Annotated in this window: 55 protein-coding genes and 1 tRNA gene (2 of these 56 cut by a window edge); 22 read left to right on the top strand and 34 right to left on the bottom strand. The window is 73.0% G+C overall.

The annotated features are described in order from the left end of the window. The 3 genes from IF19_RS1000000135420 to IF19_RS0116280 all read right to left on the bottom strand — a co-directional run. Positions 1–326, bottom strand: the 5' end (the start) of a protein-coding gene (locus IF19_RS1000000135420; protein WP_050493810.1) for a peptidoglycan-binding domain-containing protein. Its footprint begins 685 nt before the window's first position; 326 of the gene's 1,011 nt are visible here — the first part of the coding sequence; the start codon lies at positions 324–326; its stop codon lies beyond the left edge, outside the window. Positions 327–508: 182 nt separating this feature from the next. After that, positions 509–1,759, bottom strand: a complete 1,251-nt coding sequence (locus IF19_RS0116275; protein WP_199807290.1) for a choice-of-anchor A family protein — start codon at positions 1,757–1,759, stop codon at positions 509–511. Positions 1,760–2,215: 456 nt separating this feature from the next. After that, complete coding sequence (locus IF19_RS0116280) at positions 2,216–2,815, bottom strand: hypothetical protein (RefSeq protein ID WP_030118955.1); 600 nt, start codon at positions 2,813–2,815, stop codon at positions 2,216–2,218. 90 nt (positions 2,816–2,905) lie between these two features. Here IF19_RS0116280 and IF19_RS0116285 point away from each other — a divergent pair, with 90 nt between their 5' ends. Continuing rightward, positions 2,906–3,622: a response regulator transcription factor gene (locus tag IF19_RS0116285; protein WP_030118956.1), complete on the top strand. Its 717-nt coding sequence runs from the start codon at positions 2,906–2,908 to the stop codon at positions 3,620–3,622. Then, positions 3,619–5,010 carry a HAMP domain-containing sensor histidine kinase gene (locus IF19_RS0116290; RefSeq protein WP_030120672.1) on the top strand — a complete coding sequence of 464 codons (1,392 nt, stop codon included), beginning with the start codon at positions 3,619–3,621 and terminating at the stop codon, positions 5,008–5,010. Before IF19_RS0116285 ends, IF19_RS0116290 begins: the two co-directional genes overlap by 4 nt. Before the next feature lie 302 nt (positions 5,011–5,312). Here the strand turns inward: IF19_RS0116290 and IF19_RS01000000134790 are convergent, their stop codons facing one another. The 5 genes from IF19_RS01000000134790 to IF19_RS0116315 all read right to left on the bottom strand — a co-directional run bounded on the left by IF19_RS01000000134790 (position 5,313) and on the right by IF19_RS0116315 (position 11,525). Beyond that, positions 5,313–7,328, bottom strand: coding sequence for a PAS domain-containing protein (locus tag IF19_RS01000000134790; RefSeq protein WP_050493812.1), 2,016 nt, complete (start codon positions 7,326–7,328; stop codon positions 5,313–5,315). A gap of 431 nt (positions 7,329–7,759) precedes the next feature. Beyond that, on the bottom strand, positions 7,760–8,551 hold the full coding sequence (locus IF19_RS0116300; protein ID WP_030118963.1) for an ABC transporter permease: 792 nt from the start codon (positions 8,549–8,551) through the stop codon (positions 7,760–7,762). Next, positions 8,548–9,549, bottom strand: coding sequence for an ATP-binding cassette domain-containing protein (locus IF19_RS0116305; RefSeq protein ID WP_030118964.1), 1,002 nt, complete (start codon positions 9,547–9,549; stop codon positions 8,548–8,550). Before IF19_RS0116305 ends, IF19_RS0116300 begins: the two co-directional genes overlap by 4 nt. Positions 9,550–9,802: 253 nt before the next feature. After that, the gene (locus IF19_RS0116310) at positions 9,803–10,693 is read right to left on the bottom strand and encodes a DUF4097 family beta strand repeat-containing protein (RefSeq protein ID WP_030118965.1); all 891 of its coding nucleotides are present in this window, start codon (positions 10,691–10,693) and stop codon (positions 9,803–9,805) included. A 313-nt stretch (positions 10,694–11,006) separates the two neighbouring features. Further along, positions 11,007–11,525, bottom strand: a complete 519-nt coding sequence (locus tag IF19_RS0116315) for a hypothetical protein (protein WP_030118966.1) — start codon at positions 11,523–11,525, stop codon at positions 11,007–11,009. 531 nt (positions 11,526–12,056) lie between these two features. Between IF19_RS0116315 and IF19_RS0116320 the strand changes: the two genes are divergently transcribed. Further along, positions 12,057–12,410 carry a hypothetical protein gene (locus tag IF19_RS0116320; RefSeq protein ID WP_030118967.1) on the top strand — a complete coding sequence of 118 codons (354 nt, stop codon included), beginning with the start codon at positions 12,057–12,059 and terminating at the stop codon, positions 12,408–12,410. Positions 12,411–12,537: 127 nt separating this feature from the next. On the opposite strand, the gene IF19_RS1000000137675 is transcribed toward IF19_RS0116320, so the two are convergent. Then, positions 12,538–12,714 (bottom strand): hypothetical protein, encoded by a 177-nt coding sequence (locus IF19_RS1000000137675; RefSeq protein ID WP_156095458.1) that lies wholly within the window; start codon positions 12,712–12,714, stop codon positions 12,538–12,540. Between the two features lie 199 nt (positions 12,715–12,913). Here IF19_RS1000000137675 and IF19_RS0116330 point away from each other — a divergent pair, with 199 nt between their 5' ends. Continuing rightward, a complete protein-coding gene (locus IF19_RS0116330; RefSeq protein WP_030118968.1) occupies positions 12,914–14,089 on the top strand; it encodes a baeRF3 domain-containing protein in 1,176 nt (391 codons plus the stop codon). Between the two features lie 59 nt (positions 14,090–14,148). Here the strand turns inward: IF19_RS0116330 and IF19_RS0116335 are convergent. Next, positions 14,149–14,222, bottom strand: a tRNA-Thr gene (locus IF19_RS0116335). Between the two features lie 152 nt (positions 14,223–14,374). Here IF19_RS0116335 and IF19_RS0116340 point away from each other — a divergent pair. The 4 genes from IF19_RS0116340 to IF19_RS0116355 all read left to right on the top strand — a co-directional run bounded on the left by IF19_RS0116340 (position 14,375) and on the right by IF19_RS0116355 (position 18,740). After that, positions 14,375–15,823: an RNA-guided endonuclease InsQ/TnpB family protein gene (locus IF19_RS0116340; protein WP_050493813.1), complete on the top strand. Its 1,449-nt coding sequence runs from the start codon at positions 14,375–14,377 to the stop codon at positions 15,821–15,823. Between the two features lie 279 nt (positions 15,824–16,102). After that, positions 16,103–17,239, top strand: a complete 1,137-nt coding sequence (locus tag IF19_RS0116345) for an ABC transporter ATP-binding protein (RefSeq protein ID WP_030118970.1) — start codon at positions 16,103–16,105, stop codon at positions 17,237–17,239. A gap of 316 nt (positions 17,240–17,555) precedes the next feature. Continuing rightward, positions 17,556–17,969 (top strand): hypothetical protein, encoded by a 414-nt coding sequence (locus IF19_RS0116350; protein WP_030118971.1) that lies wholly within the window; start codon positions 17,556–17,558, stop codon positions 17,967–17,969. 54 nt (positions 17,970–18,023) lie between these two features. After that, positions 18,024–18,740: a nucleotidyltransferase family protein gene (locus tag IF19_RS0116355; RefSeq protein ID WP_030194268.1), complete on the top strand. Its 717-nt coding sequence runs from the start codon at positions 18,024–18,026 to the stop codon at positions 18,738–18,740. A 276-nt stretch (positions 18,741–19,016) separates the two neighbouring features. Here the strand turns inward: IF19_RS0116355 and IF19_RS0116360 are convergent, their stop codons facing one another. The 11 genes from IF19_RS0116360 to IF19_RS0116410 all read right to left on the bottom strand — a co-directional run bounded on the left by IF19_RS0116360 (position 19,017) and on the right by IF19_RS0116410 (position 32,034). Continuing rightward, positions 19,017–20,657, bottom strand: coding sequence for a DoxX family protein (locus IF19_RS0116360; protein WP_234310558.1), 1,641 nt, complete (start codon positions 20,655–20,657; stop codon positions 19,017–19,019). A gap of 202 nt (positions 20,658–20,859) precedes the next feature. Continuing rightward, positions 20,860–21,816, bottom strand: a complete 957-nt coding sequence (gene rlmB, locus IF19_RS0116365; RefSeq protein ID WP_030118976.1) for a 23S rRNA (guanosine(2251)-2'-O)-methyltransferase RlmB — start codon at positions 21,814–21,816, stop codon at positions 20,860–20,862. 120 nt (positions 21,817–21,936) lie between these two features. Beyond that, on the bottom strand, positions 21,937–23,337 hold the full coding sequence (gene cysS / locus IF19_RS0116370) for a cysteine--tRNA ligase (protein ID WP_030118977.1): 1,401 nt from the start codon (positions 23,335–23,337) through the stop codon (positions 21,937–21,939). 229 nt (positions 23,338–23,566) lie between these two features. Further along, positions 23,567–23,971 carry a PPOX class F420-dependent oxidoreductase gene (locus IF19_RS0116375; RefSeq protein ID WP_030118978.1) on the bottom strand — a complete coding sequence of 135 codons (405 nt, stop codon included), beginning with the start codon at positions 23,969–23,971 and terminating at the stop codon, positions 23,567–23,569. Positions 23,972–24,054: 83 nt separating this feature from the next. Beyond that, positions 24,055–25,557 carry an MDR family MFS transporter gene (locus IF19_RS0116380; RefSeq protein ID WP_234313198.1) on the bottom strand — a complete coding sequence of 501 codons (1,503 nt, stop codon included), beginning with the start codon at positions 25,555–25,557 and terminating at the stop codon, positions 24,055–24,057. Next, complete coding sequence (locus tag IF19_RS0116385; RefSeq protein WP_030118980.1) at positions 25,554–27,284, bottom strand: ABC transporter permease subunit; 1,731 nt, start codon at positions 27,282–27,284, stop codon at positions 25,554–25,556. The genes IF19_RS0116380 and IF19_RS0116385 overlap by 4 nt, the downstream gene beginning before the upstream one ends. A gap of 4 nt (positions 27,285–27,288) precedes the next feature. Then, entirely contained in the window at positions 27,289–28,824 is a 1,536-nt protein-coding gene (locus IF19_RS0116390) for an ABC transporter substrate-binding protein (protein WP_030118981.1), read from the bottom strand. A 31-nt stretch (positions 28,825–28,855) separates the two neighbouring features. Then, positions 28,856–29,398: a GNAT family N-acetyltransferase gene (locus tag IF19_RS0116395; RefSeq protein WP_050493819.1), complete on the bottom strand. Its 543-nt coding sequence runs from the start codon at positions 29,396–29,398 to the stop codon at positions 28,856–28,858. A gap of 279 nt (positions 29,399–29,677) precedes the next feature. After that, on the bottom strand, positions 29,678–30,226 hold the full coding sequence (gene ispF / locus IF19_RS0116400; RefSeq protein ID WP_030120680.1) for a 2-C-methyl-D-erythritol 2,4-cyclodiphosphate synthase: 549 nt from the start codon (positions 30,224–30,226) through the stop codon (positions 29,678–29,680). Then, on the bottom strand, positions 30,216–30,983 hold the full coding sequence (gene ispD, locus IF19_RS0116405; protein WP_030277806.1) for a 2-C-methyl-D-erythritol 4-phosphate cytidylyltransferase: 768 nt from the start codon (positions 30,981–30,983) through the stop codon (positions 30,216–30,218). The genes ispF and ispD overlap by 11 nt, the downstream gene beginning before the upstream one ends. Positions 30,984–31,551: 568 nt before the next feature. Further along, entirely contained in the window at positions 31,552–32,034 is a 483-nt protein-coding gene (locus tag IF19_RS0116410) for a CarD family transcriptional regulator (RefSeq protein ID WP_003953493.1), read from the bottom strand. 972 nt (positions 32,035–33,006) lie between these two features. Between IF19_RS0116410 and IF19_RS0116415 the strand changes: the two genes are divergently transcribed. Further along, complete coding sequence (locus tag IF19_RS0116415; protein ID WP_030118985.1) at positions 33,007–33,693, top strand: hypothetical protein; 687 nt, start codon at positions 33,007–33,009, stop codon at positions 33,691–33,693. 145 nt (positions 33,694–33,838) lie between these two features. On the opposite strand, the gene phoP is transcribed toward IF19_RS0116415, so the two are convergent. Next, the gene (gene phoP / locus IF19_RS0116420; protein ID WP_007446453.1) at positions 33,839–34,510 is read right to left on the bottom strand and encodes a two-component system response regulator PhoP; all 672 of its coding nucleotides are present in this window, start codon (positions 34,508–34,510) and stop codon (positions 33,839–33,841) included. 5 nt (positions 34,511–34,515) lie between these two features. Then, positions 34,516–35,778, bottom strand: a complete 1,263-nt coding sequence (gene phoR, locus IF19_RS0116425; RefSeq protein ID WP_030118986.1) for a two-component system sensor histidine kinase PhoR — start codon at positions 35,776–35,778, stop codon at positions 34,516–34,518. Positions 35,779–35,975: 197 nt separating this feature from the next. Here phoR and phoU point away from each other — a divergent pair, with 197 nt between their 5' ends. After that, a complete protein-coding gene (phoU, locus tag IF19_RS0116430) occupies positions 35,976–36,653 on the top strand; it encodes a phosphate signaling complex protein PhoU (RefSeq protein WP_030118987.1) in 678 nt (225 codons plus the stop codon). A 191-nt stretch (positions 36,654–36,844) separates the two neighbouring features. Further along, entirely contained in the window at positions 36,845–36,994 is a 150-nt protein-coding gene (locus IF19_RS1000000137680) for a hypothetical protein (RefSeq protein WP_167345062.1), read from the top strand. Positions 36,995–37,168: 174 nt separating this feature from the next. Here IF19_RS1000000137680 and IF19_RS0116440 read toward each other — a convergent pair whose 3' ends face one another. Then, complete coding sequence (locus IF19_RS0116440; protein ID WP_030118988.1) at positions 37,169–38,521, bottom strand: MDR family MFS transporter; 1,353 nt, start codon at positions 38,519–38,521, stop codon at positions 37,169–37,171. Between the two features lie 314 nt (positions 38,522–38,835). On the opposite strand from IF19_RS0116440, the gene IF19_RS0116445 reads away from it, so the two are divergent. After that, complete coding sequence (locus IF19_RS0116445) at positions 38,836–39,597, top strand: phosphoglyceromutase (RefSeq protein WP_030120681.1); 762 nt, start codon at positions 38,836–38,838, stop codon at positions 39,595–39,597. 144 nt (positions 39,598–39,741) lie between these two features. Here the strand turns inward: IF19_RS0116445 and IF19_RS0116450 are convergent, their stop codons facing one another. The 4 genes from IF19_RS0116450 to IF19_RS0116465 are packed head-to-tail and all read right to left on the bottom strand — an operon-like array spanning position 39,742 to position 42,173. Next, positions 39,742–40,257, bottom strand: a complete 516-nt coding sequence (locus tag IF19_RS0116450) for a GNAT family N-acetyltransferase (protein ID WP_030118991.1) — start codon at positions 40,255–40,257, stop codon at positions 39,742–39,744. Beyond that, positions 40,254–40,676, bottom strand: a complete 423-nt coding sequence (locus tag IF19_RS0116455) for an arsenate reductase ArsC (protein ID WP_030118992.1) — start codon at positions 40,674–40,676, stop codon at positions 40,254–40,256. The genes IF19_RS0116450 and IF19_RS0116455 overlap by 4 nt, the downstream gene beginning before the upstream one ends. Further along, positions 40,669–41,772, bottom strand: a complete 1,104-nt coding sequence (gene arsB, locus IF19_RS0116460) for an ACR3 family arsenite efflux transporter (protein WP_030277805.1) — start codon at positions 41,770–41,772, stop codon at positions 40,669–40,671. Before arsB ends, IF19_RS0116455 begins: the two co-directional genes overlap by 8 nt. Continuing rightward, positions 41,769–42,173: an ArsR/SmtB family transcription factor gene (locus IF19_RS0116465; protein WP_030277804.1), complete on the bottom strand. Its 405-nt coding sequence runs from the start codon at positions 42,171–42,173 to the stop codon at positions 41,769–41,771. The genes arsB and IF19_RS0116465 overlap by 4 nt, the downstream gene beginning before the upstream one ends. Positions 42,174–42,262: 89 nt before the next feature. Here IF19_RS0116465 and IF19_RS0116470 point away from each other — a divergent pair, with 89 nt between their 5' ends. From IF19_RS0116470 to IF19_RS0116480, 3 genes are all read left to right on the top strand, one after another. After that, complete coding sequence (locus IF19_RS0116470; protein ID WP_030118995.1) at positions 42,263–42,742, top strand: ArsI/CadI family heavy metal resistance metalloenzyme; 480 nt, start codon at positions 42,263–42,265, stop codon at positions 42,740–42,742. A gap of 283 nt (positions 42,743–43,025) precedes the next feature. After that, positions 43,026–43,517, top strand: a complete 492-nt coding sequence (locus IF19_RS0116475) for a hypothetical protein (RefSeq protein ID WP_030118996.1) — start codon at positions 43,026–43,028, stop codon at positions 43,515–43,517. Beyond that, complete coding sequence (locus IF19_RS0116480) at positions 43,514–43,870, top strand: hypothetical protein (protein WP_030118997.1); 357 nt, start codon at positions 43,514–43,516, stop codon at positions 43,868–43,870. The genes IF19_RS0116475 and IF19_RS0116480 overlap by 4 nt, the downstream gene beginning before the upstream one ends. Before the next feature lie 183 nt (positions 43,871–44,053). Here the strand turns inward: IF19_RS0116480 and IF19_RS0116485 are convergent, their stop codons facing one another. Continuing rightward, the gene (locus tag IF19_RS0116485; RefSeq protein WP_030118998.1) at positions 44,054–44,785 is read right to left on the bottom strand and encodes a class I SAM-dependent DNA methyltransferase; all 732 of its coding nucleotides are present in this window, start codon (positions 44,783–44,785) and stop codon (positions 44,054–44,056) included. 173 nt (positions 44,786–44,958) lie between these two features. On the opposite strand from IF19_RS0116485, the gene IF19_RS0116490 reads away from it, so the two are divergent. The 4 genes from IF19_RS0116490 (at position 44,959) to IF19_RS0116505 (ending at position 46,373) form a co-directional block, all read left to right on the top strand. Continuing rightward, positions 44,959–45,240 carry a hypothetical protein gene (locus IF19_RS0116490; RefSeq protein WP_063751588.1) on the top strand — a complete coding sequence of 94 codons (282 nt, stop codon included), beginning with the start codon at positions 44,959–44,961 and terminating at the stop codon, positions 45,238–45,240. 73 nt (positions 45,241–45,313) lie between these two features. Next, entirely contained in the window at positions 45,314–45,715 is a 402-nt protein-coding gene (locus IF19_RS0116495; RefSeq protein ID WP_030119000.1) for a YunG family protein, read from the top strand. 170 nt (positions 45,716–45,885) lie between these two features. After that, positions 45,886–46,134, top strand: coding sequence for a hypothetical protein (locus tag IF19_RS0116500; RefSeq protein WP_030119001.1), 249 nt, complete (start codon positions 45,886–45,888; stop codon positions 46,132–46,134). Further along, entirely contained in the window at positions 46,131–46,373 is a 243-nt protein-coding gene (locus tag IF19_RS0116505) for a hypothetical protein (RefSeq protein WP_030119002.1), read from the top strand. The genes IF19_RS0116500 and IF19_RS0116505 overlap by 4 nt, the downstream gene beginning before the upstream one ends. A gap of 145 nt (positions 46,374–46,518) precedes the next feature. Here IF19_RS0116505 and IF19_RS0116510 read toward each other — a convergent pair whose 3' ends face one another. The 3 genes from IF19_RS0116510 to mshA form a co-directional block, all read right to left on the bottom strand. Then, positions 46,519–47,334 carry a hypothetical protein gene (locus tag IF19_RS0116510; RefSeq protein ID WP_030119003.1) on the bottom strand — a complete coding sequence of 272 codons (816 nt, stop codon included), beginning with the start codon at positions 47,332–47,334 and terminating at the stop codon, positions 46,519–46,521. Positions 47,335–47,656: 322 nt separating this feature from the next. Next, a complete protein-coding gene (locus IF19_RS0116515; RefSeq protein WP_030119004.1) occupies positions 47,657–48,169 on the bottom strand; it encodes a type III secretion system chaperone family protein in 513 nt (170 codons plus the stop codon). Between the two features lie 158 nt (positions 48,170–48,327). Continuing rightward, a complete protein-coding gene (gene mshA, locus IF19_RS0116520) occupies positions 48,328–49,680 on the bottom strand; it encodes a D-inositol-3-phosphate glycosyltransferase (RefSeq protein ID WP_030120684.1) in 1,353 nt (450 codons plus the stop codon). Between the two features lie 356 nt (positions 49,681–50,036). Between mshA and IF19_RS0116525 the strand changes: the two genes are divergently transcribed. From IF19_RS0116525 to IF19_RS0116535, 3 genes are all read left to right on the top strand, one after another. Further along, the gene (locus IF19_RS0116525) at positions 50,037–50,822 is read left to right on the top strand and encodes a class I SAM-dependent methyltransferase (RefSeq protein WP_030119007.1); all 786 of its coding nucleotides are present in this window, start codon (positions 50,037–50,039) and stop codon (positions 50,820–50,822) included. 439 nt (positions 50,823–51,261) lie between these two features. After that, positions 51,262–52,344, top strand: a complete 1,083-nt coding sequence (locus IF19_RS0116530; protein WP_030119008.1) for a C40 family peptidase — start codon at positions 51,262–51,264, stop codon at positions 52,342–52,344. A gap of 658 nt (positions 52,345–53,002) precedes the next feature. Beyond that, positions 53,003–54,421, top strand: a complete 1,419-nt coding sequence (locus IF19_RS0116535) for a PP2C family protein-serine/threonine phosphatase (RefSeq protein WP_030119009.1) — start codon at positions 53,003–53,005, stop codon at positions 54,419–54,421. On the opposite strand, the gene IF19_RS0116540 is transcribed toward IF19_RS0116535, so the two are convergent. Both IF19_RS0116540 and IF19_RS0116545 read right to left on the bottom strand, forming a co-directional pair. Further along, positions 54,403–54,738 carry a DUF2516 family protein gene (locus IF19_RS0116540; RefSeq protein WP_030120685.1) on the bottom strand — a complete coding sequence of 112 codons (336 nt, stop codon included), beginning with the start codon at positions 54,736–54,738 and terminating at the stop codon, positions 54,403–54,405. The two genes, IF19_RS0116535 and IF19_RS0116540, sit on opposite strands and share 19 nt — an antisense overlap. Before the next feature lie 151 nt (positions 54,739–54,889). After that, a protein-coding gene (locus IF19_RS0116545; RefSeq protein ID WP_030119011.1) for a hypothetical protein crosses the window boundary here: on the bottom strand, positions 54,890–55,387 show its 3' portion. 219 nt of this gene lie beyond the right edge of the window; 498 of the gene's 717 nt are visible here — the last part of the coding sequence; its start codon lies off the right edge, out of view; it ends in the stop codon at positions 54,890–54,892.

Consider the following 55,387-nt stretch of genomic DNA (forward strand, 5'->3'; position numbering starts at 1 on the left):
GCGTGCTCGGGCTCGGGTTCGGGCAGGTACGGGTGGGGCGCGGCGGGGCGCTCCGGCGCGGCGAGCCGGGCGGGCCGGGCGGGCCGGGCCGGCGGGGCTGGCCTGGCCGACGGGGCGGGCCTGGCCGACGGGGCGGGCCTGGCCGACGGGGCGGGCCTGGCCGGCGGCTCCTCGAAGAGGCTGAGCACCTCCTGGTCGACGGTGTCCGCGTTGCCGTCCGGCGCGGCGAGGTAGCCGAACACGGGGCTCGCCTCGTAGCAGACGGCGCCCTTCGGCGCGCCCGCCTCCCCTTCCGGGCCGGTCCGCGAGTGCTGCCGGGAAGTCATGGTCCTGTGGCCTCCGTTGTCGTGGTCGTCACGCATCGGGTGCGTCGCGGGGGCGGGGGACGGCACGGACGGAGCGACGGCGCCGCACCCACACGGGCGGGTGCGGCGCCGACGAACCGGACCGGGCGGGGAGGTGTGCCGGCACCTCCCCGCCCGGGCGGCCGTTCACCCGGTCGGGCGCGTTACGCGCTGCGGCGGCGGCGCGCCATGAAGGCGATGGCTCCACCGGCGGCGAGCACCAGGGCGGCGGCGACGCCGATCATCATCGTCGAGCCCGCACCGGTGGTGGCGAGGTCGCCCTCCTTCTTGGGCTCCCCGGGGGTCTGCGACGGCTCGGCGGACGGCTCCGACGGCTCGGCGGACGGGGTCTCCTCGCCGGGCTCGGACGGGGTGCCGGGTTCCTCGGGCGTCCCGGGCGTCTCCGGCTCCTCCGGGGTGCCGGGCTCCTCCGGGGTGCTGGGCGTCGGGGTCGGCGTGGACGGGACCTCCGGCTTCTCCGGCTCGCCCGGCTCACCCGGCTCGCAGGAGAACGGCGGCGTGCCGTTCCAGGGGTAGTTGTGGCTCTCGTTGCCCGAGCCGCGCGTGGTCAGATCCCCACCGACGTACAGGCGGCCATTGGTGCTCGCGGTGATGTCCGCGGAGGCCGCGGGGGCGAGAACGGAGCCCATGAAGTTGCCGCCGCTGCCCAGGGTCAGCGACGCCGAGTCCTCGAAGTTGTAAAGAATTCGTGAAGCAGCTTCACCGAATTTCGACGAACTGTAGACGTCGACCCGGTCGCCGTTGAAGCCGACCGCCATCGGGGAAATCTTGACGCCCTGGGAGCCGGTGACATTGACGACGACGGACGAATCGCCCGGTATGGACTCGAAGGTGAACGTCGAGACGTCGTTGATGTCGGCGGCGGAGATCTCGAAGACCTGGAGCCCGCCCTGGCCGGAGCCCTTGAAGGTGACCGAGCCGCCCTGCTTCTCGGTCTTCCCGGTGGCCTTGAGCGCGCCGAGGCTCGCCGACTCCTTCTTGATGGTGGCGCCGAAGCCGGCGTTCGGCTTCAGGGCGGCCTCCTTGCCGAGCCCGTCGGGGCTCTGGCCGCCGTTCGTCTCCAGCTGGCCCTTCACGTCGAGCTTGCCGCCCACGCGGACCGAACCGCCGTACTTCGGGCCGGAGGTGAGGCCGTGTCCGACATCGAGGGTGACACCCTTGTCGACCGACAGGTCCCCGCCGACGGCGAGCATCACGTCGCCGGACTTGGGGATGATCCCCGATCCCATGCCGACCCGGCCGACGTTGAAGACCCCGCCGCTCTTGGCGAACGTGGCGTTCCCGCCGACCACGAGCAGCCCCTCGGCCTCGGCCGAGCCGCCCTTGGCGGTGTAGTCGCCGCCGGCGAAGAGGGCGATGCCGCTGTCCGTGAACGTCGGATTGTGGCCGAGCACGGGCATTTCCCCGGGGGCGGGGCAGGAATCAGACCTGCCCGATTTCCCGTCGGCGAATGCGGGGCCCGCCGAAACAATGGTTCCGGCACCGATGAGACCGAGCGAAAGAGCCAATGCGGCCGTTATGCCGGTACTTTTGAATGTAAGTTCTCGCTTGCGCACACCGAGGACACTAGCAGCGCAGGACACGCGCACAAAGGCTTCGACAACCCTCCCGGAAGCGCCCATTGCGAGGAATTGCTAACGCTATCTCAGCGCTTGGTTAAGGGAGTTATAAGACGTCAGGGGAAAGCGCCTTCCCCCGTTGACGCGACGGGCATCGGAGCCGGTCCGCACGCCGCCCGCCGCCCGCGCGGACCACCCCCTCGCGCGCCCTCCGGGAGGCGGGTTTAACACGGTCGAGTCCAGATCGTTACGGACGGGACCGGGCGGTCCCACGCCCCGCCGCGAGCCCGCTCACTCGCCCTCGATCTCCACCAGCGGCGGATGCTCGTGCCAGCTGCAGAAGACGCTGATCTCGCGGTCCCCGTTGGTGAACATCACCCTGATCCAGAGGTCGTGCTTCCAGACCTGCATCCGCCAGCCGGCGTTCGGCGCCGCCGAGACCAACTCCGCGTAGTCGCGCTTCATGTCGAAGGTGACCCGGCCGCCGTCGACGGCGTACCCCTTGACCTCGCCGGTCGTCCCGGTGGACCGGCCGCCCGAACCGCCGCCCGCCTGGGAGGGTTCTCCCGAGGGGGTGGCGGCGGTGCGGGTCGGCGTCGGGTCCGCCGAGGCGCTGGGCGTGGGGTCCGGCGAGGGCTCGTCGTCCGGTTCGCCGTCCCCGGGCGCCGGCGTCGGCCGGGCCGTCGCCTTCCCCGCGTCCGACCGGCGGGTGGGGTCCGGCCCGGAGTCCTCCCGCCGCTTCTCCTCCACCTGCGTGTCCGTCAGGGCGATCGGGGACGGCGACGGATACGCGGTGGCCGCCATCACCGTATGCACGCCCCACCACGACAACGTGCCCGCCGCGGCCGTGGACAGCATCCAGGCAATTCCCTGCTTCAGTTGTCGTCGCATCCTGATCCATGATCGCCGGGGGTCCTTCTCCGAAGGTCCTGTCACGAAGGTCCTGCAAATCGATTCATTGAATAGCGTACGGTTCGCTCCATGGCTAGTGTGCTCCTGGTCGAGGACGACCACTTCGTACGCGCTGCCCTCATTAGGCACCTCACCGACGCCTCCCACAGCGTGCGGAGTGTGGGCACCGCACTGGAGGCGCTGCGTGAGATCTCCCAACTTCATTTCGATGTGGTGATACTCGACCTGGGACTGCCGGACCTCGACGGCGGCAAGGCCCTGAAGATGCTGCGCGGCATAGCCGACGTTCCCGTGATCATCGCGACCGCCCGGGACGACGAGGCGGGCATCATCCGCCTGCTCAACGACGGTGCCGACGACTACCTGACCAAGCCGTTCTCGGCCGAGCACCTCACCGCCCGCATCGCCGCCGTCCTCCGGCGCTCCGGCGGGGGCGGACGTGGGGGCGCGGGCGGCCGGGGGCACGCCGTCGTACCGATGCCCGAGGTGATCAGCGTCGGCGGGATATCCGTCGATCCGACGCGCCGGGCCGCCTCCCTCGACGGCGTCGAGCTCGACCTCACGCGCCGCGAGTTCGACCTGCTGGCCTACCTCGCCGAACGCCCCGGCCGGGTCGTCTCCCGCAAGGACCTGCTGGCCCAGGTCTGGAACCAGCCCTACGGGGCCGACAAAACCGTGGACGTCCATCTCTCCTGGCTGCGCCGGAAGCTGGGCGAGTCCGCCGCCCGTCCCCGCTACCTGCACACCTACCGGGGCGTCGGCGTGAAACTGGAACCCCCGCAGTGAGATGGGCCCTGATCAAGGTCTGCCTCGCCGTCACCGGCATGGTGGTCCTGGCCTTCGCGGTGCCGCTCGCCCTGGTCGTCAAGGAGATGGCGTCGGACCGGGCGTTCTCCCAGGCCGAGCGGCAGGCCAACGCGCTCGGCCCGACGCTCTCCATCACCTCCGACCGCGAGCAGTTGCTCCAGGCCGTCCTGTCCACCGAGGCGGGCGCGGACGGGCGCATGGCCGTCCACCTCCCCGCCACCGAGGACCGCGCGGAGCTGGAGATGGGCCAGGTCCGGGCCGACCACGAGGCGGTGGAGATCGCCCGGGAGCTCAAGCACGCCGGGGTCATCGACGTGCCCGGCGGCTCGGCGTTCCTCCAGCCCTTCGCCCTCGGCTCCGGGAAGATCTGCATCGTCGAGGTCTTCGTACCGGAGTCGGAGGTCGGCCGCGGGGTCGCCTTCGCCTGGCTCGTCCTGGCCGGGGTCGGCCTCGCCCTGGTCACCGGCTCGGTGCTGGTCGCGGACCGCCTCGGCATCCGGATGACCCAGCCGGCCGAGCGCCTGGCCGGAGCGGCGCAGCAGCTCGGCCGGGGCAGCCTGGACGTCCGGGTCCCCGAGGAGGGACCCGGCGAACTGCGGCGGGCCGCCGAGGCGTTCAACGCCATGGCCGGCCAGGTGGTCGAACTCCTCGCCAACGAACGGGAACTGGCCGCCGACCTCTCGCACCGCCTCCGCACCCCGCTGACCGTGCTGCGGCTCAACGCGGCCTCCCTCGGGGAGGGCACCGCCGCCGAGCAGACCCGCTCCGCCGTCGCCCACCTGGAGCGCGAGGTGGACACCATCATCCGGGCCGCCCGCGAGTCCAGGCCGAGGGCGGGCGGACCGCTCCTGAGCGGCGGGTGCGACGCGTCGGAGGTCATCCGCGAGCGCATGAACTTCTGGGCGGCGCTCGGCGAGGACGAGGGGCGGGCCATCGACGTCGCGGGGGCCGAGGAGCCGGTCTTCGTCCCGGTGCCGCGGGCCGACATGGCGGCCGCGCTCGACGCGTTGCTGGGCAACATCTTCCAGCACACCCCGGAGGGGACCGCGTTCTCGCTCGACATGCACCGCAGCCAGGACGCGGTGCTCATCCTCGTCTCCGACGCCGGACCGGGGATCGCGGACCCCGAGGCCGCGCTGACCCGGGGCAACGACGGCGAGCGGGACGGTTCGACGGGCCTCGGTCTGGACATCGTGCGGCAGATGGCGGAGGCCACCGGCGGCGACGTCCGCGTGGGCAGCTCCGTGTACGGCGGGGCGGAGATCCGGGTGTGGATCCAGCTCAACGGCGCCCCCGGCGAGCAGACCCGCCGCCGCGACCGCCGCTCACCCCGCCGCCGGGGCCGGCCGGGCGTCACGTCGGGCTGAGGAGGAACCACGCGAGAGCCCGTACGCAGATCGGCGTACGGGCTCTCCTGTGCGCGGCTCGGGTGCGCGTTCTCACGTACGGGCTCCCGCCTGCGGGTTCCCGTTCACGGACCCCGCGTACGGGTGTCCGTGTGCGGACCCCCGCGTACGGGTTCCCTGTACGGCTCCTTCGCGTACGGGTTCCGTTCACGGGTTTCCCCGTACGGCGTTCCGCGTACGGGGTTCCGCGTACGGGGTTCCGCTCGCGGCCCTCCCCGCGCTCGGGCGGACCGGCCGGGCGCCCCGGTGGCGACGGGGACGGGTCAGGACGCCCGGCCGGAACCCTCCGCGGTGGGCCACAACACGACGCGCGCTCCGAGCGGTTCGGCCACCGTGCCTCCGGCGTGGCCCGGGGCATGACCCGAACCGCGACCGTGGTTGTGCCGTCCCCCGAGCGCCCGCGCGGACATCCGCGTGAGCACGGGTACGGCCGTGGGGGCGGGGTCGAAGCCGATACCGGTCTCCGCCCCGGCCACCGTGACCGCGCCCGGCCCGGCGCCGGCCGCGACGCCCGTACCGAGCCCGGTGCCCGTGCCGGCCGCGGCCGTCGGCTCCATCCAGGCCGCCGACCCCGTGCCCGCCACCGTCGAGATCGCCACGCCCACCGGCGTACGCCCCTCCTGGTCGGCCTCGGACGACGCGTGCCGGGCGCGACGGCGCCGTCGGCCCGACGGCTGTCCCACGACGGCGGCCGAGGGGGCGTCCGCGTGGGGCAGCCCCTCCGCCGTGCCGGCCGCGGAACGGACCGGCAGCTCGACCACGTACACCCCGCCGCCCGTACCGGGCGCCTCGAACCACTGCACGGCCCCGCCGTGGACGCCCACGACGCCGGAGACGATCGACTGGTGGACCGGGTCGCCACCGGCGTACGGCCCCCGCACCTCGATGCGGACGGTCTCGCCGTTCCGCGTCACCGCGACCGTGGTCAGGGCCTCCTCCTCCGCGTCCGCCGGCACGTGGCCCTCCGGAAGGGCCACGTCGGTGAGGAGGTGGGAGAGGGCCACGGCGAGCCGCTCCGGGTCCGCCTCCACCTGAACGGCGGGGCTGCGCAGGGCGAACCGCGCGCGCTCGGGTCCCAGCAGTTCCGTGGACCGGCGTACGCCCTCGCGGACGATGCCCGCGAGGTCCACCGGCTGCCGCCGCAGCTCCACCACTCCGGCGGCGAGCCGCTGGTGGTCCAGCAGGTCGTCCAGGACGGCGGCCATGCGCGTGTATCCGGTGGCGAGCCGGTTCAGCAGCCGCCCCGCCTCCGGCCACAGCTGACCGGCGTTGTCGGCGGCCAGCGTCATGAGTTCGGAGCGCAGCTCCTCCAGGTGCCCGCGCCGGGCGCCGTCCACGGCGGCGGTCAGGCTCCGGTGGCGCTCGGCCAGGCCCTCGTACCGCTGTTCGTGGCGGCGCAGTTCGGCCCCGTGGCGCTGGGCCTGCGCGGTGAGTTCGGAGGCGTGCCGGTGCGCGAGCCGCTGCTCGGGGCCCCGGTCGCGGAAGGTGAGGACGGCGCCGGCCACCCGGTCGCCCTCGCGGACCGGTGCGACGGTCATGTCGACGAGCAGCCGGGAGCCCTCCCGGTCCCACAGGGTCTGCCCCCGGACGCTGTTGGTACGGCCGGTCCGCAGGGTGTCGGCGAGGGGCGACTCCTCGTACGGGAACGGCTCGCCGTCCGCCCGTGAGTGCAGGACGAGCGAGTGCAGCTCCTGGCCGCCCAGTTCGCTCGCCCGGTGGCCGAGCATGCGGGCGGCGGCCGGGTTGACCAGCACGATCCGGCCGTCTGCGTCCGTGCCGACGATGCCCTCGGCCACCGCCCGCAGCACGGCCTTCGTCTGCCGCCGGGCCTCGGCGAGTTCGGCCTCGGCGTCCAGGCCGCCGGTGAGGTCCCGGACGACGAGCATGAGGAGGTGGCCCCCGGCGCTCCGCCCGTAGGTGCCGGAGGCCGTCGTACCCGCGTCCGGTACGGCGGTGACGGAGACCTCCGCGTGGAACGTGGAGCCGTCGGTGCGGCGGGCGCTCATCCGCCGGGCCCCGGCCCGCATCCACGCGCCGGTCCCGTCGGGGGTCGGGGCGGGGCGGTTGGCGGGGCCGGGGGCCTGCCGCCAGTCGAACTCCGGGAGCAGATCGAGGAGTCCGCGCCCGACGACGGACGTCCCGGGGGTCTCGAAGAGGGCCAGGGCCATGGTGTTGGCGTTGACGACCGTGCCGTTGTCGTCGACGAGCACGAGGCCGTCGGGCAGCGCGTCGAGGACGGCGGCGGGACGACCGATAGCTGGCTGGGACGGGTTGTTCACGACGGCGCTCCCTGTCACGGGCTTCTCTCGCGTGGGCGCTGGGCACCCAGCCGGACGGCCAACTCAACGTAGACCCGTCACACCCCTCCACCACCCCGGACGGGGCTCGGGAGCCGATCTTTAGGAGTGCCTTAACGAGGACCTGTGCCTGCGCTCAGATACCCGCCCGGGCGGGGGCCGTTCGCGCCGTGCGCCATGCGCCGTGCGTTCGCGCGGTGTGCCGTGCGCCATGCGTTCGCGCCGGGCCGGATGTCCGGGCGGGGTCCGGGGGACGGCGGGGTCCCCGGGGCGGCTGGGTCCCGGGGGCGGCGGCAGGGGCCCCCGGGAACGGCGGCAGCGGCCCGCGCTCGGAGTGAGCGCGGGCCGCTGCCGCATCCGCCGGCCCCCGGGGCCACCGGGTCACCGGGCTGCCGGGCCACCGGGTCACCGGTTCACCGAGGGTCCTGGGCGAACTTCGCGGTGGCCCAGAAGTAGCCGAGCACCACGAGCCCGACGCTCCAGCCCAGGGCCAGCCACCCGTTGTGGCCGATCTCGCTGCCGAGCAGCAGCCCGCGCAGCGTCTCGATGGCCGGGGTGAAGGGCTGGTACTCGGCGATCGGCCGGAACCAGCCCGGCATCGTCTCCACCGGGATGAACGCGCTGGAGAGCATCGGGAGCAGGATCATCGGCAGCGCGTTGTTGCTGGCCGCCTCCGCGTTCGGGCTGATCAGCCCCATGCCCACGGCGATCCAGGTGAGCGCGGCGGAGAAGAGCACCAGCAGCCCGAAGGCGGCCAGCCACTCCAGGGGCGTGGCGTCCACCGACCGGAAACCGATGGCCACGGCGACCGCGCCGACCAGGACCACGCTCAGCACGCTCTGCAGCACGCTGCCGACGACGTGCCCGACGAGCACGGAACCGCGGTGGATCGCCATGGTGCGGAACCGGGCGATGATGCCCTCGGTCATGTCGTTGGAGACGGAGACCGCCGTCCCGATCACCGTGGAGCCGATGGTGAGCATCAGCAGGCCCGGGACGATGTAGGCGATGTACGTGGCGCGGTCGGCCCCCTCGCCCCCGATGCCCGCGCTCATCACGTCGCCGAAGATGTAGACGAAAAGCAGCAGGAGCATGACAGGCGTGAGGAGCAGGTTCAGCGTGAGGGACGGGTAGCGCCGGGCGTGCAGCAGGTTGCGGCGCAGCATCGTGGACGAGTCGCGGACCGCGAGGGAGAGGGTGCTCATCGGACAGCCTCCTTCGGCTGGTGGGTCGAGGCGGGCACGGGGGCGCCGGTGAGGGCGAAGAAGACGTCGTCGAGGTCGGGGGTGTGCACGGTCAGCTCGTCGGCCTCGACGCCGGCCGCGTCGAGCCGGTCGAGGACGGAGCGCAGGTCGCGCTGGCTGCCGTCGCTGGGGATCTGGAGCGCCAGCGCCTCGTCGTCCCCGGCGCCGCCGCGCAGGGCGGAGGCGGCGGACCGGTAGGCGGCCGGGTCGGTGAACCGCAGCCGGACGTGTCCGCCGGGCACGATCCGCTTCAGCTCCTCGGCGCTGCCCTCGGCCGCGATCCGCCCGCCGTTGAGGACGGCGATGCGGTCGGCCAGCTCGTCGGCCTCCTCCAGGTACTGGGTGGTGAGGAAGACGGTGACGCCGTCGGCCACCAGCTCGCGGACGATCCCCCACATGGTGTGGCGCGAACGCGGGTCGAGACCCGTGGTCGGCTCGTCGAGGAAGATGATCCGCGGGCCGCCGACCAGCGTCATGGCGATGTCGAGGCGGCGCTTCATGCCGCCGGAGTAGCCGGAGGCGGGCTTCTTCGCCGCCTCCACGAGGTCGAACCGCTCCAGCAGTTCGGCGGCGACCCGCCGCCCCTCCCGCTTGGACAGGTGGTGCAGGTCGGCCATGAGCAGCATGTTCTCCTCGCCGGTGATCAGCCCGTCGACGGCGGAGAACTGCCCGGTGACGCCGATCGCGGCCCGTACGGCGTGCGGTTCGGCGGCCAGGTCGTGACCGGCGACGCGCAGCTCGCCGGCGTCGGCGGTGATGAGGGTGGAGAGGATCTTGACGGCGGTGGTCTTGCCCGCGCCGTTGGGGCCGAGCAGGGCGAAGACGGTGCCCTGCGGCACCGACAGGTCGATGCCGTCCAGGACGACCTTGTCGCCGTAGGACTTGCGCAGCCCGGTGGCGGTGATCGCCGGCGGCGCGGCCTGGGCGGCGCGCGGCGCGGGGGGCGGGGTGACAGTCATGCTGAGTCCCTTTCACGAGCGGTGGGGCCGGGCTCCCCGGGAGGCGGGGCGGGTGACGGACCGGCCCGGAGGCATGGGTGGTCAGCGGGCCGGCCCGAGGGCGTACGAGACGGTCGGGCCGGTCCGCGGAGGCGGTGCGGGAAGAGAAGGGGGTCCGGGAGGAGAGGGAGCCCGGAGGGGCGGTGCGGGACGAGACGGGGCGCGGAGGCTTCGCGCGGGAAGAGTCGGGGTGCGGGTAGAGAGGAGGTGCGGGTCAGGCGCGGCGGATGAGGATGTCGCCGGCCCCCGTCCGGGCGTGCACCTCGGCGGTCTCGTCGGAGTCCTCGGGGCCGGCGGCGGCGCCGAGGTTGTTGCGTACGGTGCCGTACTTGGGCTCCAGGTCGAGCCAGGCCGCCGTGCCCCGGCGGATGCCGACCTCGATGTCTCCGACGGAGGTACGGAGCGCGATCCGGCCGCGGACCACGTCGCCGACGCGGATGCGCCCGTTGGAGGAGGTGGCCTCCACCCCGGCGAGGGCGGTGCCGATCTCGATCCGGCCGTTGGCGGACTTGGCGACGGCGTTGCCGCCGGCGGTGCCCACGGAGATGTCGCCGTTGGCCGCGTTGGCCTTCAGCTCGCCGCCGACCTCGTCGATCCCGGTCGTGCCGTTGCCGTTCTTGACGACGGCCGCTCCGGCGACCGCGCCGATCTCGACCCGGCCGGAACCGGTGATCTCGGCGTCCCCGGTGGAACGGTCCAGCCGGATGTCGCCGTGGTCGGTGGTGAGTTCGGCGCGGGCCGCCTCGTCCACCCGGACGTCGCCCAGCGAGGTCTTGAGCCGCACCTCCCCGAGGGGGCCCTCGCAGATGAGGTTGCCCAGGGCGGTGGTGCCGCGCACATCGGAACCGGCGGGCAGTTCGATGCTCACCACGATGGAGCCCGGCCTGCCGAACAGGGACCGTTTCTTCGGGGTTCTGACGGTGAGGCGTCCGCCCGAGCAGGAGACCTCGGTCTGCTGCACGGCGCGTACGTCCTCCTTGTCGGCCCCGTTGGCCGGCAGCACCTCCACGATCGTGTCGAGGCGCTTGCCGGCGGTGATGCGGGCGGTGCCGGCGTCCAGCTCGACGACGGCGGAGATGGGTGCGGGGGTGTCGAAAGAAGGCATGGTCGTCCCGTCCTCGTGACTCGGTGTGCTGAAGAAGTGGTCCGGCCGCCGCTCCGGCGGCCGCTGTGCGTGACGTCGGCGGACCGGACGGTCCACCGGTGATGGCGGTACGGAGGGGGCTCCGGGCCCCCGGGTTCCAGGGCCTGTCTGACCAGTCCCGTCGTCGCCCGTAGGGCGGCCGCGCGGCGTCAGGTGCGTGCTCTCGGCGTGCCGCGGCTCCCGGCCCTCGTACAGGACGTACTCGGGTCTGCGGCCGGTGCGGCGAGAGTGCGTGCATGGCGTCGTGAGGCAGACGGGAATGGTCAGACAGGCCCTAGCGGACCCAGCCGGTGAAACCGCCGGAGCTCTTGCCCCGGCCCGACGCGTTCGGCCGCTCACCGCCGTCGAGGGCGAGGGAGACCGCCCATACGAGCCAGGCGTTGACCGACAGGCCCTCGGCGGCCGCCGCCCCCTCGGCCCGGCCCTTGAGGTGGGCCGGGAGGCGGAGGTTGATCCGCACCATGGTCCCGTCGTCGGCGTCCCCGGCCGGGGGCGCCGCCACGACGGGGGCCGCGGCGAGCTCCCGCACCTCGGCCACCGGCTCCGGCGCGGGCGGCGGCGTCACCACGAACTCGGGGTCGAGTCCGCGCAGCCGCACGTCCACCGAACCGGGGGCCAACTCCCGGGTGACGTCTCCCATCGCGGCGGAGAGCACGTTGAGCAGGGTCAGCCGGGCGGCGGACTCCAGCGGAACGCTGAGCCGCTCGGCCAGGGCGCGGGCTTCGTCTCCGCTGGCATCCGCGGCGGCGGCGAGTTCCCGCCGGAGGTTGTCGACGTAGGGGGTGAGGTCCATGGCTCAACTATGGCACACGAATGGCACCACGTCGAGCCACATTGGCGCACCTTTTCTGAAAACGCCCCTGAGCTGGTCCTTCTTCGCCTAATCTCTCATCGCGCCACCAGAATCACCACCGTGGCACCCCCCAGTGGCATCACAGGAGAGCCACCTGGCACCACTTGGCATCAGCGCATCCCATCTGGCACCACCCCGACACCACCGAACCACGGCCCGAGCGACGGCCCGCCTTCACCAGCGCACCGCCACGCCAGACCCCGGCCCACCCGGCAACCACCGCACCACGGCCCGAACGACGGCCCGCCGTGGCACGCGCCCGGCCACACCGGACCCCGGCCCAACACCACCAAACCACAGCTCGTGCAACGGCCCACCCCGCCCCGCCGTCACCCGCGCACCGCCGCCCGGACCACGGCCCACGCCGCCCCCGCGTGGCGCGCGCGCCACCGCCGTACACGCGATGTACAGACGGAGAACGCCCAGCCGGGCCCCCGGCACGCCGCACCACCCCACCCCCCGGAGCCCCCGATGCCTCCCGCGCCCCCGCCGCAGAGCCCTCCGCCGGCCTACCAGGCCCTCTGCTCCCACACCCACCTGTTCCCCGGAGCCCGCTGCCGCCTCCAGGGCCTGCCCCACCCGGAGGCGTTCGCCGCGGACCCGGAGCCGGTCGACGTCCACCTGCGCTTCTCCGACGGCACGGCCGCCCCCGCCGACCTCCGCACGGACCCGGCCACCCTCACCGTGGCCGCCCACACCACGGCGGCCGGCACCCCGCTCGACGAAAGCGCCTGGTTCGTCAAGGGAGTCACGCTCGACCGGGACGAGGTGGAGATGACCATCGGCGCCCGCGCCCCGTCGCCTCCGCCCGCCGCGGCCGGATAGGACGCCGGACGCACCGAGATCCCGCCCGGGACGAAAGCCCGAGCGGGACGGACGAGAACACGACGAGGAACGAGGAACGAGGCACGAAGCCCAGCACCACCACCTACTCGCCTACTCGGCTACTCGGCTACTCGACCCAGCGGCCGCCGTCCCGGCGGTGCTCCTGGGGCGGTCCGCCCCTGCCCGTCCGCTGCTCCTTGGGCTGTTTCGCGGCCTCGGGGACCTGGCCGTGGAAGTACACGAGCTTCCCCTGCCCACGTGCCCCCAGACCGTGGTGCCCCTTCGCCGGTTGCTTCTTTCCCATGAGCCGGCCTCCTCGCGTGGATCGCGTCCAGGACGCGTCCGGCGGATCAGGATCGGACCCGGTCAGGATCCGCTGAACGCGCCCCGGGGTCATGGCGTACGGAATACGACGGTCCCCTCACGGTACTGCGGGCCCGGTGGCGCGGCGACCGGCGGACGTTCGCGCTGCGACACGGGGCAATCGGTGTGATGCTCGCAAAGTGCATATCTCTGAACTGACTCCCCGTATCCGTGCAGAGCTGGGCAAGCCGCGGCCCTACCCGGCGATCACGCTGGTCATGCCGACCGACCCGGACTTCCGGTTCAACGACAAGGACCGCATCCTCCTGCGCGACCTGGTGACGGAGGCCAAGCGCCGGCTGGCCGACGATCCCGGTGTGGAGCGGGAGGCGCGGCTGGAACTGAGGGACCGCCTGCTGGACCCCGACGTGATCGAGCGGGCGGACGAGACGTCACCGGGCGGCGACGCCATGGTGGTATACGTGGCGGTGGGCGAGCCGGTGCAGGTGTGGCGCGTGGCGTCACCGCGCGAGGTCCGGCCCCGGGTGGAGTTCGCCGAGGAGTTCCTCGTCCGCTACCTGGTCGACGCCGAGCAGCGGTCCCAGCCGTACCTGGTACTCGTCCTGGACCAGGAGATGTGCCGGCTCCACCGCGGCTCCGTACGCAGGCTGACCGAGGTGACCGAGCACGGCTTCCCCGCCGCGCCGCAGATCCCCTCGCCCGAGGACGCCGTCCCGGGGCCGATCCCGAACGCCGCCCCGTACCGGGGGCACGAGGAGCGGGTGGAGCAGTACCTGAAGGCGGTCGACGGACACCTCGGCGACTACCTCGACGCGCACGGCCCGCTGCCGCTGTTCGTCATCGGGGGTACGAAGATCCTCCCCGCGTTCGAGGGCCTCACCGCCCACGGCGGAGCGGTCTCCGGGACGCTCACGCTCGCCGGCATGGACACCGCGTCCCCGCAGGACCTGGCCGAGCGCCTCGGTCCCACCCTCGACGACTTCCACGCCCGGCAGGCCGCCGACGCGGTGGCCGAACTCGGGGAGGCGCGCGGACAGGAGAAGGTCGCGGAGGGCCCGGAACAGGTGTGGACCGCCATCGCGGACCGCCGGGTGCGGCGGCTGGTGCTGGAGGAGTCGCTGGTGCTGGCCGGCCGGATCACCGGCGAGGGCCGCGACCTGAAGATCGTCCAGCTCCCCGAACCGGTGACCCTCCCGAACCCGGCCCCGGACGTCGAACCGCCCCCGGCCGACGTCGCCACCGACATCGTGGAACGGCTGGTGGACGGCGCGGTGGCGGGCGAGGCGGAGGTGCTGTTCGTCCCCGACGACACCCTCCCCGACTCCGGAGGCGTGGCGGCCCTGCTGCGGTACTGACACGCACGCACACCGACAGAAGCCCGGCCCGGATCTGATCCGGGCCGGGCTTCTCGCCGGGCCCCCTGTCGGATTCGAACCGACGACATCCGACTTACAAGATCGGAGCTCTGGCCAGCTGAGCTAAGGAGGCGAGGGCACACGTCGATGACGCGCGCCAGTACGCCACAACTCTACACAGCGGCGCTCCCCCGCGGGCAGGCATATCGGCAGCCGTAACCACCCCGCCCGCCTGTTCGTTGAACGCACTGCAGTGCCATCCGGATATCGGACGGGGGTGGGGCCGTGGTCGAGCCCACGGGGAAGGGCGAGGCCGTGCGCGTCATCGGCGCGGAGGCCGGGCGGGTCAAGCGGGAAGTGCTGGGCGTCCCCGACCGGGCCAAGCACCGGCGAAAGGCGGCCGTACCGGTGCGGCGGCGAGCGCCGGAGGCCGACACCCGTCAGCGCGTGTACCGGTACCGCTGCTACCCCACCCCCACCCAGACCGCGCAGTTGACCCAGACCTTCGGCGCCTGCCGCTGGGCCTACAACGAGGGCCTCGCCCTCCGGGACAGGGCCTGGCGCGAGCACCGCGTGTCGCTCGGGTTCGCGGAGTCCTGCCGCGCCCTCACGGGCTGGCGGAACGCCGAGGGGACGCGGTGGCTCCAGGAAGTGTCCTCGGTCGTCCTCCAACAGGCACTGCGCCATCTGGACGCCGCGTTCGGCCGGTTCTTCCAGGGCACGGCCAGGCACCCGCGTCGGCGGAAGAAGGGCCGCTCCCGCGACGCGGCGACCTACGTCCGTACGGGATTCCGCTGGACGGAGGACCCGGAGCGGCCGGGGACCGGACTGATCGCGCTGGCGAAGCAGGCCGGGCCGCTGCGCGTCCGGTGGTCCCGGCCGCTTCCGGAGGGGGCGCGGCCCGTGAAGCTGACCGTGAGCCGCGACCGGGCGGGGCGTTTCTTCGTCTCGGTGCTGGTGGAGGAGCGGATCGAGCCGCTGCCGCCGGTGTTCCTGCCCACGGGCGGCGCACCGAAGGCGGTCGGACTGGACCTCGGCCTGGCGGCACTGGTCACCCTCGACGACGGGGAGAAGGTGGAGCACCCCCGGCTGCTCAAGAAGTACGGGGCGAAGCTCGCGGCCCGCCAGCGGAGCCTGCACCGCAAGAAGAAGGGGTCGAACAACAGGAACAAGGCGCGGCAGGAGATCGCGCGGCTGTACGCCCTGATCGGCGATGCCCGCAGGGACGCGCTGGACCGGCTCACCACCCGCCTCGTGCGCGAGAACCAAGTGCTCGTGGTGGAGGACCTGTCCGTCGCCTCTCTCGTACGGTCACCGCGGGGAGAGGGGCGGCGACGCAAGGCCGGTCTGAACCGCGCGATCCTGGACGCCTCGTGGGGCGAGCTGCTCCGGCAGTTGCGGTACAAGTGCGCGTGGTACGGGCGGACGCTGGTCGTCGTGGACCGGTTCTTCCCGTCGACCCGGCGGTGCTCCGCCTGTGGGGCGTACGGCCCGAAAACAGACCTGGCCGTACGCGGCTGGTCCTGCGGCGCGTGCGGTGCGGCGCACGACCGGGACGTGAACGCCGCACGGAATCTGCGCGACGAGGGGCTGCGGCTGTACGGGCTGGTGGCGTCGGCGCTGCCAGCCGGGCGGGCGGTGCCGTCGATGATCAGGGCGTCCGAGACACCCGACTGTGTGCGGGTGCGGGTACGAGAGGACGTGCGTGCCGGACCGACGGGCCGTCGGCCGTGATGCCTGTGGAGTCCGTGTGAGACCGGCAAGGCGCCGCCCCCAGGGCGGTGTCCGGCCGGCGGTGGGCGCCGAAGCAGGAATCCCCCGCGTGAGCAGGGGTGGATCAAAAGTGCGCTGCTCTGCCCCCGGCGTCCGTCCGGCGGGCTTTTCGTGACCCAAGAGGTACTGACAGAACAGGTGAACGCCAGGTAGCGTCGCGGCAGGTTCGCGCAAGTGGACCAGACCACTCCCTACTCGGATCGTCCGGCACGTTCCTGCCGGTTGAGGAGAAGATCCATCATGGCCAGCGTCACGTTCGACAAGGCGTCCCGCGTCTACCCCGGCTCCACGAAGCCGGCGGTGGACCAGCTCGAGATCGACATCGCGGACGGCGAGTTCCTCGTCCTCGTCGGTCCCTCCGGTTGCGGCAAGTCGACCTCCCTGCGCATGCTCGCGGGTCTCGAGGACGTCAACGGCGGTGCGATCCGCATCGGCGACCGCGACGTCACGCACCTGCCGCCGAAGGACCGGGACATCGCCATGGTGTTCCAGAACTACGCGCTCTACCCGCACATGAGCGTCGCGGACAACATGGGCTTCGCGCTCAAGATCGCCGGTGTGAACAAGACCGAGATCCGGGCGAAGGTCGAAGAGGCCGCCAAGATGCTCGACCTCACCGAGTACCTGGACCGCAAGCCCAAGGCGCTCTCCGGTGGTCAGCGCCAGCGTGTGGCGATGGGCCGCGCGATCGTGCGTGAGCCGCAGGTGTTCCTCATGGACGAGCCGCTGTCGAACCTCGACGCCAAGCTCCGCGTCTCCACCCGTACGCAGATCGCCTCGCTGCAGCGCCGCCTCGGCATCACCACCGTGTACGTCACCCACGACCAGGTCGAGGCTCTCACCATGGGCGACCGGGTCGCGGTGCTGAAGGACGGGCTGCTCCAGCAGGTCGACTCGCCGCGCAACATGTACGACCGCCCCGCCAACCTCTTCGTCGCCGGCTTCATCGGCTCCCCCGCGATGAACCTCGTCGAGGTCCCGATCACCGACGGCGGCGTGAAGTTCGGCAACAGCGTCGTCCCGGTCTCCCGCGAGGCGCTCACCGCCGCCGCGGACCGCGGTGACACCACCGTCACGGTCGGCATCCGCCCCGAGCACTTCGACATCGTCGAGCACGGCGGCGCCGCCGCGAAGACGCTGACCAAGGACTCCTCGGACGCGCCGGCCGGTCTCGCCGTCTCCGTCAACGTCGTCGAGGAGCTCGGCGCCGACGGCTTCGTCTACGGCTCCACGCAGGTCGGCGGCGAGCACAAGGACCTGGTCGTCCGCGTCGGCGGCCGCGCCGTCCCGGAGAAGGGCACCGAGCTGCACGTCGTCCCGCGCCCGGACGAGCTGCACGTCTTCGCCACCTCCACCGGCGAGCGCCTCACCAACTGACGCACTCCGGCAGACGCGCTCCGGCAGACGCACGCCGGTCGGCACACGTCGACCGGCACGCATCGACCGGCACGCGTCGGCCGACGCCACCGCCGTACGCACGGCCCCGCCTCCCCGGGCGACACCCCCGGGGGCGCGGGGCCGTTCGCATGGTCCCGGGAGATTTGGGTTTCGGTGGCGGACCGGGTCAAATACCCCGGCACACTGCGCATTTCACCCCGGCTCGTCAACCTCGTATTCGAAAGGACGCGTCGAACCATCCCCCACGAGAGTGACGAATTGTCGCCGATCCATCACTGGCCGCTACGCTCGCTGCGTGACCCACACCGCGCGCCGCATCGGCCGATCCCTCGCTCTCGTCCTGCCCGTCGTCATGGTTCTGTCCGGGACCCTCGCGGTCACCACCGTTCCGTGGGCCGCGACGGACAACGACTCCACCCTGCTGGCCGCCTCCTCGGAGACCGTGTCCAAGCCCGCGAAGCCGCACGCCCCGCAGGACGTCCTGCGCGAGAAGCTGCTCGTGGAGCTCCAGGAGAAGGACCCGGGCACCGCGCTCACGGGCCTCCAGCGCGCCGTGGAGCAGCGCCCCTCGCTCGCCCGCCACTGCATGTCGATCGCGAAGGCGCTCGGCAAGGCGGCCGTCGAGCAGTACGGCCCGACCCGGGCGCAGCGCTTCTCCCGTCCGGTCTGCGACACCTCGTTCGCCTCGGGCGTCGCGCAGTTCAGCTGAGTCCGCGGGGGCGGCGGTACGGAGCGCCGCCCTCCGCCGCATATCGTGCCTGGCATGCATACGTTTCCGACGCAGGCCGTGATCCTTGCCGGTGGCCAGGGGTCGCGGCTGCGGCCGTACACCGACGACCGCCCCAAGCCGATGGTCGAGATCCCCGGCACCGGGACGCCGATCATCGGCCATCAGCTGTCCTGGCTGGCCGCCGAGGGCGTCACCGACGCCGTGGTCTCCTGCGGCCATCTCGCCGAGGTGCTCCAGGAGTGGCTGGAGTCGGCGGTCCTGCCGCTCCGGGTCACCACCGTCGTGGAGACCGAACCGCTGGGGCGCGGTGGCGGGTTGAAGTACGCGGCGAGCCGGCTGCCCGAGCCGGAGCAGCCCTGGTACGCCACCAACGGTGACATCTGGACCCGCTTCTCGCTGCGGGAGATGGCCGCCTTCCACGCGGAGCGCGACGCCACCGCCACCCTCGCCCTCGCCCGGCCCCGGATTCCGTGGGGCGCCGTGGAGACGGACGCGTTCGGGCACATCACGGACTTCATCGAGTCGCCGCCCTCGCCGTATCTGATCAACGCCGGGGTGTACGTGTTCTCGCCCGCGTTCACGGAGCTGCTGCCGGACCGGGGCGACCACGAGCGGACGACGTTCCCCCGGCTGGCCCGTGAGCGCCTGCTGGCCGGTTATCCGCTGCCGCACGGGGCGTACTGGCGGGCCATCGACACCGCGAAGGACCTCACCGAGGCGGCCCGCGAACTGGGCTCCCACACCGGCTGACCCGCGCCTCCGCGCCCCGCCCGCGCACACCCCGCGCCCTCCTCGGCGCACCTGAAGCCCGCCCCTCCACGCCCGGCCCGGTACACCTGAGACCCGGGCCTCCGCGCCCGCCCGCGCGCGCCCCGCGCCCTGGTACGCCGGTACGCCGGAAGACAGCGCAGCGGCCCGCGCCCAGGCCCGTACGCCGACAGCCCGCACCCCGCCACACAAGGGGGCGGCCCCCGCCCGGTTCGTCCGGTGGGGGCCGCCCCTGCTGGTTCCTCGCCGTCGTGCGGGTCAGCCGAGGAGGCCGCCGATGGGGTTGCGGCCGCCGCCTCCCGAGGTCGAGCCCTCGCCGCCGGATGAGGTCGTGCCGCCGGTGGGCTCCGGTTCGCCGCCTCCCGTGGAGCCGCCGGAGGAACCGTCGCCGCCGGTGGAGCCCGAGGTGGGGCCGGCGCTGGTGGCGGGCGGGGGCTCCTGCGGGGCGGGCTGCTGCTGCGGGGGCGCCTGGTTGGTGCCCTGGGTCTGGCTGGGCTGGGTGCTGTCCGAGCCGGTGCTCTGACCACCGCCGGTCTCGGGCGCCGTGCCGGGCCCGGTCTGGCCGGCGGTGGGGGTGCTCGCCGCGCCGGAGCTGGTGGGCTGCGGCTTCTCCCGCTGTTCCGGTGCGCGGGTCGCCTCGCGCTCGCCGGTGGACTCCTCGGGCAGCGGCATGCCGGGGAGGCGGTTGGTGGGGTTGTCGTTGCGGCCGGGGACGGTGACGACCTCGGTGGAGCGGACCGCGCCGCCGAGGATGGAGCCGACGAGCAGCGTGAGGCCGACGACGACCGTCGCGATGACGGTGCCGCGCCGCAGGACGCGGCGGCGCAGGTCCCAGATCTCCGAGCGGGGGCCGAGCGTGCGCCAGGCTTCGCCGGAGAGCCGGCCGTCGAGGGAGTAGACCGGGGCGCCCGCGATGATCAGCGGGCTCCAGGCGGCCAGCAGGATGATGTCGGGGGCGTCGTACACCGGGACCGACCGCCAGCTGGCGGCGAGCAGCAGCGCGGCGGAGAGCAGGGCGCCGAACGCGGCGGCGACCCGCTGCCAGAGGCCGAGGACGGTGAGCACGCCGACGATGACCTGGAGGAAGGCGACGGTCAGTCCGGCGCCGACCGGGTGGGAGAGCGCGAAGTCGCGCAGCGGCTCGGCCACCGCCCACGGGTGCAGGGAGGTCAGCCACTTGACCATCGAGCCGCGTTCGCCGCCGTCGAAGAAGACGGGGTCGGACAGCTTGCCCATGCCGCTGTAGATGGAGATGAAACCGAGCAGGACCCGCATGGGGAGCAGGACGACGCCCAGGTTCATCCGGTGGCCGGGGTAGTAGGCGTGCCGGACGGGGTCGGCCGTGCCGCGCCGGGGGTCGGCCGTCTCGGCGGAGTCCGGGGCGCCGGCGTCCTCGTAGTGGCCGGGGCCCGCGGGGCCGTCGGCCGGGTCGTCGTACGCGCCGACGGCCTGCCGCATGGGCGGCAGCAGCGGGCCGGTGCGCTTGGTGGGGTGGGGTGCGGTCAGTACGGGGGTGGGCTGCGTCTCCTCCAGGAGCGGGATGAGCTGGGTCGCGCCCCCTCCGTGGCCGCCTGCGGACACCCCGCCGAGGCCGGCGTCGAGGTGTCCGGCGGTGGAGTTGCGTACGGCCTGGAGGAGGCCCGTCGCACCGGGGTCGCCGGGAGCGGACTTCCCGCTCCAGACGACGGGCGCCCGCCTGCGGCCGCCGCCGGCGCCGCTCATGGCGGGGATGCGGGCCGTCTGCGCGGGGGCACCGCGCAGCCGCGCGCGCTGACCGGGGGCGAGCTGCACCCGGAAGCTGGCGTGGTTGACGATGACCTGCGCGGGGTCGCTGTCCACCTTGGTCATGCTCAGGGCGGGTTGCTCGTCGAACCGAGGCGTTCTGGTGTCCACACTCATCTAACCGAGTGATGTGTGTTTAGGACACTGCCTTGACCGCACGGGATCTGTCCGAGACCCGTCAAGATCCGGCCAAACTCGGGCATCCCGGATGGTTGTTCGGCCCTCGCTCGCCGCCTCTGGTGAACGGGGCCCCGACGCCCGTCCGGGGCCGCCCCGCGGTGTCGCGGAACGGCCCCGGAGAGGCGGGTGGCGGGTGGCGTCAGGCGCGGCGGCGCGCCACCTCGTACAGCACGATGCCCGCGGCGACACCGGCGTTGAGGGACTCGGCGCCGCCCGGCATCGAGATCCGCACGCGGTAGTCGCAGGTCTCGCCGACGAGTCGGCCGAGCCCCTTGCCCTCGCTGCCGATGACGATGACGACCGGGCCGTTCAGCTCCTCCAGGTCCTCCACCGTGTGCTCGCCGTCGGCGGCCAGGCCGACGACCGTGAGGCCCGCCTTCTGGTAGCCCTCCAGCGCGCGGGTGAGGTTGGTGACCCGGGAGACCGGCGTACGGGCCGCCGTGCCGGCCGAGGACTTCCACGCGCCGGCGGTCATGCCGGCCGCCCGGCGCTCGGGGACGACGACGCCGTGGCCGCCGAACGCGGAGACCGAGCGGACGATGGCGCCGAGGTTGCGCGGGTCGGTCACCCCGTCGAGGGCGACGATCAGGGGGTCCTCGTGGTTGTCGTCGGCGGCGGCGAGCAGGTCGTCCGGGTGCGCGTACTCGTACGGCGGGACCTGGAGGACGAGGCCCTGGTGGTTCAGGCCGTTGGTCATCCGGTCCAGCTCGGGGCGCGGGGCCTCCATCAGGTTGATGGTGCCGCGGTCGCCCGCCAGCTTGAGCACGTCGCGGACGCGCTCGTCGTTGTCGATGTACTGCTGGACGTACAGGGTCACGGCGGGCACGCCGTCGCGCAGGGCCTCGTAGACCGGGTTGCGGCCGACGACCATCTCGGAGGTGCCCTTCACCCCGCCGCGCCGGGGCGCGGGGCGGCGGGCGGCGGCCTGCTTGGCCTGGGCGTTGGCGACGCGGTTCTTCTTGTGTCCCTTGCGGGCGGACGCGGGCGGGGTCGGGCCCTTGCCCTCCAGGCCACGGCGTCGCTGGCCACCGCTGCCGACCTGCATGCCCTTCTTGTTGGACGTGCGGCGGTTCCTGCGCTGGCTGTTCCCGGCCATGATCTACCTGTTTCGTTGCTTTCAGACGTGCGTACGTATGGGGAAAGTGTGCCGCCCGGACCGCCGGGCGGCACATTCGCGCTGCTCCGCCGGTGCTCGGCGGGTTCGGGCGCGGTGTGCTCAGCGCGGTCCGAGCGTCCAGCGGGGGCCGCTGGGGCTGTCCTCGATGACGAGGCCGGACTGGTTGAGCTGGTCGCGGATGGCGTCGGCGGCGGCCCAGTCCTTGCGGGCGCGGGCCGACTGGCGCTGGTCGAGGACGAGGCGCACGAGGGTGTCGACGACGCCGTGCAGGTCCTCGCCCCGGTCGGTCTCGCCCGCCCAGTGCGGGTCGAGCGGGTCCAGGCCGAGGACGCCGAGCATGGCCCGGACCTCGGCGAGGCGGGCGGCGGCGGCTTCCTTGTCGTCGGCGGCCAGCGCGCTGTTGCCCTGGCGGACGGTGGTGTGGATGATCGCCAGCGCCTGCGGGACGCCCAGGTCCTCGTCCATCGCCTCGGCGAAGGCGGGCGGCACCTCGGCGGCGGGGGGAACGGTCTCCCCCACCTTCTCGGTGACGCGCTGGACGAAGCCCTCGATGCGGGCGAACGCGGACTCGGCCTCGCGCAGGGCCTCCTCGCTGTACTCGATCATCGACCGGTAGTGCGGGGTGCCGAGGTAGTAGCGCAGGACGATCGGGCGCCAGTGCTTGACCATCTCGCTGACGAGGACGGAGTTGCCGAGCGACTTCGACATCTTCTCGCCGGACATGGTGACCCAGCCGTTGTGCACCCAGTAGTGGGCGAACTCGTCGCCGTACGCCTTGGCCTGGGCGATCTCGTTCTCGTGGTGCGGGAAGATCAGGTCGATGCCGCCGCCGTGGATGTCGAACGCGGAGCCCAGGTACTTGTGGGCCATCGCGGAGCACTCCAGGTGCCAGCCGGGCCGGCCGCGGCCCCACGGGGTCTCCCAGCTGGGCTCGCCCGGCTTGGCCGCCTTCCACATGGCGAAGTCGCGCGGGTCGCGCTTGCCGGTCTCGCCCTCGGCGGAGGGCTGGCGCAGATCGTCCAGCTCCTGGTTGGAGAGCTCCAGGTAGCCGGGGAGCGAGCGCACGTCGAAGTAGACGTTGCCGTCGGACTCGTAGGCGTGGCCGCGCTCGATCAGGCCGCGCATCATCTCGATCATCTCGGGGATGTGGCCGGTGGCGCGGGGCTCGTAGGTGGGCGGCAGGCAGCCGAGCACGTCGTAGCCGTCGTTGAACGCGCGCTCGTTCTCGTAGCCGATCGACCACCACGGACGTCCCTGCTCGGCGGACTTCGCGATGATCTTGTCGTCGATGTCGGTGACGTTCCGGATGAACGTGACGTCGTAGCCGCGGTACGCGAACCAGCGGCGCATGATGTCGAAGTTCAGGCCCGAGCGGATGTGGCCGATGTGCGGAGCCGCCTGGACCGTGGCGCCGCAGAGGTAGATCGAGACACAGCCCGCGGTGAGCGGGACGAAGTCACGGATCTGCCGGGCGTTGGTGTCGTGCAGGCGAATAGTCACCCCTCAAGGGTAGTAGGCCCGCACCAGTGCCCCGCGACCCTTGGGGATCGCGGGGACAACTTTCTGGTACCGGGATGGTCCGGAAGGGCTTTGAGAGCGTTCTCCGGGGCCTCCTCGGCGCTGTTCGCGGTGGTTCCGGGCGCGGTTCGCGGTGGTTCCGCGCGCTGCTCCCGGTGTTCTCGGTGCTTGTCGCGGTGCCTTTCGCGGCGGGCGGGCCGTCGGGCGGGCGTCAGATGCTGCCGACCACCTTGCGCGGCGAGATCCGTACGACGACGCGGGCGTCGTCCTGGGCGGAGTTCGGGTTGAACTCGGCGTACGGCTTGCCGGTGTACTTCACTGAGAGCTCATCGATCAGCTCCTGGCCGCCCTCGGTGCTCAGCGTGGCCTCGCCGCGGATCTCGGCGTAGCTGTACGGGGCGTCGAAGGGCTGGAGGAGCACGGTGACGCGCGGGTCGCGGCGGAGGTTCTTCTCCTTGCGGCGGCCGACGGTGGTGGAGATCAGCACGTCGTCGCCGTCGCGCTTGACCCAGACCGGGGAGACCTGGGGGCTGCCGTCGGGCTGGATGGTGGCGATGTTGACGAAGACGGGGGTGTCGAGCAGGTTCTTGAGCTCGGTGGAGAGTGCGGCGGTCATGCGGGCGTCCTCCTGTGCGCTGCGGATCGGTCGGTACGGGGGCCGGTTCCTTACCGGTCCGGCCCTGTCGTCCAGTGCTGCTCCTACCCGGCAACCGCGCGCGCTCCCGGTTCCTTCCCGCCGCGTCCCGCCGGAAGGGTGAACGCCAGGACCGCCCCGGTCAGCGGGACCGCCGCGAGCACCGCCCACCGCACGGGCGCGGACACGTCGAGCAGGGCGCCGGTCGCGGCGCTGCCCGCGAGGACGGCGATGCCGGACACGGAGGAGAGCGCGCCGGTAGCGAGCCCGAGCTGCCGGTCCTCGACCAGGTCGGGCACCAGGCCCCGGGCGGCGGGGACCAGCAGCATCTGGCCCAGGGTCAGCAGGACGACGAACGTGGCGGCGGGCAGCAGGCCGCGCGGCCCGGCGGGGGTGAGCGGTACGGCGGCGAACCCGGCGGCGACCACGGCGAGGCCGGTGATCAGCGCGGTGCGCGGGGCGATCCGGCGGGCGGAGAAGCGGGTCAGCGGCAACTGGACGGCGACCACGAGCAGCGAGGACAGCGCGAAGAGCCAGCCGAGGGCGGCCTCGGATCCGGTGGCCCGCTGCACCTCGACGGGGAGGGAGAGGTAGAGCTGGTTGTACGCGACGAGGTAGCCGCTGTACGCGAGGCAGAGCAGCAGGAACGCCCGGTTGGCGAAGACCGCCCGCAGGGCCGGCCGCCCCGGCTGGGCCGTAGGAGTGGTGGCGGCCGTCTCCGCTTCCGCTTCCGGTACGTCCCGTACGCGCTCCCGGTGCGGCATCAGGCGGGCGTGGCCGGCCAGGACGGCGACGAAGACGAGGGCCCCGGCGAGGCAGGCGGCGCGGAAGCCGCCGCCGAGCAGCAGGAGCAGGGAGCCGAGCAGCGGTCCGAGGAACGCCCCGGCCTGCCCGGCGGCGGAGAACAGGGCGAGGACGTGGGCGCGCGGGGAGCCGGCGGCACGTTCGTGCCGGACGGCCTCGCGGGCGGCCTCGGACTCGACGGCCGGGGAGAACAGGGCGGCGGCGAAGCCGATGAGGAGGACGGCGGCGATGACGGTGGCCGTGGAGCCGGCGAAGGCGAGCCAGCCGAACCCGGCGATCCGCAGGGCGCAGCCCGCGAGGACGACGGGGCGCGGCCCGTACCGGTCGGTGAGCGCGCCGCCGACCACGAAGAGGCCCTGCTGGCTGAAGGTGCGCAGGCCGAGGACGAGCCCGACGAGCCAGCCCGCCATGCCGAGGCCGCTGCCGAGGTGGGTGGCCAGGTAGGGCAGGACGGCGTAGAAGCCGATGTTGAAGGCGAACTGGGTGGCGGTGAGGAGCCGCAGGTAGGGGGTGGGGGCGCTCGCGAGCCGGGGTCGCCGGCGGTCGGCGGGGGCAGCGGCCGGGGCGTGCGCGGGCGCGTTCGGCGTACGGGCCGTGGTTGCGGCATGCGCCTCCGACCGCGCGTTCGCCGTACATGCCGTGTATGCCGTACGTGCCGTGTGTGCCTCCGGCCGCGCGTTCGCCGTACGCCCCTTCGACCGCGCGTCCGCCGTACGGGCCTCCGGCCGCGCGCTCGCCGTACGCCCCTCCGGCCGCGTGGTCATCGTGCGCCCTTCAGGCCCGCCGGGGTGCGCCCGCGTACGGCCGCCGAGGTGAGGACGGCCAGGGCGCCGAGGACGGCGAGGGCGGCGGCGGGGGCGAGGACGGCCCACGGGGCGCGTTCGGCGTACGGCATGTTCTCCGACAGCATCCGGCCCCATTCCGGTGCGGGCGCCCGGGTGCCGAGGCCGAGGAAGCCGAGGGAGGCGAGGGCGAGCGCGACGGCCGGGATGCGGAGGAGGGCGTGCCGGGTGACGGGCGGGAGGACGCCGGGCAGCACATGGCGGCGGAGCAGGTGCGCGCGGTCCGCGCCGAGGGCGACGGCGGCGGCGAGGTGCGGGGCCGCCTTCTCCTGGGCGTACAGGGCGGCGGTGTGCGCGGCGAGCGGGGCCCAGGCCACGGCGGCGACGGCGGCGGCCGCGCCCCAGGGCCCGGGGCCGGCGATGCCCGCGACGACGAGTCCGGCGAGGACGGCGGGGAGCGCGTTCGCGGTCTCGGTGAGCGCCCCGGCGCGCAGCGCACCGAGGAGGAGCCCGAGCACCAGGGTGACGGACGCGACGGCGACGGCGGCCAGGGCGGTGCGGGCGGTCCCGTGGCCGAGGCGGGCGAGGACGTCGCGGCCGAGGTTGTCGGTGCCGAAGGGGTGCGCGGCGGACGGGCCGGCGAGACGGGCGGCGGTGTCCACGTGGAGGGGGTCGCGCAGCAGGCCCGCGACGGTGACCGCGACCAGCAGCACGCCGAGGACGAGCGCGGCGGCGGTGAGGGCTCGGCGGCCGGGCAGCCGGGGCGCGACGAGGGCGGGCAGGGCGCGTTCGGTGAGGGCGGGGCCGAGCAGGACGCGGACGGCGAGACGGGCGAGCAGCCCGGCGACGACCCCGAGGAGCAGCAGGACGAGCACGGTGGCCTGGAGGACGGGCAGGTCCTGGGCGAGGGCGGCGGCCAGCGCGGTGCCGCCGAGGCCGGGGACGGCGTACAGGGTCTCCACCGCGACCGCGCCGCCGGTCAGTCCGACGACGACCAGGCCGAGCTGGGGCAGCAGGGCGGGCAGCGTCCGGCGCAGGGCGTGCCGGGCGACGGTCCGCCCCGGCATGCCGCTCGCGGCGGCGGCCCGCGCCCAGGGTTCGGCGAACGCGCCGGGCAGCGCGTCGTCGAGCAGCCGGCCGAGCAGCGCCCCGGCGGGTACGCCCATGGCCAGCGCGGGCAGGACGAGCTGGTCGGGAGCGCCCCAGCCGAGCGCCGGGAACCACCCGAGGTGGACGGCGAACACGGTGGCGAGGACGGCGGCGAGCAGGAACTCCGGCAGGGCGGCGAGCACCGCCGCGCCCACGCCGGCGCGCACGCGCACGATCCGGCGCGCGGCTCCGCGCCGGAGGGTGGCCGCGCTCAGGGCGAGGGCGAGCAGGACGGCGACGGCGAGCGAGACGCCCATGAGGGTGAGGGAGTTGCCGAGGGCGGCCGTCACGTCCGGTCCGACGGGCTGCCCGGAGACCCAGGACTCCCCCAGGTCGCCGCGGAGCAGCCCGCCGAGCCAGCCGCCCAGGACGTGGAGCGGGCCGCCGTCGAGTCCGGTCTCCGCGCGGATCGCGGCGAGCGTCTCGGGCGTGGGGGCCCGGTCGGCGTACCGGGCGTGCAGGATCGTGCGGGCGGGGTCGGTTCGGGTCAGCCAGGGCAGCAGCCCGATCACCGCGACGACGGCGAGCAGCGTGCCGAGCCGTCCGGCGAGGTACTTCACCCGGTCACCCGACGCGGGTGTCGGCGGTGATGAGGGTGCGTTCCATCGGGTCGAGGGCGACGCCCCGGACGCGGGCCTCGTCGTAGCCCTGCACGAAGCGCTCGTGGACGAGGGGGACGAGGGCGTCGGAGCCGAGGATCGCGGCCTCGGCGGTCATCTCGGCCCGGTGGCGGGCGTCGGTGCCGGCGAGGGAGGCGGCCTTGTCGACGGCGGTGTCGACGGGCTTCGCGCAGAGCTGCGAGATGTTGAAGCTGCCGTCGCAGGTGAAGTCGGAGGCCAGGTAGGAGACCGGGTCGGCGGTGTCGAGGAGGGTGTTGCGGGCCTGGATGAAGGCGTCGTACTTCCCGGCGAGGGCGTCGGCCTCCATCTGCGCGTAGTCGCGGACGACCTGCTCGACGGTGAAGCCGCGCTTCTCCAGCTGCTGCTGGACGACGGTGGCGACCTCGGGCAGCTCGGGCCGGTTGGTGTAGGTGGCCAGCACGATCCGCCCGGCCTCGCGCACCTCGGCGGGGGCGGCGGCCTTCGCGCGGCCGGTGGGGGCGGTGCGCAGGTCGGCGGCCCACGGGACGCCGGGGCCGAGAAGCCCCTGGGCGGTGTCGGCGCGGCCCTCGTAGACGCCGTCCACCAGGGCCTTGGAGTCGATGGCCTCGCGGGCGGCGGCGCGCAGGGCCGGGTCGGCGAAGGCGCCGCGCTCGGTGTTGAGGGAGAGCCCGTTGGTGCGGGCGGAGGGGAACTCGTGGACCAGGCCGTCCCCGAGGAGCGACGCCTGGGAGATCGGGACGTATTCGGCGACGTCCACGTCCTTGGTCCGCAGCGCGTTGGCGCGGGCGGTGCCGTCGGCGACGAACTTCACGTCGACGCCGGGGGCCTCGGCCTTGTCGCCCCAGTAGGCGTCGTTGCGCTCCAGGGTGGCGCTGACCGCGCCGTTGACCTTGGCGAGGGTGAAGGGGCCGGTGGCGTGTCCGGCGGGGTTCACCGTGCCGCCGTCCCGGTACGCGGCGGCGGACAGGATGCTCAGCGAGGGGTTGGCGAGCCGCTGGGGCAGCAGCGGGTCGGGGTCCTTCGTCGTGATCCGTACGGTGTCCGCGCCCTCGGCCGTGACGGTGAGGGTGGTGTCGGAGAGGACCCGGGGCTTCGGGGACGCCTTCTGGGCGGCGGTCAGCGAGCGGGCCGCGGCGGCGGCGTCGAGCTTCGTGCCGTCCTGGAAGGCGGTGCCCTCGCGGACCGTGAAGACCCAGGCGCGGTCGCCGTCGCGCTTCCAGGAGGTGGCGAGGGCGGGCTTGGCCTCGCCGTTCCGGTCGAGCCGGGTGAGCCCCTCGACGACGGCGAGCCGGCTGAGGGTCACGGCGTCGTCGCCGTACGGGGACATGGCCTGGGCGGGCGGGAAGGCCAGGGCCACTTTCAGCCGGCGGTCGCCGCCCGTGCCGCCGTCACCGGAGCCGGAGCCTCCGGACGAGGTGCAGGCGGTGGCGGCGGAGACGAGGAGCGTGGCGGCGGCCAGAGGCAGCGCGGCGCGGCGGAGACGGCGGTGCTGGGACATGGGAGCGACCTTATATGAAAACGATTGTCATCTAACCGGCGAGGGTGTCGAGGCCGCCGATGTCCGGCATCGGCAGCTCGAAGTGGATGATCCCCTGTCCGCCGCCGGGCAGCGTCCGCTCGTCGCACACCTCGCGGGCCAGCGAACGCCAGAAGGGCTCGGCGCCCGGCACGGCGGGGTCGGTGTGGAGGTACAGCGCCTCATAGCCCCCGGCCCGTACGGCGAACTCCCCGAGCGCGCGCACCATCCGCCGGGCCAGCCCGTGGCGGCGGTGGTCGGGGCGCACGTAGATCCGGCAGAGCTGCGCGGTGGTCCCGGAGGGGAAGCGGTCGGCGACCCACCGCGGATTGGGCGGCGTCTGCGGGCCCCGGTCGCGGACCGCCCCGGTGGCGACGATCTCGCCGCGGTGCTCGACGACGAGCAGGGTGCAGCGCTCCGGGCGGAGGTAGGCGGCCTCGGGGTCGATGATGTCGGCGTGCCAGCGGGGTACGTAGCCCGACTTCAGGTCGTTGTAGACGGTGTCGAGCATCACGGCCCGCGCCCCGCCCAGGTCGTCGGCGGTGGCGGTGCGCAGGACGTAGCCGGACTCCCGGCCCTGCTCGTCCGCGCGGAGAACGGCCGCGGCGCCGCCGGTGTCCGGACCGGTGCCGGCCGCGACGCTCCCCGTGCCCGGCCCGGTGCCGGTCCGGTCGGCCGTCGTTTCCGCCGTCGCCGTGGTCGCGCTGGTCACCGGTACCGCTCCTGCCTCATGCCGCACATCGCTTGCGCCTCCAGCGTACGTGCAAGCGATGTGCAACAGAGGGCGGCGGGGGTACGGCGGCGGCCCGGCGAACCGGGCAGCCGACGGACCGGCTCAGCCGGTCCGGTAGACCAGGGCGGTCGCGATCCCGGCGATGCCCTCGCCGCGGCCGGTGAAGCCGAGGCCGTCGGAGGTGGCGGCGGAGAGGGAGACCGGGGCGCCCACGGCGGCGGAGAGCACCTTCTGCGCCTCCTCGCGCCGCTTGCCGATCTTCGGGCGGAGGCCGACGACCTGCACGGCGACGTTCCCGATCTCGAAGCCCCCGGCGCGCACGATCCGGGCCGCCTCGGTGAGCAGGGTGATGCCCGCGGCCCCGGACCACTCGGGGCGGCCGGTACCGAAGTGCTGCCCGAGGTCGCCGAGGCCGGCGGCGGAGAAGAGCGCGTTGCAGGCGGCGTGCGCGACGACGTCGGCGTCCGAGTGGCCGGCCAGGCCGGGACCCTCGCCCTCCCACTTGAGGCCCGCGCACCACAGCTCGCGGCCCTCCTCGAAGGCGTGGATGTCGGTGCCGATGCCGACGAGCGGGATGACGGGCGCGGCGGGGCCTCCCGCACCGGGGGGCACCGTGCCGGGGGGCACCGCGCCGGGGGTCTCAGAAACCATCGTTGGCCCTCCTACGGGCGAGTACCGCCTCGGCCAGCACCAGATCGAGCGGCCGGGTCACCTTGAACGCCTCCTCGTGGCCGGGGACGACGACCACCGGGAAGCCGAGCCGCTCCACCATGCCCGCGTCGTCCGTGGCGCCCTCGCCGTCGACCGCGACCTCGGCGTGCGCCCGCTCCAGCGTGGCCCGCTCGAAGCCCTGGGGCGTCTGCACCGCGCGCAGCCTGGCCCGTACGGGGGTGGCGACCACCCGCTCCGACTCCCCGGGCGTCCCGGCGGGCTCGACCTCCTTGACGGTGTCCGCGAGGGGCAGCGCGGGAACGACGGCGGGCGCCCCGTCCCGTACGGCTCCGGCCACGGCGTCGACCGTGTCGACCGGCACCAGCGGCCGGGCCGCGTCGTGGACCAGGACGACCGCGACGTCCTCGGGCAGCGTCTCGACGCCCAGGCGCACGGATTCCTGGCGGGTCTCACCGCCCGGCACCACCAGGTAGTCGGTGCGTTCGGGCAGGGCGTGCGCGTCGAGGAGGTGCTTCACCTCGGCCGCGCCGTCCGGCGGGGCGACGACCACGACGAGGGAGACGGCCCGGGAGGCCGCCATGGCGCGCACGGCGTGGATCAGGATGGGCGTTCCGCCCAGGGCGCGCAGGGCCTTGGGCGTGCCGGGCCCCAGGCGTACGCCCCGTCCGGCGGCGGGGATCACCGCGGCGGTACGGGGCGGGCGCGGCCGGTCGGCCGGGGGTGGCGTCGATGACATCGGGTGCACTCCGAGGGGTCCGAGAGGTCGGGTGAAGGTCCGGGGGTCCGGCAGGTTTGTTCCCACGACCGACGTGGGTAGGGGCCCAGCGAGCCGGGCGTGACGCCCGCCTCGCACCGGGCCCCTTCCGTGACACCCGGTCGAGGTCGGGTCGTACGCAAGGCTCGCAGAGCACCGGGGGCCGCCCCGCATCGGCGGCCTCCGTTCACGCGGATCACTCCGCGGGCACGGGGGGGCACCGGCAGTCGGGCTCCGGACGGCATTCCGGGCGATCCGCATCCGTATGTCCCGGGTATCGGTCACCGTCGTGCCCGGATCCGGAACGGAACGCGTCCGGCGTGCCGCAGAGTCGGCCGCGCGGCCGTCCATCTGGCCGCCCGCGCGGTCGTGGCGGGCGTCGCCGGGGAGTGGTGCGCGGTCCGGTTCCGCGGTGGCACGTCCACGGGCTGCGGCGTCCCGGCACCCCGCGAGGTGCCGGGGTGCGAACATGCCGCAGCGCCCGACAACACAGTGTGGAAACTGGTCAGCGGGCACCGCGGCACATTCATATGACCGGTGTGATCCGGTGTCAGGACGCGAGGACCTCATCCAGCAGGGCCTCGGCCTTGTCCTCGTTCGTGTTCTCCGCGAGGGCGAGCTCGCTCACCAGGATCTGGCGGGCCTTGGCGAGCATGCGCTTCTCTCCGGCGGAGAGACCGCGCTCGCGCTCCCGGCGCCACAGGTCACGCACGACTTCCGCGACCTTGATGACATCGCCGGAGGCGAGCTTCTCGAGATTTGCCTTGTAACGACGCGACCAGTTCGTCGGCTCTTCGGCGTACGGCGCGCGCAGCACCTCGAAGACCCGGTCCAGCCCGTCCTGCCCGACCACGTCGCGCACGCCCACGAACTCCGCATTGTCCGCCGGCACACGAACCGTCAAGTCGCCCTGGGCGACCTTGAGCACCAAGTAGGTCTTGTCCACGCCTTTGATCTGGCGAGTTTCGATAGCCTCGATCAGCGCGGCCCCGTGATGGGGATAGACCACGGTGTCGCCAACCTTGAACGTCATGTGACAGGTACCCCTTCCGTGGCTATCCAGAGTAACACGAGAATCGACTCTCCTGAATGGCGTTTTCGCAGGTCAGGGCATATCTCGGGGCTTGACAACAGCAACACGGACGTGCTGCGGAAGGCTTCCGGAGGGCGGTATTCGCAGGTCGGAGCCGTTGCGCGACCGAGGCGAAACGTCCCCGTCACACAGCCGCGAAGCCCTACAGAAGAGGGTGAAAGTCCCGTTTTGTCGGGTTCAAGTCGCTGATCTTTCCCTACTCCGTTCGACGATCGCTCACCCGTACGGGCGAAACTGTCCGGCCGCAATGAAATTGATCAAGCCACATGTCGTCCGGCCCTTTCCGCGCGAAGCCGAGAATGGCGAAGAAGCCACGGTCCGGCCGGAACAGCCCGGGCGGAAGACGCGGAAGCCCGAGCCGGAAGGCGCGGGAAGGCGCGCGGGAAGACGTCGGGGAAGGCATGAGAAGGCGCCGGTGGAGACACGGGCGAACGCGACTGGGGACACGGGTGAAGACGCGCCGAAGGCGGGGGCGAAGACGCCGGCGGAAGAATTGATCACGCGAAATAGATGAACGGCGCATGGCCTACTCACCGGTAGAAACTCCTCGGACCGCCGCACGGCCGCCCGACGTCCTTCCCGTACGGCCGCCCAACGCCCCCGCACGGCCACCCGACGCCCCTCCCGTACGCCCCGGAGGAAGCCCGCCGGGAGTGGCCCGAGAGCCGGGCGGGAGCGGTCGGCGGGGGTGGCCGCCGCGCCTTCCGGGGAGTCACCGAACTCCGGTCAGGGGGCGGCCCCGGGGGCCTGCCGGGGAAGAGGCCGGGCACGTAGGGGCGGGTCGGGTGCAGGGCGGGCGGGGCGGCTCGGTAGCCTAAGGCCGCTGACACACCCTTAGGGCGGCTTTACACCGCTGTCCGAGGCCCGACGCCCGAAGCCCGCAGTCCGATCGTTCAAGGAGTTGCCGCCGCCGTGAGCCGCAGCCTTCGACACGGCGCTCTCGCCGCCACCGCCACCGCGTTCGCGATCGTCTCCCTGTCCGCCTGCGCCGCGGGCAACAACGCCGAGACGCTCAAGATCAGGCCGGACAACGCGGCCACCTCGGTGGGCAGCATCAAGGTCCAGAACGTCAACGTCATCACGCAGCCCGAGGGCGGCGAGGACGGCCCGGCCGTGGTCGCCGCGACCCTCTTCAACGAGGGCACCGAGCGCGAGGTCCTGGAGGCCATCACGCTGCCCGGCAGCAGCGTCCAGGTGACGCTGCAGGCCGCCGAGGGCAAGGGCCCGATCGTGGTCCCGGCCGGCGGTCAGGTCATCATCGGCGGCAAGGGCAACGCCGCCGCCGTGATCGAGAACAGCGGCGAGGCCGCCCGCAACGGCGACGTCCAGCAGGTCGTCTTCAAGCTCAGCCGCACCGGCGACATCGGCCTCGGCGCCAGCGTCTTCCCGGCCGAGGGCTTCTTCAAGGACTTCGGTCCCAGCCCGAAGGCGGAGGCCCCCGCCGCGAAGCCCAGCCCGAAGCCGTCGGGCTCCGCCTCCGGCGACGCCGCCGACGAGGCCGGGACCGCGGGCACGGGCGCCGAGGGCGCGCAGGGCGAGACCGGTGCGCAGGGCGACGCGGCCACGCAGGGCGCGGGCGATGTGCCCGCGGCCGACTGACGCGACGACTCGGGGGCCGTTCCGCGCGGACGGCCCCATTACGCCGAAGGGGCGCTTCCCAGCCGGGAAGCGCCCCTTCGGCGTGTGGTGCGCGGTGTGCCCGGCGGATCGGGAACGGACCCGGCCGAGCTCCGCCGTATGCGGTTTACGGCTCGAACTTGTAGCCCAGGCCGCGCACGGTGACGAGGTAGCGCGGGGCGCCCGGGTCGGGCTCGATCTTCGCGCGCAGGCGCTTCACGTGAACGTCGAGGGTCTTGGTGTCGCCGACGTAGTCCGCTCCCCAGACCCGGTCGATGAGCTGCATCCGGGTCAGCACCCGGCCCGCGTTGCGCAGCAGCATCTCCAGGAGGTCGAACTCCTTGAGCGGGAGGTCGACCTTGCCGCCGGAGACGGTGACCACGTGCCGGTCGACGTCCATCCGGACCGGGCCCGCCTCCAGGGCGGCCGGGGTGACCTCCTCCGGCTCGCCGCGGCGGCGCAGGACGGCCCGGATGCGGGCGACGAGCTCGCGGGAGGAGAAGGGCTTGGTGACGTAGTCGTCGGCTCCTATCTCCAGCCCGACGACCTTGTCGATCTCGCTGTCCTTGGCGGTGACCATGATCACCGGGACGTTGGAGCGGCTGCGGAGCTGGCGGCACACCTCGGTGCCGGGCAGGCCGGGCAGCATCAGGTCGAGGAGGACCAGGTCGGCGCCGTTGCGCTCGAACTCGTCGAGCCCGTCGGGGCCGGTCGCCGCGATGGCGACCTCGAACCCTTCCTTGCGCAGCATGTAGGACAGGGCGTCGCTGAAGGATTCCTCATCCTCGACGACAAGCACTCGGGTCACGGAAGAGCCTCCGGGGCGGGGATCGGGTCAAAGGTGTCGGTCTCGAACGGCCCGTCGTCGTCGCCGTTGACGATAAGCGGTCCGCCGGTGGTGCGCTCCCTCGTGGCGCCCTTTTCGGGGAGCCGGAGGGTGAAGGTGGAGCCCTGGCCCTCGGAGCTCCAGACGGTGACCTCCCCGCCGTGCGAGGCGGCCACGTGTTTGACGATGGCGAGGCCGAGACCGGTGCCACCGGTGGCCCGGGAGCGGGCCGGGTCGACGCGGTAGAAACGTTCGAAGACCCGTTCGCGGTCCTTCTCGGAGATGCCGATGCCCTGGTCGGTGACGGCGATCTCGATCAGGTCCCCGCCGGGCGAGGCGAGGCGGCGTGCGGCGATGCCGACGCGGGTGTGGGCGGGGCTGTAGTTGACGGCGTTCTCGACGAGGTTGCCGAGCGCGCCGACGAGCTGGCCGCGGTTGCCCCAGACCGTGAGGCCCTCGGCGCCCGCGGAGGCCATGGTGATCTGCTTGGAGCCGGCCTGCTGGCGGCAGCGGTCGATCGCCTCCGCGACCAGCGTCTCCACCTTGACCGGCTCGGCGTCCTCCAGCGGGTCGTCGTTCTGCACCCGCGAGAGGTCGATGAGCTCCTGTACGAGGTTGGTCAGCCGGGTCGCCTCGATCTGCATCCGTCCGGCGAACCGCTCCACCGCCTCCGGGTCGTCCGAGGCGTCCATGACCGCCTCGGAGAGCAGGGAGAGCGCCCCGGTCGGGGTCTTCAGCTCATGGCTCACGTTGGCGACGAAGTCGCGCCGTACCGCTTCTATCCGGCGGGCCTCGGTGAGGTCCTCCACCAGCAGCAGCACCAGCCGCGAGCCCAGCGGGGCCACCCGGGCCGACACGGCGAGGGTGTCCCCCCGGCCCGTGCCGCGCCGGGGCAGATCCAGCTCGACCTGCCGTATCTCGCCGTCCCGCCGGGTGTCCCTGGCCATGTTGAGCATGGGCTCGACGGACAGCCGGCCGCCCCGCACCAGGCCCAGGGCGTACGCCGCCGAGCTGGCCTTCACCACGCCGTCGCTCTCGTCGAGGACGACGGCGGAGGAGCTGAGGACGGAGAGGACGGTGTCCACTCCGGGGGGAAGGGCCGCGTTGCCGTCCGGCCGCAGCGAGGTGCGCGTGGGCCGTTTGAGGTCGCGCTCGCTCCAGCGGAACGCCAGCATGGCGATCACACCGGTGCACAGCCCGGCGATCGCTGCTGCTGCGGCGACCGCCGCGTTCACGTCCATGCTTCAAGGTTATGCGGGTGCGACACGTCCCTCCCAGCCGTCCGAGTGCCATCTCGAACACTCGTCGCCCAGAGTTCACCGAGGGGTAGGAGCCGGTTCACTTAGGAGGCCGGATCCGGACGCGTTGCGCCCCCACCGTGGCACCGTGGGGGTCAGTCCGAGACCCCGGCCTCAGTTGGAACTGGAGAGGGACTTCCATGCGCGACGCTTACCACGAGGAACTCGATTCGATCGGAGAGGGCCTGGTCGAGATGGCCCGGCTGGTCGGCTCGGCGATCGGGCGGGCGACCACGTCCATGCTCGACGCCGACCTGGCGCTGGCGGAGAACGTGATCGCCGGCGACCAGAAGGTCGACGACCTCCAGCACGACCTGGAGGCCCGCGCCATCGCCCTCCTGGCCCGCCAGCAGCCGGTGGCGACCGACCTGCGCATCGTGGTGACCTCGCTGCGGATGAGCGCCGACCTGGAGCGCTCGGGCGACCTCGCCCAGCACGTGGCGAAGCTGGCGCGGCTGCGCTTCCCGCAGTCGGCGGTCCCGGCCGACCTGCACGCCACCATCCTGGAGATGGGCCAGCTCGCGCAGCGCCTGATGGCGAAGGCGGCCGAGGTGATCATCACCAAGGACGTCGACCTGGCCCTCCAGCTGGAGCAGGACGACGACGAGATGGACCTGCTGCACCGCACGCTCTTCCGGCACCTGATGGACGACCGGTGGAAGCACGGCATCGAGACGGCCGTCGACGTGACGCTGCTGGGCCGCTACTACGAGCGCTTCGCGGACCACGCGGTGTCGGTGGCCAAGCGCGTCGTCTACCTGGTGACGGGCGAGCACGCGGACGAGCTCCAGGCGACGACGCCGGTCGAGGAGGCGTAACGACGGCGGGACGGTTCCGGGGGCGGTCGGCCGGGCCGCGTACCCCCGGCGCATCACCGGCGTACGCGCGTCGTACATACGTTCCTGCGCGCGTGCGCCGTTGATGCGCCCGCCGGGATGGGCATGCAATGGGGCGGGGGCGGTGCTCCATGCCGACGGCCGCCCCAGCCGTACGCCCCCGAGGAGGAACCATGACCGATTCCCCCATGACCGACCCCGAGCAGGAGACGCCGACCGACGTGGCGCACCGAGGCGTGCTCGGCGCCTGCGGCTGCGGCTCGGGCTGCGGGTGCGGCTGCCAGTCCGGCGCCCCGTGCCAGTGCGGCGGCTGCTGCGGCTGACCCGTATGCGTACGTCCGTACGCGTAGATCCGTACGCGTAGATCCGTACAGGTGTGAACGCGCGGCGCCCGCCCGGACTCTGCTCCGGGCGGGCGCCGCGCGTGCGTACGGGCTACGGGTCCCGGTTCAGCGGGCCCTGGTCCGGTCAGCGGGCCCGGATGATCCGGACCTGGGTCAGTGGGTGCGCTCCGCCGCCGCCCCGCGCGCCGCCTCCACCACCGCCGCGGGCACGGCCTCCGGCTCGGCCTGGTCGGGCCGGGCCTCGGCCGGTACGGGCGCGGGCTCCGGCAGCACGTCCACCGCGGTCTGCTCCTCGCGCGGCAGGTTGCGCATCAGCAGCCAGTAGCCGAGTCCGGCGACGGTGCCGATCACGGCGCAGGCGCCCCAGAGCCAGGCGGCGCCGTAGTGGTCGATCACGAAGCCGGACATCAGCGGGGCGACGAGCGCGGCCACCGACCAGGACATCGTGTACATGCCCTGGTAGCGGCCCCGGCCCTTGGCGGGCGACAGCTGGACGACGATCCCGGTCTGGGTCGGCGCGTTGACGATCTCGGCGAGGGTCCAGACGCAGACGGTGAGGGCGTACACGGCGACCGACCCGGCGAAGGCGGTCAGCCCGAAGCCGTAACCGGCGAGCAGCGAGGAGACGATCAGCAGCCGGCGCGGGTCGCGGTCCTGGATGAAGCGGGTGACGGGGATCTGGAGGACCACGATCAGTACGCCGTTGACGGCGATGGCGGTACCGAAGTCGGAGCTGGAGAGCCCGTCGGCGCCCATGGCCACCGGCAGCGCCACGTACCCCTGCATGAAGATCAGCGACACCAGGAACGAGAGCCCGACGACGCCCATGAACCGACCGTCGCGCAGGACGGTCGTCAGCCGCACCTCGTCCTCGGGCCGCTTCCCGCCGACGGACTTCACGACCGCTTCCTCGGGCCGCGACTCCGGCACCTTCACGAAGACGAGGACGGCGCAGACGAGCGTCATCGCGGCCTCGCCGAGGAAACCGGCGAGGTAGCTGTACTCGGCGATGAACCCGGCCCCGGCGGAGGAGATCGCGAAACCGAGGTTGATGGCCCAGTAGTTGAGCGAGAAGGCGCGGACCCGGTCCTTGGCGGGCACGATGTCGGCCATCATCGCCTGGACGGCGGGGCGGGAGGCGTTGCTCGCCATCCCGACGAAGAACGCGACGGCGGCGATGGCGAACGGGTGCTGCATGAACCCGAGCACCGCCACCGACACGGCGGTCGACGTCTGCGCGATCAGCATCGTGGGCCGCCGCCCGAGCCGGTCGGTCATGACTCCCGCGCCGAGCGAGGAGATGACCCCGCCGAGCCCGTGGAGGGCGGCGACGAGCCCGGCGTACGAGGCGGAGTAGCCGCGGTCCAGGGTCAGATAGAGGGCCATGAACGTCGCGACGAACGCCCCGAGCCTGTTGATCAGGGTGCTGGTCCACAGCCACCAGAACTCACGGGGCATCCCGGAGACGGTCTCGCGGGCGGCTGCTCTCAGACCGGCGACGGACATACGGATTCCCCCCACGGGACGGACGACGGAACGGGCGGCGAAGCGTGACTGCGCGACAGCGGGCCTCGCAGGTCTCTGCGGCCCTGCGGAGGCGGAGCGTCGGGCCCCGGGACCCTGCTGCGGTACGGGGCTCGGGGTAACGGCCCCGACTACGTACGAGACATTACGAAGCCCGGCTCCTCGGCCGCCACCGGATTGACGCCGACCGTCAATCGTCCGCCGCCCGACCCCCGCCGACCGGCGCGTACACCCGCCCCTGTCCGCGTTCCGGGCGGGCGCGCGGAGGTCGCACGGGTTCGATTACGCTCGGACTCATGGCCGACGCACCGTACAAGCTGATCCTCCTCCGCCACGGCGAGAGCGAATGGAACGCGAAGAACCTGTTCACCGGCTGGGTGGACGTCAACCTCACCGAAAAGGGCGAGAAGGAAGCGGTCCGGGGCGGTGAGCTGCTCAAGGACGCCGGTCTGCTCCCGGACGTCCTGCACACCTCCCTCCAGCGCCGCGCGATCCGCACCGCGCAGCTCGCCCTGGAGTCCGCCGACCGCCTGTGGATCCCGGTCCGCCGCTCCTGGCGCCTGAACGAGCGCCACTACGGCGCGCTCCAGGGCAAGGACAAGGCGCAGACGCTCGCCGAGTTCGGCGAGGAGCAGTTCATGCTGTGGCGCCGCTCGTACGACACCCCGCCGCCGCCGCTGGCCCGCGACGCGGAGTACAGCCAGTTCGACGACCCGCGCTACGCGACGCTCCCGCCGGAGCTGCGCCCGGACACGGAGTGCCTCAAGGACGTCGTCGTCCGCATGCTCCCGTACTGGTTCGACAGCATCGTCCCGGACCTCCTCACCGGCCGCACGGTCCTGGTCGCCGCCCACGGCAACAGCCTCCGCGCCCTGGTGAAGCACCTGGACGGCATCTCGGACGAGGACATCGCGGGCCTCAACATCCCGACCGGCATCCCGCTCTCCTACGAGCTGGACGCCGACTTCAAGCCGCTCAAGCCGGGCGGCACGTACCTCGACCCGGATGCGGCGAAGGCCGCCATCGAGGCCGTGAAGAACCAGGGCAAGAAGAAGTAGGTCCGTACGAAGAAGCCCTCTTCCCGCCGTTGACGCGTGCGGGGAGGGGGCTTTTCCGTTGCCCGGACCTGGCCGTCGCGGCGGGGGCGGGGGTCCTCTGCCGTCCGGGTCGTCCCACGGCTCGCGCTCAGGCCGCGCGGATCGTCACGCGTCGCGTCCGACCGTCCGGCTTCTCCGTTCGATCAGGACGACGTCCCGCCAGGTCCCGCGATGGCGGCCGATGCGTTCGCGGAGGCCGATCTCCCGGAAGCCGAGGCCGCGGTGCAGGGCGAGGCCGGCGGTGTTCTCGGGGAAGACTCCGGACTGGATCGTCCAGATGCCCGCCGCCTCGGTCGAGTCGATGAGGGCTTCCAGGAGGGTCCGCGCGATGCCCCGGCCTCGGGCGTCGGGGTGTACGTACACCGAGTGCTCGACCACGCCCGCGTACGCGCACCGGTCGGAGACCGCGGATGCGGCGGTCCAGCCGAGCACGGTGCCGGTGCGGTCGAGGGCCACGTACCGGTGTCCGGGCAGGCGGGCGGCGTCGAAGACCGGCCAGGCGGGGGCGGCGGTCTCGAAGGTGGCGTTCCCCTCGTCGATGCCGAGGCCGTAGACCGTGAGGACTCCCTCGGCGTGCACGGCGCGCATCGGCTCGACGCGCGCCGCCGGGGCGCCGGTCATGCGTCGGGCTGCGGGGCGATGGCGTCGATCAGGGCGCGGACGCGTCGTTCGATCTCGTCCCGGATGGGGCGCACGGCGGCGACGCCCCGGCCGGCCGGGTCCGGAAGCCGCCAGTCCAGGTAGCGCTTGCCGGGGAAGACGGGGCACGCGTCCCCGCAGCCCATGGTGATGACGACGTCGGAGGCGCGGACGGCGTCCGCCGTGAGGACCTTGGGCACCTCGGCCGCGATGTCGATGCCGACCTCGGCGAGCGCCTCGACGACGGCCGGGTTGACCGTGTCCGCCGGTGCGGACCCGGCGGACCGGACGTGAACGCGGTCACCGGCGAGGTGGGTGAGGAGGGCGGCGGCCATCTGCGAACGCCCGGCGTTGTGGACGCAGACGAACAGCACCGACGGGCGCTGCGGAGTGTCAGGCACGGGTGGGCTCCTCCTGCGGTGCGGGGTTCGTGGGGGCGGCGGGGGTGAAGTAGCGGCGTGCGTACAGGGCCACGTGGACCAGGCCGATCAGTACGGGCACTTCGATGAGCGGACCGACGACACCGGCCAGCGCCTGGCCCGAGGTGGCGCCGAAGGCGGCGATCGCGACCGCGATGGCGAGTTCGAAGTTGTTGCCCGCCGCTGTGAAGGCGAGCGTGGTGGTACGGGGGTGGTCGAGGCCGACGGCCTTGCCCAGGAGCATCGATCCGGCCCACATCACCACGAAGTAGACCAGCAGCGGCAGCGCGATGCGGGCCACGTCGAACGGCTGCGAGGTGATCGCGCCGCCCTGGAGCGCGAAGAGCACGACGATCGTGAACAGCAGTCCGTACAGGGCGAACGGGCCGATACGCGGGATCAGGCGCGTCTCGTACCAGGTGCGCCCCTTGGCCCTCTCCCCGATGCGGCGGGTCAGGTAGCCGGCCGCGAGAGGGATGCCGAGGAAGATGAGGACGCTGCGGGCGATCTCCCACACGGAGACGTCCAGACCCGTCTGCTCCAGGCCGAGCCAACCCGGGAGCACCTGGAGGTAGAACCAGCCGAGCGCGGAGAACGCGATGACCTGGAACACCGAGTTGAGCGCGACCAGGACGGCCGCCGCCTCGCGGTGACCGCATGCCAGGTCGTTCCAGATGATGACCATGGCGATACAGCGGGCCAGGCCGACGATGATCAGACCGGTGCGGTACTCGGGCAGGTCGGGCAGGAACATCCAGGCCAGCGCGAACATGAGGGCCGGTCCGAGCACCCAGTTCAGCAGCAGCGACGGCAGCAGCAGGCGCCGGTCGCGGGTCACGGTGTCGAGCCGGTCGTAGCGGACCTTGGCCAGGACCGGGTACATCATCACGAGCAGGCCGAGTGCGATCGGCAGGGACACCCCGCTCACGGTCACCGTGGCCAGCGCGTCCCCGAGCCCCGGCACCAGGCGGCCGAGGCCGAGGCCGGCGGCCATCGCGGCGAGAATCCACACGGCCAGGTAGCGGTCCAGGAACGACAGCCTCCCGGCCACGCCCTGTTCCGGCGCGCCGGCGCTCACGAGGCGTCGCCCGTCGCCGGGGAACCGGCCGTAGCGGTGCCGCCGGGGCGGGTCAGGACGCCCGCCAGGCGGTCGGTCGTCTCCGGCAGCAGCCAGTAGTAGACCCAGGTGCCGCGCCGCTCGCAGTCGATCAGGCCGGCCTGCCGCAGCAGCTTGAGGTGGTGCGAGATCGTCGGCTGCGACAGATCGAACGCCGGGGTGAGATCGCAGACGCAGACCTCGCCGCCCGCCCGCGACGCGATCATGGACAGCAGCCGCAGGCGCACCGGATCGCCGAGCGCCTTGAACACCTTCGCCAGCTCTTCGGCCTGTTCCTCGCCCAGGGGGGCGGTCAGCAGACCCGGGCAGCACGCCCCGGCCGCCTCGGACCGCCCCACCACCGCAAGCTCTTGTTTCGACATTCTTCTATGTTGACACCCTTCGAAACAGCGCGCAATCTTGCATCGAAGAACGTCGATTCAAGCCGATTCCGGCGAAGGGGAGAACCACCATGTCCCGTGCTCAGCTCGCCCTGCGCGTCAGCGACCTCGAAGCATCCGTCGCCTTCTACACGAAGCTGTTCGGCGCCGAACCGGCCAAGCGCCGCGAGGGGTACGCCAACTTCGCCCTCACCGAGCCCCCGCTCAAGCTCGTCCTCATCGAGGGCGAGCCGGGAGAGGAGACCCGTCTCGACCACCTCGGCGTCGAGGTCGAGTCCACCGACCAGGTCGCGGCGGCCGCCGGCCGCCTCAAGGACGCCGGGCTGGCCACGTTCGAGGAGAACGACACGTCCTGCTGCTACGCCCTCCAGGACAAGGTCTGGGTCCGCGGGCCCGGCCAGGAGCCCTGGGAGGTCTACGTGGTCAAGGCCGACGCGGACACCCTCGGCAAGAGCGCCCGCACCGAGGGCGACGCCGAGGCCGGCTGCTGCGCCACGGAGACGCCGGCGAACGAGGCCCCCGCGCCCGGGGGTTCGTGCGGTTGCGGCTGACCCGGGCAGAGGTACGCGGTGCACCGCCCGCACGGGGAGGCACTCACGGCCCCGGCTTCCGACATCTGCATAGCCGCGCCGGCGCTCGCGGCCCGCTTTCCGGCATCTGCACGGTCGTACTGACATTCCCGGCCCGGTTTCCGACGTCTGCACGGGCACGAGCTTTCCGTCGACAGCGGCAGCCTCCATTGACGCAGGTCAGCAGGGTGCACGCCCGCCGCCGACCGGAGCGCCCCGCAGGCTCCTGTGGACGAGGGCAGACTTTTGAAGTACCTTCCAAGTTATGACGACCATGCCTGCCGAAGCGAACTTCTCGGAGCTCATCCAAAAGCCCAAGGACACCGTCGCCCGCATGCAGGTCAACGCCCGTCGCGGCCTCTTGCTCCACCGCCGCGACGAAGAGGACCTGTACCTCACCACCGCCGCGCGAGCCGAGCAGGCCGTTCAGGTCGTCGACTCCACCACCCGCATGTTCGTCGCCCTCCTGAGGGAGAGCCCCGCAGCCGTTGAACTGCTGACCCGCGCGTTTCCCGAGGCGTTCCCCTGGGTCCGCTTCCTTCCGCGAAAGGCCGTCCAGGAGTTCCTGCTGGAGTTCGTCGAAACGGCTCGGGCCAGCACCTCTCTCGGCAGCCTGGCTCCGATCACCACAGTGATAGCCGCCTGGAAGCACACGGCAGAGATCTACGCCGACCCCGAGCTGCACGCCACCCTCACCCAGGACCACGGCGACGGCGACTTCGGAGACGTACCCGTGCCGCCGTCGGAGGACGAGTGAGCTTAGGCAAGAACGACGACGTCCCGCCCCCTCCGGCCAAGGGCGAGTACCACATCAAGTTCGCCAACCGGCAGGCGGCCGTCGGCTGGCGGCAGTTGATGCAACAGATACCGGCCAACACGAACACTGCCTGGCATCTGATGAGGAAGACGCCGTCACCGGCTGTCGAAACGGACCGGCATCACCGGCTCAAGTTCGCTCTGGCCGAGGGAGTTCGGGGCGGCGAGACATTCCCTCAGTGGCAGATCGAAGTGTCCGGGGGCGGGCGCATCTGGTATCTGCACGACGAGAACCGGCAGACCTGTTGGGTAACGCAAGCGGGCACTGGGCATCCTCGGCAGACTGACCGGTGATCCCGCATGGTGAAGCGGGCCCCACCGTTCCGTGGGGACCGCTTGACCACGCCATGCCAGCCGTCAACGGGGCATGCCCGTGCCGCGTCCGGGCCCTCCGCCTTCGCCGGTCGGCAGCAAGAGCACCGGCGGGTCGACGAACAGTCATCCGCCGTGTCACTCCCGCCGGCTCAGCCCGGCGGCTCACCCCACCGGCTTGCGCCAGACCGAGATGTGTCGGGGGGAGTCGTCGGTGAACGGGGAGCCGTCCCAGTCCGCCACGCGTTGTTCCTGTTCGAGGCCGGCGATGCGGGCCATCAGGTCGAGCTCCGCCGGCCAGGCGTACCGGTGGCGGGAGGCGCCTCGGCGGTAGCGGCCGTCCTCGCCGTCGCGGGTGAAGTGGTGGGACACCAGGTGCTGTTGGACCAGCTCGAAGGTGTCGAACCCCAGGTGCCGGTCCGATACGTCGAACGGCACCGCGACCTGGCCGGGCGGCAGGAAGCGCAGCGGGGGCACGACCAGCTCGATGACGAACCGGCCGCCGGGGGCGAGGTGGCGGGCCGCGTTCTCGAAGCACGCGACCTGCTCGTCCTGCGTGAGCAGGTTGGAGATGGTGTTGTAGACGAGGTAGACGAGGGTGAAGGAGCCGGGGACGACCGTGGTGGCCATGTCCCCGATCACCACCGGGAGGGTCTCCTCGTCGGCCTTGGTGCGGAGCACGTCCGCCATCGGCTCGGACAGTTCGATGCCCGTCACCAGAACGCCGCGCTCCCGGAGCGGCACGCCCACGCGGCCGGTGCCGATGGCGAACTCCAGGGCCCGGCCGTTCCCGGCGAGCCGGGCGAGGAAGTCGAGGGCGGCGGGCGAGGAGTTCTCGGCCTCCTCGGCGTCGTAGCGGTCGGCGGTCTCTCGGGTCCACAGTTCGCTGCTCGTCACGGGCGACCACTCTGCCGCGCGCACTCTGCCCTGTCGACGCGATTTCCCGGGAGGCGCTCCCTCGCCCGCGCTCTCCGCCGCACCCACGGTCCCGGCTCTCCCCGCTGCCAGTTCCAGGGCTCGTGTGATCATGGGCGTGGACGGCAGAGTCGGCGGAGCGAGAGGGAGCGGCGGTGAGCGAGAAGCAGTCGTACCTCGGTACGCCGGCGACCCTCGCCGTCATGATCATCGCGGCGGTCTGGACGGCGGCGAGTTCGGGAACCGCCCCGTACGCGCGCGTGTTGGCGTGCGTCTGGGCGGGCGGTGCCGCGGTGAACCTCGTACTTCTGCTGGTCAGGCGGCGGCGTGACCTGCGCGCGGCCACCCAGGCCGCTGCGGACGGCGCGGACGCCAAGGACGCCGAGGGCGCCAGGAACGCCGCAGACGCGAAGGCCGCCGCGGACGCCGACCGCTGATACGACCGCTGATAGGGCCGCCGGAGCCCGTGTACCGGCATCGATGTCAGTGCCCCCTGGCACGATCGGCCGCATGACCGTCTACCTCCTCACCGACATCGAGCAGGCCGTGCGCAGCAGTTGGAGCGCCGAGACCTGCACCCCGGAGTACCGCGACCGCTGGACTCCGGACAATCCCGCGCGCGACCAGTGCGGGGTCACCGCCATGGTGCTGAACGACCTGCTCGGCGGGGAGTTGGTCCGGGGCGAGGTCCACGTCGACGGCGTCCGGACCGACTTCCACTGGTGGAACCGGCTCGGTGCGGGGGTGGAAGTCGACCTGACCCGGGAGCAGTTCGGGCCCGAGGAGTCCGTCGTCGGCGGTGACGTCATCGTCCGGCCGCCGGTCACCGAGTGGTCGCGGCTCCAGGAGGAGTACCTGCTCCTGCGCGATCGCGTCATGGGGCGGCTCGGTGCGGGGGCGGTCGCGCCGTAGCTGATCCGTGGCCGTTCCGTGCCCGGCCGGACCGGCCGAAGTGGCCCTCGTACGCACTACGGTGAGTGCGTGCCGTCGCGCCGCCCCGTCGCGCGCGGCGGCCCGTCGGCGCCTTTGGGCACGCGGCCGGCGGACCACCTTCCAGGGCAAGGAGAACGGGGAGAGCGATCATGAGTGAGTCTCTGAGGACCTTCGTCGGCGGCACCGAGGTGGAGGTGCCGAACAGCATCCCGGACATCCGTGCCGCGCTGCCCGACGAGAGACGCGAGGAGTTCGATCTCGCGATCAACAAGGCCGGTGTGCACGAGATCCACGCCGTGATGCGGCACTGGATGCTGGAGGCCGTCCCCGATCCCGAGGCCGAGAAGATCCTGGCCCGGCTGGCGCGGGACGAGGCCGAGAGGCGGAGCGTCGCTTGAGCTTCCGTATCTCCTACGCACCGCCCGCCGACGACACCCTGGCCAAGATGCGCGACGGCGAGACGTTCCGGGACGCGATGGCCCGTACGCTCGGCGCGGAGCCGTACGGCCACGCCTCCTCCGCCGTCAAGCGCGAGCGGGACCGGCGCGAGGCGACCGTCGCCGGGGCCATCGTCCTCTACTACGTCTCCCGGTCCGTCCTCACCGTCACCGTGGTCCGGCTCGTGCCGCTGCCCTGAGACCGGCCGGAAGGACCTGGCACACCCGTACCGACGGCCTGCCGCGCGGTCCCGTCCGCCCTCACCGGCCGGCCGAACCCCGCCGACGCCGCGCGCCCCTGGCCCCAACCTCTGGGCCGGGGGCGCGCGTTCCTCCGCGGTGCCGTCAGCCGAGCTTCTTGTCCTGGGCCGCCACGACCTCCGCCGGCACCTCGAACTTCACACCGGCGTCGCCGGCCGCCGCCAGGTTGAAGGCGAAGAACGTCGCGACCGAACTCCCCTTGCGCAGTGCCACCAGCTTGAACGGGGCCTTGTCGCCGTCGTCCTCGGAGGTGACGGTCCACGCCGCGGACTCCTCGCCGCCGGTGACCTTCTCCTCGGCGACCGAGGCGATCTTGGTCGGCGTACCGGCGACCGTGGCGGTGAAGCCGCCCGCGCAGTCCGCCGCCGCCTTCTTCAGCGCCGAGAACGTGTCGGCGCCCGCCGTCCCCTCGTAGGAGTGCAGCGCGACGAACGTGGACGTCAGGTTGAAGGCGTCCTTGAACGCGTCCTCGGCATCGCCCTCCGCCAGGTCCTCCAGCGACTTCTTCTTGCCGTCGGTCTTCGGCTCGTCGATCACCTTGCGCTTCGCGCTCGCGGCCGAACCCTCCTGCGCCACGCCGTACATGGCGTGGGCGACCGGCAGGCACTCCTTCTTGTCGACCTTGACGCCGTCCGCCGGGACCTCGTCGGCCGCGCCCGCCTTGGTGATCTTGGTGCCCTCGACGTCGCCCTGGGCGAGGGCGGCCTTCTCCACCTCGTCCGCGCTGAGCGTCTTGGCCGGAGTCTCCGGGGCCGAGGAGGATCCGGCCGCCGCGGCCTTGTCGTCCTTCTTCCCGTCCTTGCCGTCGGCGTCCGACGCGCCGCCACAGGCCGTGGCGAGCAGGGTGAGGGCGGCCGCGGAGGCGGCGAGAGCGGTACGGCGTACGGCAGTGGCGCGCATGGGTGTCATCTCTCCGGTTCGGGGTGCGATCGCCCCTTTGCCGCGCGGCACTTCGACGCCGTCTGGACGGGCCGTCGCAGTGCCCCACACTCTACGATCGAACCTGTGAGCGATGACGGGTTCGGAGCGCCCCTCCCGGGATCGTGATTCCGCTGTGATCATCTTGTGAACGCGCTGTGCGGGGCGGGGGTACAACCTTTCGGCCCTGCCCGGTCGTTGCGCTCATCGCCGTCGTGGGCAAGGGCTTCCCCACTGTGTCCGACCGGGCAGCCTCCCCACCGTGTCCGTTCGGACCGCCGACGCGGGGCCGCGCGGGGGGAGGTCAGTCCTCGGACGGGCGCCGGGTCAGGTGGCTGAACGCGTCCAGGTTCCGGGTGGACTCGCCGCGCGCCACCCGCCACGCGTACTCCTTGCGGATCGAGCTGGCGAACCCCAGCTCCAGCAGGGTGTTGAACGCCCCGTCCGCCGCTTCGAGCACCACGCCGAACAGCCGGTCCAGCTCCTCGGGGGTGACCACCGAGAGCGGCAGCTTGCCGACCAGGTAGACATCGCCGAGCGAATCGATCGCGTAACTCACCCCGAAGAGGCGGAGGTTACGCTCCAGCAGCCAGCGGTGGACCGCGGCGTCGTTCTCGTCGGGGTGCCGCACGACGAAGGCGTTGAGGGAGAGGGAGTGCTTGCCGACGATCAGCGAGCAGGTCGTCGACAGCTTGCGGGTGCCGGGCAGCGTCACGACGTAGTTGCCGCTCCCCGGGCTCTCCCATGCGAGCCCGGCGTCGTTCAGCGTCGCCTCGATGACCTGGGCCGCTGCGGTCTCGTCCGGTACGTCAGCCATGCTGCGAGCCTACGACAGTGCGCGGCGGGCGGCCCGGGGGCCTCAGGCCGGGGGCTCCCGGCGGGCGGCTCGCGAGTTCCCGGCGGGCGGCTCACGGTTCTCGCTCCTCGGCGGCCTGGGGGCTCAGCCGTGGCGGGCTGTCGGCGCGGCGGGCGGGCTCAGCCGTGGTGGGTACGGGCCCGGCGGCGGTGGTCGCAGAGCGCGGCCGTGTACACGTCGGCGGTGGCCGACGCGGCCGTGTCCCAGCCGAACGACTGGGCGTGCGCCGCCGCAGCCGCCCCCATCCGCCCGACCAGCTCCGGCGCGTCCGCGAACCGCCCGAGCGCGCGGGCGTACGCCTCCGGCTCGTGCCCCTGCACCAGGAAGCCGCTGACCCCGTCGCGCACCGCCACCGGCAACCCGCCCACGGAGGCGGCGACGACCGGGGTCCCGGCCGCCTGGGCCTCTATGGCGACCAGTCCGAAGGATTCGCTGTACGAGGGCATGACCAGCACCGACGCGGCCCGGAACCAGTCCGCCAGCCGGTCCTGCCCCACCGGCGGGTGGAACCGTACGACGTCGGCGATACCGAGGCGGGCGGCCAGCTTCTGCAGCCCCTCGGGCTTCGCGAGCCCGCTGCCGCTCGGGCCGCCGACCACCGGCACGACGATGCGGGAGCGCAGAGAGGGGTCCCGGTCCAGCAGCACGGCCACCGCGCGCAGCAGCACGTCGGGCGCCTTCAGCGGCTGGATGCGGCCGGCGAAGAGCGGAACGAGCGCGTCCTGCGGCAGGCCGAGCCGGGCCCGTGCGGCGGCGCGGCCGTCGGCGGGGCGGAAGCGGTCCAGGTTGACGCCGGGGTGGACGACGGCGACGGCGGCGGGGTCGGCGTCGTAGAAGCGGACGAGTTCGTCGGCCTCCTCGGCGGTGTTGGCGATCAGCCGGTCGGAGGCGTTGACGATCTGGGTCTCCCCGATGACCCGGGCGGGCGGCTCGGGGGTGTCGCCCTTCGCCAGGGAGGCGTTCTTGACCTTGGCCATGGTGTGCATGGCGTGGACGAGGGGGACGCCCCAGCGCTGGGCGGCCAGCCAGCCGACCTGGCCGGAGAGCCAGTAGTGGGAGTGGACGAGGTCGTAGTAGCCGGGGCGCTGTCCGGCCCACGCCTGCATCACGCCGTGCGTGAAGGCGCAGAGCTGGGCGGGCAGGTCCTCCTTGGCGAGACCTTCGTACGGGCCCGCGTCCACGTGCCGGACCAGGACGCCGGGGGCCAGCTCGACCGCCGGGGCCAGCGAGCCGGTGGTGGCCCGGGTGAATATCTCGACCTCGATGTCGATCGCGGCGAGGCGTCTGGCCAGCTCGACGATGTAGACGTTCATCCCGCCCGCGTCGCCCGTGCCGGGCTGGTGGAGGGGGGACGTGTGCACGGAGAGCATCGCGATGCGGCGCGGCTTGCGGGAGGCCCCGGAGAAGCCTCCGGGGAACCTGAGGCGCGCGGCCGTCCGGGTGGAGCCGAGCCGGGAGACGTACTGGCTCACCTCGTCGGTCCTCCTCGATCGGGGTGGGCTGGGCAGGCTGCGGTGGAGGACGGGCAGTCCTCCGAGGGCGGGAACAGTGGAATGCCGCCTTTCATTTCCGCTTTGCCAAATCATTACGTGCGGGGCGGGGCGGTGCCCGGTGGGGGCGGTGGGGGCGGGCCTGGCGGAAGCGGCCGGTGACCCCGGCCGGCCGGGCGGGGTCGGGCGGTGGCGGCCGGTGGGCCCCGGGCCGGGCGGAAGCGGAGATGTCACCCGGAGCAGCGCAGGGGGCGTCCGGCCGCCCCGAGTCCCCGGAGCAGCGCGGGGGCCTCCGGACGCCCCGAGGCCCCCGCCGCCCTGTCGCATACGCTCGACCCATGCGCCAGCGCCCCATCGGTACCGCCACCCGCGGGACCACCAACCCGAACCGGCTGCGCCGCATGGACCGCTGGATCGCCGACGCCCACGGCCCCGCCCTGCGCCGCGCCGGAACGCCGGTGGCCGTCGATCTCGGGTACGGGGCGGCCCCCTGGACCGCCGTGGAGCTGCTGGGCCGGCTGCGTACCGCCGAGCCGCGCACCCGGGTGGCCGGGATCGAGATCGATCCCGAGCGGGTCGCCGCCGCCCTCCCGTACGAGCGCGAGGGGCTCACCTTCGTCCACGGCGGTTTCGAGATCCCGCTGGACGTCCGGCCGCTGCTGATCCGGGCGGCCAATGTGCTGCGGCAGTACGACGAGGAGCAGGTCGCCGAGGTCTGGGCGCGGCTGTGCTCCCGCCTCGCCCCGGACGGGCTGCTGGTGGAGGGGACCTGCGACGAGATCGGGCGGCGGCACGTGTGGGTGGCGCTGGGGCCCGAGGGACCGCGCACGGTCACCTTCGCGACCCGGCTCGGTTCACTGGAACGCCCGTCCGACCTGGCGGAACGGCTGCCGAAGGCGCTGATCCACCGCAATGTGCCGGGCGAGCCGGTCCACGCGTTCCTGCGGGACTTCGACCGGTCCTGGGCGGCGGCCTCCCCGTACGCCTCCCTCGGCGCGCGGCAGCGCTGGATCGCGGCGGTGCGGGCGCTGGCGTCCGACTGGCCGGTGACGGACGGGGTACGGCGGTGGCGGCAGGGCGAGGTCACGGTGGCCTGGGACGCCCTGCGGCCGGGCGAACGCTGAGCTGTCGCCCGCACGAGGGGAACTTCTCCGTTCCGGGAACGCCCCACGGGCATCGTTCGTCCCTGTGAAAGGGGGCAGGCCCAGAACGGGGCTTTCCGCGGACGGGGACGAGTGGGGCGGCGCGCACCGGAGCGTCGCGCATCGGGGGGAATCGTGATGAAACAGCCCTGTGGGGGCGGTAGCTGACGCGCCAGTAACGGTCGGCCTCTGTTGCTTTGCGGGACGACATGGCACGATCGCGACGTCGTGGAAAAGTTACTGACGGTAAGTCAGAAATGCGTTACCCGAAGTCTATTGCTTTTCTCGCATTCATCTCATATTCGACCGATTGTCCATCCTTTGCGTTCCTTGCATCGGTTGGATGATCTGCACCGCTTACATGGTTTCTGCCGCCTTCACCCGAAGGCGGGCCCGGAGTGCCAACCCGGAGGGGGAGTTCGTGAACCGACGCCACTGCGCCACTGCCGCCATCACGCTGGTCTGTGCGCTGGCCATGCTGACGTCCACCGGTCAGGCCGCGGCCGCCCCGGTTCCGGACCCCTCGCCCTCCGCCTCGGCTCCGGCCGCGTCGCCGCCCCGCTACAGCAACGCGGAGTTGGAGAAGGTCCGCGAACAGATCGAGACGCTGTACCGGAAGGCGGGCGCGGCGACGGACGCGTACAACCTCGCCGAGGAGCAGACGAAGAAGCAGTCCGGCGAGATCGTGCGGCTGGCCAAGGCCATCGTCGACGGCCAGGCGCGGATCGCCGAGCTGAAGGACCGGGCCGGCGCCCAGGCCCGTGAGCAGTACCGCAACGGCGGTCTGCCGCCCGGGGCCCAGCTCGCCCTCAGCAACAACCCGAAGCTCTTCCTGGACGGGATCAACAAGGTCCGCCAGAGCCAGCAGGCGTCCAAGACCCTGCTGGCCGAGCTGGACCAGACCCAGCAGGACCTGGAGACGTACACCCAGGACGCCAGCGCCAACTGGGAGAAGCTGGAAGCGAACCGGGTCAAGCAGGCCAAGGCGAAGAAGAAGATCAACGCCCAGATCAAGGCGGCGGAGAAGCTCGAATCGGAGCTGGAGGACAAGGAGCGCGACCGGCTCCGTCAGCTGGAGGCGGACGCCGCCGCCAAGGCGCAGACGGCCTGGCTCTCCTCCGGCGCGATCAAGGACGTCAGCGGTGAGGCGAGCGCGGCCGGTGCGGCCGCGGTGGCCTTCGCGACGGCCCAGATCGGCAAGCCGTACGTCTGGGGGGCCGAGGGTCCCCGCTCGTACGACTGCTCCGGGCTGACCTCGCAGGCGTGGCTCGCGGCGAAGCGTCCGATCCCGCGCACCTCGCAGGAGCAGTGGCGGCTGCTGCCGCGCATCGACATCAAGGACATGCGCCCCGGCGACCTGATCATCTACCACGCCGACGCCAGCCACGTCGGGATGTACGTGGGCGACGGCGCGATCGTCCACGCACCGCGCCCCGGCCGCAACGTCACCCTGGCGGGCGCTGGCTCGATGAAGATCCTCGGCGTGGTCCGCCCGGACAAGTAGCGGCGGCGGGGGCTGCCGGCCTCGCTTCCCGTAGCCGCCGGGCGGCTGTACGGCGGTCGGTGGGCGACCGCCCCCGGCGGCCAGGCGGGCGCCCCACGGCGGCCCGGCGATCACGCCGCGACTGCACGGCGATCACCCCGCGACGGTCCGGCGGGTGCTCTCGGACGGCCCGCGACGGCCCGGCGGGCGCTCGCGGGCGCCCCGCGAAGGTCCGGCGGGCGCTCATGGGCGCCCGGGGTGGAACACGCCGCCCGGCCGCTCGGGCCTGAACCCAAGGCCGCCCGCTCGGAGCCGAACCCAGGGCCGCCGCCCCGGCCGCTCGGAGCCGAACCGAACCCAGGGCTGCCGCTTCCGGCCGCTCGCGGCTGATCCCGAGGCCGCGTGAGCGGCGTGGACGCCCGGCCGCTCGCGGGCGCGTGAGCGGGGACACTCGGCCGCTCGCGCACGCGTGATGTTTGTCATGCGCGCTTCCCCGCCCTGGCGGCGGCCCATCGCGCCGGATCCGTGCCGGGACGCGGCTTATGGCGGCGCATATGACAGGGGCCGGTTCACCCGCGCCATTCCGTTCCCCCGCCACGGGCCGCTATCGTCCCCGACTGGCGGATCGTCGATCGGCGACCCGCCGCGCCCTCGGGGGGAGGGAAGGAAACCCGAACCGATGCCCGTACCCGTACCGCAGCAGCGTTCCGCTTCCGCTGCGGAGACCTCGCACGGCGATCTCACCCTGCTGGTGATCGAGGACGACCCGGCGGGCACCACCATCACCGTCCCCGAGCTCTCGGCAGCGGCCGGGACCCGGGTCCGTGTCCGTACCGCCCGCAACCTCACCGAGGCCGCGCGGCTGCTCACCGACGACGTCGACTGCATCCTCCTGGACCTCGCCCTGCCGGCCACCGGCGCGGGCAACGGTCCGGTGGCAGACCCCGGGACCGGCGCGGGGGCCGAGGCGGCGACCGGCCCCGAGGAGGAGCAGCTCTCCGCGCGGGCCGACGAGCTGGCCGCCCTCACCCACGTACTCCGTCTCGCCCCGCACCACGCGGTTCTCGCGCTGACCGCGCAGGACGACACGGAGCTGGCCGCCGAGGCCGTACGCGTCGGGGCGCAGGACTACCTCTTCCGGGGCGAGCTGGACGCGCGGGTCCTGAGCCGCGCCATCCGGTACGCGGTGGAGCGCAAACGCGCCGACATCGCCCAGCACCAGCTCACCGAATCCCGGCTGCGCGCCCAGGAGAACGCCCGGCTGGAACGCGGGCTGCTCCCCACCCCGCTGCTGGACGGCTCCGGGCTGAGCTTCGCCGCCCGCTACCGCCCCGGCCGCAGCCGCGCCCTGCTCGGCGGCGACTTCTACGACGTCGTCCGCACCCCGGACGGCACGGTGCACGCGATGATCGGCGACGTCTGCGGCCACGGCCCGGACGAGGCCGCGCTCGGCGTCGAGCTGCGGATCGCCTGGCGGGCGCTGACCCTGGCCGGGCTGTGCGGGGACGATCTGCTCGCCACCCTCCAGCAGGTGCTGGAGCACGAGCGGCAGAGCGAGGAGATCTTCGCGACGCTCTGCACGGTCGACATCGCTCCCGACGGACGTCAGGCGGGACTCTGCCTGGCCGGGCACCCGGCACCGCTGCTGGCCCGCCACGGCCGGCCCGCCCGACTCCTCCCGTACGAGGACGGCGGCCCGGCGCTGGGGCTGCTCCCCCGGGCCCGGTGGCCGCGCCGGCAGGTGGAGCTGGGCGGCGCCTGGAGCCTGATGCTGTACACGGACGGGCTCATCGAGGGACGCGTGGGCACCGGCGGCAGTGAGCGGCTGGGCCAGGACGGCATGGCGGCGATGGTCAACAGCCGGCTGGAACAGGGGCTGACGGGAGACGAACTGCTGGAGGCGGCGGTCTCCGAGGTCCGGGAGCTGAACGGCGGCGAGCTGACCGACGACGTGGCGGTCCTCCTGCTGGGGCGCGATCCGGAGCGCATACGACGATGGGGCGGCAGCGCACCGCGCTCCCACCCCGCGTCCGTCGACCGGCCGCCGTCGTCAACGCCGCCCGTGCGGGCGGCGGGGGCTCATCGCCCGCCGTTGTAGGGCCCGTACGGGCCGTCGCTGCTGGAACCGCCCCGGCGGCCGCCGCCACCCGAGACCGCCTTGAGCGCGGGACGCACGTCGACCATGAACACGATCGACGCGACGACGCCCGCGAGCTGGAGGAAGAGGATCGGGATGAGCAGGTTCACCGCGACGGCGACGCCCAGGATCACCAGCCAGAAGGACTTCTGCTTCTTGTCGGCGGCGCGGTAGGCGTCCTCACGCGCGGTCGCCGCGAAGACGAACGCGACCACGGCCAGCACCAGCATCCCCAGATAGAGCAGCTGGAGGAGCGAGCCGAACGCTGAGAGCAACATGGTGTGTACCGCCTAGTGAGTGGATGAGCGCCCTGCGGCCGAGAGGGCCAAGGTACCGGGACAACGAGTCGGCCACCCGAAATGGTGCCCGTCCCGCGTCCCGGTCACGCGTGCCGCGCCCCGGGCAGAACCCTTATGGACCCCGTAGGGGTCACGCGCCGGCGGGCGGCGTGGTCTTCTTGGCCGCCGGCTTGCGCGGCGCGGGCGCCTTCTTCGCGGGCGCGGCCTTGGCCTCGGCGGCCTTGGCCGGAGCACCGGGCGCGGCCTTGGTCGCGGCGGGCTTGGCGGTGGCGGGCTTCGCCGGGGTGGACGGCTTGGCGGCGGCGGGCTTCACGGTGCCGCCGGCCGCCGGAGCGGTCCCGGTGACACCGGTGGAGGCCGCCTTCGGGGACGCCTTCGGCTCGCTCTTCGGGTCGGCCTCGATGACGGCGGCGATCTCGACGATCTCGTCGGCCGTCTCGCCGCGCCAGGTGCGCACGGTCTGCTCGCCGTGCTCGGCGACCTTCTCGTACGTCTCGCGGGCCTTGATCGCGTACTCGGCGGCCACGCCCACGCTGCGGAGCGCCAGGTCCTGGGCGGTCTCGCCCAGCTTCTTCAGGTCGGCGGAGTCGAAGGAGCCGAACACCTCGGTGACCTTCGCCTGCACAGT

It is taken from the genome of Streptomyces californicus (genome assembly GCF_000717645.1).
In the GTDB taxonomy this organism is placed as follows: Bacteria; Actinomycetota; Actinomycetes; order Streptomycetales; family Streptomycetaceae; genus Streptomyces; species Streptomyces californicus.

Coding starts and splice junctions, on each gene's coding strand:
- IF19_RS0116280 (WP_030118955.1), bottom strand. CDS start 2,815: ATGCGACGACAACTGAAGCAGGGAATTGCCTGGATGCTGTCCACGGCC.
- IF19_RS0116285 (WP_030118956.1), top strand. CDS start 2,906: ATGGCTAGTGTGCTCCTGGTCGAGGACGACCACTTCGTACGCGCTGCC.
- IF19_RS0116300 (WP_030118963.1), bottom strand. CDS start 8,551: ATGAGCACCCTCTCCCTCGCGGTCCGCGACTCGTCCACGATGCTGCGC.
- IF19_RS0116305 (WP_030118964.1), bottom strand. CDS start 9,549: ATGACTGTCACCCCGCCCCCCGCGCCGCGCGCCGCCCAGGCCGCGCCG.
- IF19_RS0116310 (WP_030118965.1), bottom strand. CDS start 10,693: ATGCCTTCTTTCGACACCCCCGCACCCATCTCCGCCGTCGTCGAGCTG.
- IF19_RS0116315 (WP_030118966.1), bottom strand. CDS start 11,525: ATGGACCTCACCCCCTACGTCGACAACCTCCGGCGGGAACTCGCCGCC.
- IF19_RS0116320 (WP_030118967.1), top strand. CDS start 12,057: ATGCCTCCCGCGCCCCCGCCGCAGAGCCCTCCGCCGGCCTACCAGGCC.
- IF19_RS1000000137675 (WP_156095458.1), bottom strand. CDS start 12,714: ATGGGAAAGAAGCAACCGGCGAAGGGGCACCACGGTCTGGGGGCACGT.
- IF19_RS0116345 (WP_030118970.1), top strand. CDS start 16,103: ATGGCCAGCGTCACGTTCGACAAGGCGTCCCGCGTCTACCCCGGCTCC.
- IF19_RS0116355 (WP_030194268.1), top strand. CDS start 18,024: ATGCATACGTTTCCGACGCAGGCCGTGATCCTTGCCGGTGGCCAGGGG.
- IF19_RS0116360 (WP_234310558.1), bottom strand. CDS start 20,657: ATGAGTGTGGACACCAGAACGCCTCGGTTCGACGAGCAACCCGCCCTG.
- rlmB (WP_030118976.1), bottom strand. CDS start 21,816: ATGGCCGGGAACAGCCAGCGCAGGAACCGCCGCACGTCCAACAAGAAG.
- IF19_RS0116375 (WP_030118978.1), bottom strand. CDS start 23,971: ATGACCGCCGCACTCTCCACCGAGCTCAAGAACCTGCTCGACACCCCC.
- IF19_RS0116380 (WP_234313198.1), bottom strand. CDS start 25,557: ATGACCACGCGGCCGGAGGGGCGTACGGCGAGCGCGCGGCCGGAGGCC.
- IF19_RS0116390 (WP_030118981.1), bottom strand. CDS start 28,824: ATGTCCCAGCACCGCCGTCTCCGCCGCGCCGCGCTGCCTCTGGCCGCC.
- ispF (WP_030120680.1), bottom strand. CDS start 30,226: ATGGTTTCTGAGACCCCCGGCGCGGTGCCCCCCGGCACGGTGCCCCCC.
- ispD (WP_030277806.1), bottom strand. CDS start 30,983: ATGTCATCGACGCCACCCCCGGCCGACCGGCCGCGCCCGCCCCGTACC.
- IF19_RS0116410 (WP_003953493.1), bottom strand. CDS start 32,034: ATGACGTTCAAGGTTGGCGACACCGTGGTCTATCCCCATCACGGGGCC.
- phoR (WP_030118986.1), bottom strand. CDS start 35,778: ATGGACGTGAACGCGGCGGTCGCCGCAGCAGCAGCGATCGCCGGGCTG.
- phoU (WP_030118987.1), top strand. CDS start 35,976: ATGCGCGACGCTTACCACGAGGAACTCGATTCGATCGGAGAGGGCCTG.
- IF19_RS1000000137680 (WP_167345062.1), top strand. CDS start 36,845: ATGACCGATTCCCCCATGACCGACCCCGAGCAGGAGACGCCGACCGAC.
- IF19_RS0116440 (WP_030118988.1), bottom strand. CDS start 38,521: ATGTCCGTCGCCGGTCTGAGAGCAGCCGCCCGCGAGACCGTCTCCGGG.
- IF19_RS0116445 (WP_030120681.1), top strand. CDS start 38,836: ATGGCCGACGCACCGTACAAGCTGATCCTCCTCCGCCACGGCGAGAGC.
- IF19_RS0116450 (WP_030118991.1), bottom strand. CDS start 40,257: ATGACCGGCGCCCCGGCGGCGCGCGTCGAGCCGATGCGCGCCGTGCAC.
- IF19_RS0116465 (WP_030277804.1), bottom strand. CDS start 42,173: ATGTCGAAACAAGAGCTTGCGGTGGTGGGGCGGTCCGAGGCGGCCGGG.
- IF19_RS0116470 (WP_030118995.1), top strand. CDS start 42,263: ATGTCCCGTGCTCAGCTCGCCCTGCGCGTCAGCGACCTCGAAGCATCC.
- IF19_RS0116475 (WP_030118996.1), top strand. CDS start 43,026: ATGACGACCATGCCTGCCGAAGCGAACTTCTCGGAGCTCATCCAAAAG.
- IF19_RS0116495 (WP_030119000.1), top strand. CDS start 45,314: ATGACCGTCTACCTCCTCACCGACATCGAGCAGGCCGTGCGCAGCAGT.
- IF19_RS0116500 (WP_030119001.1), top strand. CDS start 45,886: ATGAGTGAGTCTCTGAGGACCTTCGTCGGCGGCACCGAGGTGGAGGTG.
- IF19_RS0116510 (WP_030119003.1), bottom strand. CDS start 47,334: ATGCGCGCCACTGCCGTACGCCGTACCGCTCTCGCCGCCTCCGCGGCC.
- IF19_RS0116515 (WP_030119004.1), bottom strand. CDS start 48,169: ATGGCTGACGTACCGGACGAGACCGCAGCGGCCCAGGTCATCGAGGCG.
- IF19_RS0116525 (WP_030119007.1), top strand. CDS start 50,037: ATGCGCCAGCGCCCCATCGGTACCGCCACCCGCGGGACCACCAACCCG.
- IF19_RS0116535 (WP_030119009.1), top strand. CDS start 53,003: ATGCCCGTACCCGTACCGCAGCAGCGTTCCGCTTCCGCTGCGGAGACC.
- IF19_RS0116540 (WP_030120685.1), bottom strand. CDS start 54,738: ATGTTGCTCTCAGCGTTCGGCTCGCTCCTCCAGCTGCTCTATCTGGGG.